Genomic DNA, 57,671 nt, shown 5'->3' with positions numbered 1-57,671 from the left:
GCGGGCAGGTGTGCAGCGGTGAAGGAAGCACCGGAGCGGCAGCAGGAGCCTGTCCGCTCGCCCGGGGTGCGTATGGACCACGGACCGGCCGGGGCGCTCGCCGTCCGCAGCCGCGACACCTCGATCCGCATGGACGCACTCTTCAAGGGGGATGTGGTGAAGACCCCGTCACCGAAACCGGGGGACGACGTTCCGGCCACGGGCGGGCAGAGCAGGCAGCCCGGCATGACGGCCCCGCTCCCCGACCCGCGGTTGACCGAGCGGCGCGCGAAGGCGTGCTCCGGGTGGTGGGGTGTGTTGATCGCCCTGCTCGCGGTCTGCGGCGCGGGATGGGTCGCCTGGGCCGGCGGGGTGCTGCCCTCCTGGGCGTTCGACACGTTCCGCCTGGCTGACTCACCCCGGTACGTGACCGCGACGTGGCGGTGGCCGGCCCTCGTCGGATGTGCCGTCGTCGCCCTGGTCGCGCTCGGGGGTCTGGGCCGCGGGCGTCACGGCACGGCCTGGAACCTGTCGTTGTTCGGGCGGTACCGGGGGACCGTGCGGCGCACGGGGTTGCTGTGGGTCTACCCTGCGGTGCTGCGTCGGCGGGTGGACGTACGGCTACGGCACTGGCGCAGCGAACCGATGCCGGCCGCGGACGCGCAGGGCATGCCGCTGCGGGTGGTGGTGCTCGTGATCTGGCAGGTCAGGGACGCGGCCCGGGCGATGTTCAGCGTGGACGACCACGCCGCCTACTTGCGTGAACAGGTGGCGGCGGTGACCGCGCGGGTGGTGTCCGGCTGGCCGGCTGACCAGTTCGCCCCCGCGGAGTCAGGACCGACCCTGCGCGACGCTGGGGCGGTCAGCGAGGTGTTGACCCGGGGGCTGGCGGCCCAGTGCCGGGCTGTGGGCATCGAGGTCTTCTCCGCACAGCTCACCTGGCTCGAGTACGCGCCCGAGGTGGCGGCCGTGATGCAGCGCCGCCGCATCGCCGCCCTGGACGCCGAACACCGCGATCACGTCCTCACGACGGTGCTCGACGCCGTCGACGACACCGTGCACCGCATCACCGAGCGCGGGCTCGTCGAACTCGACGACTACGAACGCAAAGCACTCGTGAAGGACCTGACCGTGGCCTTCTACACGGCGCGGGGAAGCGCCACCGACACTCAGTGAAGGAGAGACCGAAAGTGCAGATACCCCAGTTCACCGAGGACGCGCCCGAGGGCTGCACGTGTGGACCGTGCCTCGCCTTGGCCCGCACGACCCGGCACCGGGCTCGCTCCCGACGGGTACGCGGTGCACTGGTGGCCGCCGCGGGTGCGGCCGTCCTCGTTGGAGCGGCGTCCGGCACGGCATCGGCCGAACCCGCACCGAGCCACGCGGGATGGGACGGCGCCAAGTACTGGTTCCGGAACTCCAGTGGCTGGTGGCGATGGACCTCTCACTACGACGTCTACGTGTCGCGCACGGGCGGCACCGGCACGGCGACCGCGGACGCCCCACAGCGGTCGGCGGAGCCCGTGTTCCGCGGCAAGCAGGGCTGGGACGCGACGGACGGCGTGTACTGGTTCGAACAGGCCGGGCACTGGTACTGGACCAGTCACCTGGACGTCTACCGGCGCCACGTCGGCGGCTCCGCGGACAGCCCGTCGCAGGCACAGACGTCGGACGACGGCCGTGCGGCGGGCACGCCGAGCAGGCACGGCACCGAGGCGGCCATCGCGTACGCCATGGCGCACCTCGGCGACCCCTACGTCTGGGGCGGCAACGGCCCGCACGCGTGGGACTGCTCAGGCCTCGTACTGGCGGCCTACCGACAGGCCGGCATCAGCCTGCCACGCGTCGCCGACGCGCAGTACCGTGCCTCGCAGCCGATCCGGCGCGATCAGCTGCGCCGGGGCGACCTCGTCTTCTGGAGCAACAACGGTCGGGCCTCCGGCATCCACCACGTGGCCATCTACCTGGGCAACGACCAGTACCTGGAGGCCCCGCACACCGGTGCGAAGGTGCGCGTGTCCTCCTTCAGCTGGTACGACCCGAACATGTACGGACGCGTCAGCTAGGGCGTGCTTCCAAGGTCCCAGTGGCTGGCGGCTGCGCGCGCAGGGTGCTGGGCCGGGAGCACGATCGGGGCGAGCCGGCCGGCATCATGGCACACGTCACCACGACATTCAGGACAGGTATAGGTGAGTAAGAACAGGACCACGGGCTCGCGCGACGAGCGGCAGGCCGGCACCCGGCGCACCCGCAGAAGGTGGTTCGCCGTGGCAGGGGTCGGCGTGGCGGTAGTGCTGGCCGCCGGGATCGGCGTCGGTGTCGGTGCCGGTCTCGCCCATGATCACGCCCCGTCCGACCAGGACGCGGGGCCGGTCGTCCCCGCCCACACCTCCGGCGACGGCAGCACCATCGTCTACGGCGCGCGGGACGCCGTGACGAATGTGGATGTGTATGAGGACATGCGGTGTCCTTTCTGCGCGAAATTCGAGAAGAAGCTGGGTCCTGAGCTTCAGTCGATGGCAGACTCCGGAAAAGTAAAAATAACCTTCCACATGGCGGCCTTTCTTGACGGCAGCCTCGGTGGCCAGGGGTCGAAGACGTCGCTGGCGGCGCTTGGCGCCGCGCTGGACGAGAGCCCGAAGAAATTCAAGGCGTACCACGACGTGCTCTTCGCGCATCAGCCGGAGGAGTCCGCCGACGACTTCGGGAACACCGCCACGCTCCGCAAGCTCGCGGACCAGGTGCCGGGACTGCGCACCTCCGCTTTCGACAAGGCGGTCACCGAGGGCACGTACCTCCCCTGGGCCGCGAAGGTGGCCGACGCCTTCACCAGGAGCGGTGTGCAGGGCACCCCGACCGTGACCGTCCACGGCCGCAGCCTCACGGTCGTGGGCGACGACGGCGAGGCCGTGAGTCCGCGGAAGTTCAGGGACGAGGTCGACGACGCCGTCGCGGCGGCGTCGTCGTAGGCGAGAGTGCGGGGACCCGGCCCGTCGCGCCTCGCCGACCAGTGGGGTGCGCGTCGCGGCCACGGAGCCCGTGGCCGCGACGCACGTTGTGCTCCGTCGATTCGCGCTTCACCTGGGCGGGCAGGCTGATGATTCGGGTAATTCTGGCAGACGACGAGGGCATCGTTCTCGAAGGCATTCGGATTCTCCTGGAGAGAACCGACGACATCGAGGTCGTAGGGGTTGCCGGGAACGGCAGGGAGGCACTCAGGGGCGTGCAGGACCTGCGCCCCGACGTTCTCCTGCTCGACCTCGACATGCCGGAACTCGACGGATTCGGCGTGCTGGCCCGGCTGCGCCACGAGACCCCCCGGCCGAGAGTCGTGGTGCTGACCACGTTCGGGGCGGAAGAGGACCTGGCGCGGGCATGGGAAGCCGGCGCAGACGGGTTTCTGCTGAAGGCGTCGAGTCTCTCCGATCTCGTGTACTCGGTCCGACGCGTGCACGAAAAGGGGAACGTGGTCTCGCCGGCGCTGGTCACCCTCCTGATGAACCGTCTGGCGCAGACGGTGACGCGGGAGGAGCAGCCCTTGCGCAAACGGATCGATACGCTCTCACCGAACGAGCGCCTCACCGCGGGGGCGGTGGCGCGAGGCGCCACCAACGCGGAGATCGCCGGGAAACTGGGGGTGGCGGAGGGAACGGTGAAGGCATACGTGTCCCGCTCCTTGCGCAAGCTCGGATTCAGCAACCGGACCCAACTCGCCATCGCGCTCAGCGCGTACCTGGAGGACTTCGAGGAGGAGGACGCGGTCTGACGGCGCGTCAAACACGAGGTGAGGTGAGTGAACTATCGGTGGAGGCCCCCCGTGTGAAGCTGACGCCGTGACGGAACCCGCGAAGATAGGTGTCTTCATCGTCGACGACCACGAGGTGGTGCGGCAAGGACTCCGCGGACTGCTCTCACTGGCGGATGACCTCGAGGTGGTAGGCGAAGCGGGAACGGTCGCGGAGGCGTTGCTCGAAGTGCCGAGCGCGCGGCCGGACGTGGCCGTGCTCGACGTGCGTCTCCCCGACGGAAGCGGGGTGGAGGTCTGCCGGCGGATACGGGCCGAGGGCGACGGCGTCTCGTGCCTGATGCTGACGTCCTTCGACGACGACGAGGCCTTCGTCGCCTCCGTCGAGGCAGGCGCCTCGGGTTACGCCCTCAAGTCCATCCCCGGTGGCGAGTTGGTCTCCGCGATACGGCTCCTGGCCCGCGGCAGAACCTTGTTCGATCCGGTCGTCATGGAGCGCGTGCGCCGCGCACGTCGTGAGAAGCAGGCCGACCCGCTGGGCGAACTCACGGACCTGCAACGCAGGATCCTCGCCATGATCAGTGAGGGGATGACCAACCGGGCCATCAGCCAGCGGTTGAACCTCACCGAAACGGCGACCAAGAATCACGTGTCCAGGCTGCTCTACAAGCTGGGCCTGCAGCGGCGGGCCCAGGCGGCGGCGCTCGCGGCCCGGCTCCAGGCGCGCGAGCGCTGAGCCGACGCCCCGACCACGGGCCGCCCGGCCGGTGGATAGCTGGGCCGCCCGGGTCAGAGCGGGAGACGGACGCTGATCGCCTTCCCCGCACCGCTGAGACGGATCTCCGTGTCCTCGGCGAGGTGGCAGATCAGCGGCCAGCCGAAACCACCGCTCACCGCGGCGTCGAAGCTCGCGAGCGACCGCTGCCGTGTGGGCAGTTCCGTGCTGGAGTCCACGGCCGTCAGATGTATGTGCCGTTCGCTCACATCGAGCTGGAACTCGTCCAGACCGCCGGCGTGCAACAGAGCGTTGGTGACCAGTTCCGTGGCGACCAGCTGGGCATCCTGGATGCGCGTCTCGGGGACCGGGGTGGCGCAGGTCGAGAGTGCGGCGCCCACCTGGCGGCGCACGTCGGCCGGGTGGACGCGGGACCCCTGCACGCTGGCGATGACATTTTCCTTTAGCACTGTGTCCAACCTTCCGGTGAAGAGTGATCATCGGGGGCCAGTCGCATTACTGGATGTTTTTCGACTTCTTTTTCGAAGCACCCCGATCTGATGTCCACCGTGCCCGTGAGGAAAAGGCGATAGCCAGGGACTTTAGTCCTTATTGGGGTGTGCATGTTTGCAACCATTGCCTGGTCGGTACGGAATTGAAGAGGTTTGTTCGGAGTCCGCCCGCGCATTTGTCAGAATAGGTGGATGCCCGGCACCGCAGAGGTTTTTTTATGGTGCTCGATCACGACATCGAATGGCGACGTGCACGACCTCCGAAGATGACATCGCGACCGAGTGACGCCTCCTGGTGCCGGAAGGTCACCTTTGGGTGACAGCTGGTGCTGCCAGGCTGTGTGGGTGTCCATGAATACTCAGCTGAAAGCACGCGCCGCCGTTGTCCGCCGACACCACCGACGTCTGTTGCTGTGGCTGCTCGCGGGCGCGCTGCTGTTCGTGGCTGGCGCCGTCGCCCTCGGCGCATATGTGGGGTCCCAGCTGGGGGACGCCCTGTCCCACGTGATCGTGGTGACGTCCACCCACCGCTGACGACGGTGCGCCGCGAGCAGCCGAACCGCGCCTATGGGCAGCGGCGGCGCGGGAAATCACCGTTTGTCGCGCGGAGCATCACCCTTTGCGCGGGCAACCGGTCCGTCGCGAGCGGCACGGTGGAAAGGCCGCTGCCTGCGTCGCCGAGCATCTGACCTTGGGACGGAGTGCTGAATTTAGCCGGCAAAATCGGTCCAAGGTCGGCTGCGAACCCTGCGTTCGTCATGTCGTGCCAACATTTCCACGGCCCATGCCGTGCACTGCCCTAGGAATTCTGACGATGGGAATCCACCGCAAGCCGCGCGTCCAGAAGCTCAAGCCGCGAGTGCTCTCGATTGGCATCGCCTCGCTCGCCGCGCCCACCCTCACCTGGCTCGCCGGCCCCCCGGCCGCCGCCGCCTCCGACTCCACCTGGGACCAGGTCGCCCAGTGCGAGAGCGGCGGTGACTGGTCCACCAACTCCGGCAACGGCTACTACGGCGGGCTGCAGTTCTCGCAGTCGAGCTGGGAGGGGATGGGCGGCACCGAGTACGCCCAGCGAGCGGACCTCGCGACGAAGAATCAGCAGATCGCCGTGGCGGAGCACCTGCTCGCCGCTCAGGGGCCGGGCGCCTGGCCGGTGTGCGGCCCTCGTGCCGGTCTCGAACAGGACGGGCCCACCCGGGCCACCACCGCGCCGGCTCCGGCGTCCCACGTCCAGGAGCCGGGCCCGTCGCAGGCTCCGCACGCGTTGCAGGGCAAGGGCGCTGCGTCCTACACCGTGCGCCCGGGGGACACGCTGAGCCGTATCGCCGCGCAGGAGGGAACGACCTGGCAGCGGCTCTACGCGGCCAACGAGGAGACCATCGGTTCCGACCCGGATCGCATTCTCGTCGGCCAGGAACTCACCGGCGTCGCCGGAGCAAGCTCCGGCCAGGGCGCGTCCGAGGCGCCGGCCACATCGCACGTGACGCGGGCCGCCCGGTCCGGGATGCCGGACTGGCAGCGGCCCGTGGACAGGGCCCCGATCACGGCTCCCTACGGGCAGCAGGGCTCCTGGGCCGCCGGCCACCATACCGGTGTCGACTTCGCCGTACCCAGTGGGACGCCCGTGCGCGCTGTCGGCGCGGGCACCGTGGCGTCGGCCGGCTGGAACGGCGCCTACGGCAACGCGGTCGTCCTGGAACTGCCGGACGGACACTTCGCCCTGTACGCGCACCTCAGCTCGATCGCCGTCGGCCAGGGTGAACACGTGTCGCCCGGCACGCGGCTCGGCCTGTCCGGCAGTACCGGCAACGCCACCGGACCCCATCTGCACTTCGAGGTACGTACGGCCAACGCCTACGGCGCGGACATCGATCCGCTCGCCTACCTCCGCGGCAAGGGCGTGTCCGACTGACGTCGGCCACGGCACCGTCCGTGGCCGGCCTGGACCTCAACCCGTGGGCGAGCCCAGGGCCCTGGGGCGAGGCGGACGCGGCACCGGCCCCCGCCCTCGGCCGGGGCCGGGCGGTGCGGCGAGGCTCGCGGTCACGTACCGCCCCCGATGGTTGTTTCGTACCAACACACCCTCCCGCGCCAGCAGGCGGACCGCTTTGGCGACCGTCTCGTTGCAGACGCTGTAGCGGCGCGCGAGGTTGCTCAGCGCGGGGAGACGGCCGCACAGCTGACCGGTGCGGATGCGCTTGCGCAGCGCGTCGGCCACCACCTGGTAGGGAAAGTGCGTCTCGGCGGCGCCGTCCACACCCTCGGAGGATGTCCCGGACCGCAGACGAGTGACCAGTGCCCGGCGGGCGAAGTGTGCCGTCGTGAGGGTCACGTGGTACCTGCGCGCTATCGCTGGACCGTCCGGCAGGAAGGGCGGCTGACCGTCGGCCGCCGCCGTGCGTATCTTCCTGCTCAGCCGCTGCTCCAAGTCGTCCGCTATGAGCTGGTACTTCGGTGGCTGTCTGGCGTCGGCCGGCAGTGGACCGGCCGGGGAATGCTCAGCGATCACGTCAGACCTCTCTGTGTGTCCGGGGGGCGACCCATGCGGTGACGTCACGGTTCGGCTCACCGGCGCTTGCGCACCCCGACCCTGTGCGCCGCTACCGAGAGCTCCTACCAACTGCGGCTGGGTGCCTGATCGATGTGCAGGCCGCGCCGGCGCAGCCGGGCGCGCTCCTCCTCCGTGGTGCCGGCCCATATGCCGTACTGCTCGGGCCGGTCGAGCGCGTGTGCCAGACACCGCTGCCGGACCGAACACCGGCCGCAGGAGAGCCGGGCGATGCGGATGCTCTCCTCGTCGTGCCTGCTGACCGGGAAGAAGTCCTCCGGATCGGCGTCGGCGCACGCGGCGTAGGCCTGCCAGTTCTCCTCGTGGCCGATGGCCGGTCCGCGTGCCGGTGTGTCATGCCCCTCTTCGGGATCGCCGCTCCGTGGCCTCCCGGGCTGGCTGCTCATTCGTCTGGCTCCCAAGGCGTTCGCGCCGCCGGCCCCCGACCGTCCGGCAGTACCTCTCGACACTAAGCCCGCATAACTGGATAAAGGTTGCCTTACTGCCACTGCGAAATCAGGCAACGGCCATCGACTTACGGGGTACGTCCCGGGCGCCATGTCCCCGTTTCAGGGCGCGTGCGGACCGCCCTTGTGTCGTCTGATGTGCACGTCGATCACCGACTGCAGGTCGTTCCTGGTGGCGGCCGCCGAGCGGACCGGGATAATGAGGGGGCCGGTACGCACCCCGTCGCGTGGCACGAGGAGGAGTATCCGCCTGGTCTCGATGTAGTAGTCCCAGTCCTCCCACGGAACTCTGACCGGCGAGGCGGAGCTGTCCCAGTCGAGCGTCAGGCTTCTTTGGGAAGCGAAGACGTCGATGTCCGCGTGGGGCGGCGTGAGCCGCTCGAAGTGCGCACGTTTCACGACGACCCGCTGGCACCACAAAAACACCCAACCGCCTGCGAGGAGAATGCTGATACCGAGAAAGAAGAAGGCGTCGGGGGCGGCTAAGTCGTCGCCGGCCCGGGCGACGAGGGCGGAGCCGAACAGGATGATCACCAGAAATACGACGTCAGTCAGGAAAGAGCCCTGCGTGCGAGTGAGGGCCCATCTGGCAGAGAGATAGTCGCCGCCGTCGCACCGGAAGCGGGTGTGCAAGTTCTCCTGGGTCACATCGGGCCTCGCGGCTGCGTCCATGCGGGATTAAGGAGAGTTGAGCAGGTCGAACCCTGACTGTTCCATCTGTACTCCCCATAGGGCCAGTTCAGTCCGATTGCTCTTTCCGCTCTTGTTCAGAAGACGCGACACATACGTCTTTGCCGTGCTGACGGTGACCCCGAGTTCGAACGCCAGCGCCTGGTTGCTCAGGCCGCGTCCCAACAAGGACACCACCACGCGCTCGTGCGGGGTGAGAGACGCAAGCAGCTTGCGGTCGGCCGCGCTCGACTGGTTGCTGGGCACGTTGACGGCCTTCTCGATCAGGCGGCGGAGCATCGCCCCCGACACCGCGGACTCCCCGCGGGCGACCCGCTCGATCGCCTCGACCAGATCAGCCGGCGCCGACGCCTTGAGCACGTAGCCGTCGGCCCCCTCCCGCAGCGCGGACAAGAGATCGTCGTCGGTCGACAGGGCGGTCACGACCAGGACCGCGGGACGGTGGGGGCGCCCCTTCAGGCGGCGCAGGGTGTCCAATCCGTTCAGCCGCGGCATCTGCAGGTCCAGCAGAAGGACGTCGACCACATGCTGCTCCAGCGCCTTGAGCGCGGCCGCACCGTCCTCCACCTCTGCGACGACCTCGATACCGGCCAAACGCAACTGCTGTGCAAGGAGCCCACGGAGAAGGGCCTCGTCCTCTGCCAGGATCACTCGAGTCAAGGATCTCTCCCATATTTTTCGGTGCGCAGGCAGGGTTCGAAGGAACCGCATCTGTCGCGTCCGCGACGAATGGCCCCCTGTACATCCAAGGAACAGGAGCCGGGCCACTTCTAATGGCGACTTTCACCCACCCGAGGGGTCACCCTTCGGTGACCGCAGACAGGTGCGAAGGGTGACCTCGGCTCTATGTGTACGTCCACCTCCTGCGCGTCGGAAGCGGGCAGAATCGATTGTAGGCCACCAGACGGCAGTACCGAATGATGGCGCAAGGGTTCGCCGGCTGCCGTGAGGAACCGTGACTATCGCTGGAAGTTGAGTGGATCTCTGAGTGACTGCCATAGACCGTCGTCAATCCGTGCTCATTTTGAAGCGGCGTTTCGGCGTCACACGCCTGCGTGGACTCGCGGTGGCCGCCGCGCTCGCCACCAGCATTCTGGCCATGGCTGCGGCCCTGGTCGCCACCTGGCCCGTCGCCTTCGCGGCGGCGGCGCTGGTCGCCTACGCGTGCGATCTTTACCTCCACCGCACCGAACCCCAGATGATGAAGCGGCTCGGCAGCTGGCGGGCGGGCGTCACCGTCCGCAGCGTCGTGCGGCTCGTACTGCTGGCGGCGCTGGTCTCCGAGCTGTCGTACTTCGGCGCCTCGGCCGCCATCACCGTCACGCTCAGCGTGTTGGGATTCGCCGTCGCGATGGCCCTTTACAGCTGGCTGACGGCATTCTCCCGGCGTGCTCGGCAGCTGCCGGTGACCGCGCGCAACCTGCAGTTGCCGGGGCTGCGCCTGGAACCGCGCGCGCCCCGCTGGCTCGCGGACTGGCCCGGGCAGCGGCTCCTGCACCATGAGGCCGTCGTCTGGGCGGGAGTGACGCTCTCGATCGCAACCCGGCAGGCGCGCTGGACCTACCTCGCCCTGGCACTCTCGGCCGGCCTGCTGGTCCTGACCCTCCTGGCACTCGTTCCCTGGGCGCTGCGCGCGCGTTTTCGGACGCGCAGACAGGACGTGCTGGCGAAGACCGACGCCTGGCTGCAGGGGTACCGTCCGGCGGCCGTTCTCTACTTCAGCGGTTCACGAGAGTCCATATATCAGGTCAACATGTGGCTGTCCGTCATGGAGAGTCTCCCCGAACGCCCCTTGGTGCTGCTGCGCGAGCGACACCTGCTGGCGCAGCTGGCCCCCACGCGCCTGCCCGTGTTGTGTGTACCGGGTGCCGTGGACCTGATGAGTCTGGACCTGTCGACGGTCCGGGTCGCCTTCTACGTATCGAACGTGGGAAAGAACATCCACATGCTTCGCATCCCCACGGTGAAACATGTCTTCATCGGCCACGGCGACAGCGACAAGGTCGCCAGCGTCAATCCGTACGCCAAGGCGTACGACAGCGTCTGGACGGCCGGCCGGGCCGGGCGGGACCGGTGGCAGGCCGCGGACGTCGGTGTCCGGGACGACGCCATCGTCGAGGTGGGACGACCGCAGCTCGACGCCCTGATGGCCGACGAGCGAGAGCCCAGGCGAGTCCCGTCGTTGCCCACGGTGTTCTACGCGCCGACCTGGGAGGGGTGGACGGACGAGGGCATCAGTTCGCTCATCGTCGCCGGCGAGAACATCATCCGGTCGCTGCTGGCTCTTCAACCGGCCGTCAGGATCATCTACAAGCCGCACCCGCTCACCGGCATCCGCGATCCGAGGGCACGTCTGGCACATCAGGCGATCACGCGCCACCTGGAGCGCGCCAACCGCCAGGCCAGCGGCAGAGCCGCGCTGTTCGGCGCGGTCGACGACGCGCCCGCCCGCGCCCGCCACCGCATCGAGCTGGTGGAGTCCGAGCGCGAACTGCGGCGGATCCTCGACTCCTACCGCCTGCCCGACGCCGACTCGGCTCAGCTCATGGCGGCTTTCCCGGAGCCCCCGCGGGAGCTGCTGGAGCGGCTGACCCGGCAGCGGGAGCGCATGACCGAGCTGTTCTGGCGCGCCCACCGCCCGTGGGAGCACGTGATCATCCAGCAGGACAGCCTCACTCTGTACGAATGTTTCGACGCGGCGGATCTGCTCATCAGCGACATATCCAGTGTGGTGTCCGACTGGATAGCCACGCTCAAGCCCTACGCCCTGACCGATGTCAAAGGGCTGGGACCGGAGGAATTCCGCCGGGAGAACACCGCTGCCCTCGGGGCGTATGTGCTGACGCCCGACGGCCGCGGCGTCCGCGGTCTCGCGGACGCCGCCAGGTTCCCGCAGTCGGACGTTCTCTCCTGGCAGCGGCACAGGGTGCGTGACTACCTCTTGGGGCCCAGCAGTCCGGCCTCCTCGGTGCGCTTCCGGCGCGCCGTCACCGAGATCTGTGCCGAAGGCGGAGAACGGCTCGTGCGGCTGCAGCAAGCGTCCTCCCTGACCACCACCTGAAATCTCTACGGAGACGGAGCATGCCTCGATGAAAATATCGTTCCTCCTCCATAACCGATACGGGATCGGAGGTGTCATTCAAAGCACCCTCAACCTCGCCGGTGTCCTGGCCGACCGGCACGAGGTCGAGATCGTCTCCACCCGGGTGGACCGTGACCGGGCGGCCCTGCCCCTGGACGACCGGGTTCGGGTAGTGGATCTGGTGGACACCCGCAAGACGTCGTACGGCTACGACGGACAGCACGCGCTGTACGGCCAGCCGCCCGAACTGTTCCCCGCGGGGGACGAGGCCAGGGCCTCGGAGATATCCCGGCTCACGGAAGTACGGCTGGGACGCTATCTCGCCAAGACGGACGCGGACGTGGTCATCGCGACCAACCCGGGAATCGCGGTGTGCCTGGCCGCCATGGGATCGCGGAACTACGTGCGCGTCGCCCAGGAGCACCAGGCCCTGGCGGCCGCGGACAGTCCGCTGGGCCAGCGACTGCTGGAGGCCTACCGGCAGATCGACGCGGTCGTGACCGTCAACGCGGAGGATGCACGGCGGGCACGCCTACGCTTCGGTTACGCGGGCACGCGCATCGAATCGATCCCCAACTGCGTACCGCCCACCAGTCTCGCGCCCTCGGACCTGTCCTCCAAGACCGTCGTGGCCGCCGGCCGACTGGCCCCCGTGAAGCGGTTCGATGACCTGGTCGCCGCCTTCGACCGCGTCGTGCAGGCACATCCGGACTGGCAGCTGCGGATCTTCGGTGTGGGCAACGAGCGCGGTCGCATCATGGACGAAGTGGTGAGCCGCGGCCTCGAGAACAACATCTTCCTGATGGGTTCCACCTCGCGCATGGAACTGGAGTGGGCCAAGGCGGCGCTCGCCGTCTCCTCATCCAAGGCGGAGGCGTTCTCTCTCGTCGTGGTGGAGGCCGGGCGCGCGGGCGTCCCCTGCGTGAGCACGGCCTGCGACGGACCGCGCGGGATCATCCAGCACGGGGTCGACGGTCTGCTGACACCGGTCGGCGACGTGGACTCACTGGCAACCGGCATGCTCACCCTCATTGAGGACGACGCCCGGCGCGGTGACATGGGGGCTGCCGCCCTCCAGATGGCCGCCCGCTACCTGCCGGAGAACGTCGCCGCAGCCTACGAGGAGCTGCTCCTGGTCCTGCGCGCGGACCAGCAACTGCCCAGCCACGCCGACTGGTGGACCGACCCGGACGGCGATGTGCACGTGCGGGTGGAGGCAGGCGAGCTGGCCGCCTCCGCCTTGCGGCTGCTGTGCGTCTCCGGAGACGGGCTCGCGGCGGAGGAACAGATAAGCGTCGGGTTCACGGACGTCGGGTTCACCAGCGAGTCCCGGTCCATCCAGGCGCAGCTCTCGCGTGCCGCGCTACCTCTCACCGAAGGGATGTGGGAGCTGTACGTCAGCACCGCTGACGGGGGAGCCCGGCGCAGACTGCATACGGGTGTCTGTGACGACCGCAGCCTGCTGAGCATCGCTCCCACGCCGCCTGGCCGGTTCGCTCCGGCGTTCGTCTCCGTCATCCCGTACACGGGTCAGGACGACACCTTCAACGTGCGGGTGTGGGTGCGCGAGAGACATGCCGAGGTGCTCTCCGTCGACACCAGCAGCCACACCGGTGCCCTGATCAAGGCGGAGCTGTGGGGAGAGATCCCCACCGAGCAGGCCACCGTCATGGCGCGGTCCAGGGAGAACCCGGCACTGGACGTGCAGCTGGACATGGGGCCCGTGTGGGGACGGGAGATCTCTTTCACCCTTCCCTACGCGGAGTTCGCCACGCGGCACACCTCGGCCCACGACATCTGGGACCTCTTCGTCTGCGCCCCCGGCATCAACTCCGTGCGTTTGGGCGGATTCACGGGCGACTGCATCGACCGCAAGAAGGTCTACCGGTATCCGGCATGGATAGCGGAACACACCCGGCGGGGACGCGCGCGCATCCGGCCGTACTACACCGTGGACAACGAACTGTCGGTCAATGCGGTCGACCTGCCCCGGGTGGAGGAGACACACGGGCGCCGCACGGGCCTGTTCCGGCGCAACCGGGAGAAGGCCGCCCCCGAGTTCGACCCGGCCGCCGTCGTCGGCCAGTTCGAGGAGTCGCCCGAGGAACTTCCCCGCGAGGAACTGGTCGAACTCTGTCGCGTACGCCAGGCACGTGTAGAGGCTCTGGAGAAGAAGCTGCTGGAGGCACACGAGCTCCTCGAGCAGGGCTCCCGCCAGTTGTCACGCCTGGGCGGCCGGATCGCACAGGAAGTCGGAACCGATGACGCATAACGAAAGAGACCGGAAGGCAATGAAAAGGGCGCAGCGCATCTTCATCGTCGGCGACTCCGTGGCCGCCACGCGTGCCGAGGACAACGAGGTGCTCAGTGGCTGGGGGCAGCACCTCGAAGGCATGCTTCCGCAAATGGACGTCATCAACGACTCCCGGGACAGCGCCACCGCACGGTGGTACTTCGTCCACCGTCTGCCCCTCGTCCTGGACGAGGCGGAGCCCGACGACATCTTCATCCTCGCGCTGGGCGTGTGCGACCAGGCGATCGCCCGGCCGGACCTCTACGCGACGCCGACGGAGTACCGCGCGTGGCTGGGGCTCATCCTCGATCAGTTGGAGGCGGCGTCGGTCAAGGCGGTTCTGGCCACGCAGCCCTCGCGTCACCTCTTCGACTGGGAGGGCACCCTCTCGACGCCGGCGGGCGAGTACTCGCCGCACGTGCGGGCCTTGGCGGCGGAGCGCGGCCTGCCCCTGCTCGACCTTCAGCGGCTCACCGGCCGTGAACTGGAAGCGGCCGGTCCCGAGTCCGCGCGCGGGTTCTACCGCTGGTTCGACCCCGGAGAGCACCCGCAGTTGCAGCACGGCATCATCGACACGCTGCACTTCAACCGCTGGGGCGCCCGGATGGTCGCCGCGTGTGCGGCCCGTGGTCTGCGGGACCTCGGCCTCGTCGAGCACGTCGCCGGCGACGCGGAGGCCGCGGGCACCTTCTACCGGCGGGCGGCGAGCAACCACGACGCGGTCGCCCAGTGGCCCATGTGGATCGCGCGGCCCACGAACATGCAGGGCCTACGGGTCACGAGCCCCGAACAGGACGGCAGGACCGGCGCGTCGGTACGGCTGCGGGGAACGGCACCGCGGGACGCCATCGTCGTCGCCATCACCTTGCAGGACAGCGTGCTCGGTTACACCTACGTGGGCGAGGACAGCTCCTGGCAGTGGCGGCACACTACGACGTGGCCGGACGGGAAACACACGCTCCACGCGGTCGCCATCGGCGAGAGGGGCCGCAGCACCCTGCTCCCCGTGCACTTCACCGTTGAGGCCGACGTCGCACCGCCGCAAGTCGTCCGCCCCGCCTACGGCTCCCGCAACGGTCCGCGCGCCGTCTTCTCGGGCAGCGCTAGCGGCGCGCACAAGGTCATCGCCCTGTGCGAGGGCCGGTGGTTGGGACAGACCGACGTGAAGGAGGACGGCAGCTGGCGCTTCCAGCTGCCCCACGACTGGAAGGCGGGCCGACGAACCATTCGCTTCCTGGCCCAGCGGGGCGGGCTGCCGTCGACGCCGGTGGACTTCGAGTTCGAGGTCGTCAACGTCCCCGACGGGCACTGGCTCACCCAGGCTCCGCAGAACTGGCACAGCTGCCCGGCAGGCAGCGGGTGCACGCACATACGCCGGGACAAGCCAGCCGGTGCCAAGAACATCATCGAGTGATCTGCCCCCCCTCCTTACGCAGAACAAGAGACGTTTCCATGAAGATATGTTTCCTCATCCACAGTCGCTACGGCATCGGTGGGGTCATCAGCAGCACCGCCCGGCTCGCCTCCGCGTTGAGCGCCCGGCACGACGTCGAAGTTGTGTCGCTGCACCGGGACCGCGACACCGCCGACATCAGACTCGACCCGGCCGTCCGCGCGGTCGACCTCCTCGACTGGCGTCCTACGGCCGCCGACTGCGCCGCGGACGATCCGCTGTCGGCCGAGCCGCCGCGGCTCTTCCCCGCAAAAGACGGCGGCCGTACGAAACAGAACAGCCGACTGGTCGAGGTTCGCCTCGCGCGCTACCTCGCGGCGACCGACGCCGACGTCGTGATCGCCACACACCCGGGCATCGGGGTCGTGCTGGGCAAGCTGCCGGGCGACTTCCTCAAGATCGCCCAGATCCACCAGGCATCCAACACCCTCTTCGCCGACCAACGCCGCGGCTTCGAGCAGTCGCCCGCGGGACTGGACGCGATGGTCTCCGTGAACAGCGAGGACTCCGAGAACCTCCGCCGCTTCTTCCCGTGGGTCGACTGGAAGATCACGGCCATTCCGAACTGCGTGGAACCCGCTGCCATCGCGCCGTCGGACACCACGGGCCACACACTCATCGCCGCGGGACGCCTGGAGCACCGCAAGCACTACGACGAACTGCTGCGCGCGTTCGACCAGGCGACGGCCGACCTGCCGGAGTGGCGTCTGCGCATCTACGGGCGCGGTGACCAGAAGGCGAAGCTCGCCCAATTGATCAAGGAGCGGAGCCTGGAGGAGCGGGTGCTGCTCATGGGAGCCACCAGCCACATGGACATGGAGTGGCCCAAGGCGGCCATCGCCGTCTCCGCGTCGTCGACCGAATGCCTGCCCATGAACCTGATCGAGGCGATGTCCGCCGGGGTACCGGTGGTGAGCGCCGACTGCGACTACGGTCCGCGAGAGATCATCACGGACGGCGAGGACGGCATCCTCGTCCCCATCCGGGACGTCGACGCCATGGCCGGAGCGCTGCTGAAGCTGATGACCAACCCCGAACTGCGCGCCAAGATGGGCGCGGCGGCCCAGAGCGCGTCCCGGCGCTACCTTCCGTCCGTGATCGCGAGTCGCTGGGAGGCGCTGTTGACCCAGCTGGCTGGCGCGCGCACGGTGCACACGGCGGCCGACGTCGTATCGAACCCCGGCGGGGACCTGCACGTCGAACTGCCCCAGGACATGGACCACCCCGGGTTGCAACTGCGCTGCGTGGCGCGGACGGGCAGCCACGCCGCCGCCATGGTGGACTACGCCTTCCTCCCCACCGACGGAACCACCCGCAGGCTCCGCGCGACCATTCCCGCTCGGGACACCCAGCTGGGCGAAGGGCAGTGGTCGATGACCGTCCACTCGCCGGTGGACGACGTGCAGCGCCTGCTGCGCTGCCACTCCTACGACAACAGGTTTCAGGCCGAGGCCGACCAACCCCTTCCTGGTGACGGATTCCGCTATCGGCTGGCCTTCCCGAACGACGACAACTCGCTGGTCCTGCACGTCTGGGACCGTCCCCGGCACGCGGAGGCGCGCATGATCAAACGGGACGACGAAGGTTTCACGACGCAGTTCGAGATGTGGGGCGCGCAGTTTTCCGCGGCCGCGCGGGTGCTGGCCGTGGCCCGGGTCGACGGCACCCCGTCCTTCGAGGTCCCGCTGCTCACCCAGGGCGAGCGCTACGGAGAGTTCACTGTCCCCTACGCCGTGGCGGCACAGAGCCGGCTCGCGGAACACGACGTGTGGGACCTGCACGTCGACCCGGGCACGGACGAACTCATCCCGATCGGGCGCTTCTTCGGGGACTTCCCCCAAGTCAAACAGGTCTACGACTACGCGCCTCAGGTGCTCGACGAGCCCACGGAGGCGGCCGGGCGGTGGCTGTTCTTGAACAAGCACCAGGACGTCCCTGCGGCCGTGCGGGTCCGTCCGTTCTTCACGGTGAACCGGACGCTGGCCCTGAACGCCGTGGTTCTGAAAGCGCAGTGAACGCGGTCCGGGCGCGACAGCCGAGGAAAGCTCCGGGCGCGGCCGCGCCGCGGCCGGGGCACGAAAGCCGAGGTCTAAGCTGGTGTGATCTTCCACGGCGCTGATCTGCCGCATCGATCAACTGACGTGACCCGCTATCTGAGCTTGGAGGGGCCACCGTGATGTCCCGGCTCGAGGGCCGCACGATCGTGAAGAACGCCCGGCGGCATCTTGCCGAATGGAACGGCCACCCGCCCCCGGTGGGGATCAGCCAACTGCAGTACTACCTGACCGGAGTCCTGCTGGTCGTGGTGGGCGGTCTCTCCTCTCCGGTGACCAGCAAGGGCGGCGACCGCTTCCAGACCGGGCTGCTGGAGAACCACACGCTGGTGCTGCTGCTCTGCTGGGCGGTCTCGTTCACGCTGCTGGCCCGCCGCGCGCTTCCGTGGCTGCCTATGGTGACCGCGCTCGGCTACCTGCTCGTCGCCGACGGCCGCGTTCCGCTGGCGCTCGCCTGTTTGTCGATGTGCCTCTACGGCGGCCGGACCAGGTGGCTCTGGATCTGCGCCGCGCTCGCCGTCTACTTCGGCCTACGGGGGTATACCGTTCCTGCCTGGTGCATGGCCCAGAACACCGGGGACATCGCCTTCGGCAACATCGTCACGCCCTCCGTCGCGGGCGAGATCCTGCGGCGTTACCGCTTCACCTTGATCTCGCTGCGGCTGCGCACCAAGCAGGCCGAGAACGCGGTCGTCCAGGCGGCGGAGCTGGCCGCCATCGAGGAGCGCACCCGCTTCGCTCAGCATGCCCACGATGTCCTCGGCTACCGGCTCACGTTGCTGACCTTGCAGGCCGCGGCGCTGGGAAGCGGGGACGTGCAAGACGACGAACTGCGCGAGCAGGTCCACACCATCGAAGAGACGGCCCGGCAGGCCCTCGGAGACGTCCGCTCGGTGCTGGAGGCCATGTCCACCCCGGTCGGCGCGCGGGAACTCGGGCGCTTCCTGGAGGCGCTGTGCCGCAACATGCGCGCCACCGGAATGGAGGTGTGCGCGGAAGTCGACGCCGACCTCGCGGAACTTTCCGACACGACCGCCCAGCTGGTGCAACGTGTCGCGCGAGAGGGCCTGACGAACGCGGGCAAATACGCCCCCGGTGCGACGGTGCACCTCAGCGTCGTGCACCAGGACGACGTGGTGACGGTCGACGTGCGCAACAGCGCGGGCCGCTCCAAGATCGTCGTACTGAGCTCCGGCGAGATGGGCATCCGCGGCCTGCGTAGGGACATCGAAGCCCTCGGCGGGACGGTCGGCGCCGGTCCGGACAAGGACGGCGGGTTCTGGCTGACGGCCACCATCCCCTGGGACGCCACGGAGGCATGAGGCACATCCCGGCCCGGCATGTCGGCCCTCGGGCCCGGACGGCCTGACACGGCGGACGCCCGGCGTCCAGCCTTGCGCCATGCGGTCGAAGCGCGCGTGTCGGGCCTCGGACGGGGGCAGCGTGCCCACTATGACTTGCTCCTCTGGACAAGTGGGCGCGGAGGGGATGCGCAGTGACGATTCGGGTCCTTGTGGTGGACGACCACGCTCTGGTCCGATCGGGCCTGCGGGCCGTACTCGACGCACAGCCAGGTATCGACGTCGTCGGAGAGGCGGCCGACGGGGCCGCCGCGGTGAGCCAGTCCCGCGCCCTCGAACCCGACGTGGTCCTGATGGACATCAGCATGCCGAAGGTCGACGGGGTTGAGGCCACCCGGCTGCTCCTGCGGGGCACTCCGCCGCCCCGGGTGCTCGTCCTGACCACGTTCGCGTCGGACGAGCATGTCTCGCTCGCCCTTGAGGCCGGAGCATCCGGATTTCTGCACAAGGGCGCCGGCCGCGAGGAGATCTCGAGCGCGGTCCGCACGGTGGCCGCCGGCGGGACCGTCCTGTCGCGGGACGTCATGGCGAAGCTGCTCTCGCGATCGCGCGGTGGCCGCACGATCGCGTACCCGGGGGTCCAGGAGAAGCTGAACACGCTCACCGACAGCGAACGCGACGTACTGGCCCTGCTGGGGCGCGGTCTCACCAACCAGCAGATCGCCGAGGAACTGCATCTGTCGGTGACCAGTGTCAAGGCATACGTGTCCCGGCTGCTGTCCCGCCTCGATCTGGACAACCGGACCCAGGCGGCGATCCTCGCCCATGAACTGGGACTCACCGCGCAGTGACCCCGGCCGGGTGAGAACCTCGTGCAGCCCGGCGACGCTTGCGCGTCGGTCGTAGGCGCTACTCCATCGTGGGTCTGGGCCAGCCCGCGGCCGTACAGGCCCGCAGGAAAGCGGCACCGTACGCGCGTGCCTGTCGCTCGTCCTGAGCGTCTTTCAGGAAGACGGCGGCCCGTCGCAGCCGTGATCCGGCGGGCAGGCTCTCGGCGAACGATCTCGCGGTGCCGCGGGACAGGGTCCAGGAGCTGCCGTGCACCTGGGCGTCCACGACCGTACACACCATGGCCGCGGTGGTGCCGATACGGGCGACCGCTGGAGCGGGTGTGGTCTGTGCTTGCGGGAAGACACCCGCGGCGGCCAGTACCACGAGGAAGGCGTAGCAGTTCACGACGGTCGCGAGGGTGCCGGTACGGAAGCCGAGGCGACGGGTGGACAGGAGCTTCATGCTCCAGATATGCACGATCACCGCCCGCGGGACCGTCGGGAAAGGTCCCGGATCACTGGGCCTTGTGTCACCGGTGTGTGGGGGGCGAGCCGATTGTCCCCGCACCGTGCGGCGCAACAGTTACGGACTTTGGTCCTGTGGTGGTGCGGCTTTCGGCGTGCGATGCCCCGGAATGACGGTCATATCATCGGGTGGATGTCGAGATGAAAGGCTGCATAGTGAAAGAATTCGGGAAGTTCCGGCAGCGAAAAACGCGAGATGTCGCATCCGGTGCCCTGGCAGCCGCGCTGCTCATCGCCATGATCTGGTTCATATGTGTCAACACTGAAACGGTGCGGGTAACCATCTGGTGGTGGAGAGCGGACGCCCCTCTGTGGGTCGTGCTGACCTTCGCCGCGATCGTCGGCGCGGCCGTCATGGCCATCGCCGTGACCTGGCGCAGACACCGTCGCCGTCCTAGTTGAGGCTCGCGCAGGTGTTGGCCTGGTTCCGCACCGCGTCCGTCCTCTGATCGCATGACCGAGCTGAGCGGCGTCGACCTCGCGCGGCAGGCCCTGGGCCCGGGAGGCCACGAAGAAGAACGGCGCCACCACCAAGAAGCCGAAGCGGCGTACCGGCACGGTCGTGCACCGTGACGGGCGCGCGCCGCTCGGGCTCGGCGCGGCAATTGGCATGATGATGACCGAGCGCGGCGTGGTCGCCCCGGCGGCCGGCGGCAGCGTCCTCGCCCAGTTCGACGCCATCCTCGCCGCGGCCGTGCCCGAGCTCACCGGGCGGGTCCAGGCCGTGAAGTTCGACGCGGACACCGGCCGCCTGGGCGTCGTCCCCGACGCTCTGGCCGTCGGCACGAAGCTGCGCTGGAGTGTGCCGAAGCTGATCGCGGCGGCCAACGACACGGTGCCCAACGCACACGTCCACGCCGTCCACGCCCTGGCGCCCGCGCCCACGAAGACCAGCCCCGCCACGGCGGCCCCCGTCCCGGCCTCGCAGCCGACCGCGCCCGCCGCGCCGGTGGAGCGCGGCACCTCGCCGGACGGTTACCGCCGCGCGATCAAGGCGCACCGCCAAGCCGCCCGGCCGTCCCTGGCGGACCCGGCCATCGCGGAGGCCGTGGAGTGGCAGACCGCCGCGGTGCGCGAACTGTCCCGCCGGGCCTTCCCCGAGCCCGACGTCGTCCCGGACGACGCACCGGCTCCGATCGACCAGGTCGTTCCGCGCGGTGCCCCGGCCCTGCTCGCGCAGACCCGGCCGGGCGGGAAGATCCTGCTGACGCTGTCGGGCTGGCTCTACGGGTACGCGCGGGTGCTGCTGACGGTGGCCGATGACGGCACCGCCGAGCGCCACATGCTCGGCGGCACGGTCTCCTTCATGTCGGCGCGTACGCACGTGGCGTCGACGTTCGGGACCCAGCCCACTGGGCCGCGGGCCTGCCGGGGAAGGCCCGGACCACGCGGCACAGCCCCGGGCGGATTACAGCCGCAAGCGAGGAAGCGTTCCACCTGCGATTCCTGGCCCAAAGCGCGGTGCCCGACACGCAGATGGTCACCGTCGGCGAAACCGTTCACTTGGTCGATGTCGTCACCGGGGTCATGTCCCCTGTGATGGTGTAGCGGCGGGAAGTTCGTCGTCGTTGTAGATCTTGTCCATGCTGTCCTCGGAGGGGTAGCGGCGACCGAAGGCGATCCATTGGTCCATGAATCTCTGGGTCCTTGGACCTCTGGCTCACAGACTTACGCCGAACGCCGAGGCCGCACCGCAGAGATAGTTTTGTGAACACATTCACAAGGAGTGCGGTCGTGTTCCTCGAGGAGCAGTTCATGAAAGTCATCGCCTTCGGTGTCCAGACAGACGAACGCCTGCTGATGGACCGGGCATTCGGTGAGCGACATGAACTCACCATGCTCGATGTCTTTCTCAACGAGGAGACAGCAGCGCTGGCCGCGGGCTACGAGGTGATCAGCCCGAGCGTGAATGCCCGGCTGACCGCGCTCTGCCTGCGCACCCTCGCCGCGGGCGGAACACGCATGATCGCCCAGCGGTCGACGGGTTTCAACAACATCGACCTCGACGAGGCGAACCGGCTGGGTCTGACCGTGGCCCGGGTTTCGTACTACTCGCCGTACTCGGTCGCGGAGTTCGCCTGGACGCTCGCCACCGCGGTCAACCGGCGCATCGTGCGCGCCGCCACCCGCACCCGCGACTTCGATTTCCGTCTTGACGGACTGATGGGCCGCGACATCCACGGCATGACCGTCGGCGTCGTCGGCACCGGCAAGATCGGCGAGTGTTTCGCCCGGATCGCGGCCGGTTTCGGCGCCCGCATCCTGGGTTGGGACATCGCCCACAACCCCGCCTGCACCGACCTCGGCATGACCTACACCGAACTGCCCATGCTGCTCGCCCAGAGCGACCTGGTCAGTCTGCACATACCCCTACTGCCGTCCACCCGCCACCTCATCGGTGAGGACGCCCTGACGTGGATGAAGCGAGACGCGATCCTGATCAACTCCAGCCGCGGGGGCCTGGTCGACACCACCGCCCTGGTCGAGGCCTTGCGGGCCGGAAAGCTCTCCGGGGTCGGCCTGGACGTCTACGAGGAGGAGGAAGGGGTCTTCTTCACTGACCGGTCCCTGGACGTGATGACCGACGATGTGCTGGCCCGTCTGATGACCTTCAGCAATGTGCTGGTCACCTCGCACCAGGCGTACTTCACCAGCGACGCGGTCAACACCATCATCGACACTACCCTCCACAACGTCGAGGACTACCTGGCCGGCCGGGCCAGCGACAATGTCCTGACCGACCAGGGACCGAAGGCGGTCTGAGCGACATGGTCAAGTTTCTCGCGGACAACCCGTATCTGACCCTCTTCGGCGTCATCACGCTGGGCGCCCTGCTCGGCATGGTGCCGTTCGGTCCGGTCAAGCTCGGCGGCGCCGGAGCCCTCTTCGCCGGCCTCGCGGTGGGCGCGCTCGACCCGGACATCGGCTTGGCCCAGGCCGCGGCGGTCTCCGCGATCGGCCTGGCCGTCTGGGCCTACACGGTGGGCCTCGAGGCCGGCCCCGCCTTCTTCCGCGATGTCGGTCGCCAGCTTCCGGTGATGCTCGGCTCGATCGTCTGCCTGGGCATCGTGGCGCTGGCCGTCGCCTGGGCGGGCTCCTCGGCCTTCGGTCTCGGCGGCGGCTACCTGGCCGGCGGCTACGCGGGGATCGGCACCACCACACCGGGCCTGGCCGCGGCCACCGCAGCCACCGGCGGCTCGCCCGACCCGGCCGTCGGTTACGCGATCGGCTATCCGATGGCAGTCGTGGTGACCATCGTCTTCCTGGCCTTCCTCACCTCCCGCAAGAAGTGGATCGCCAAGCGCGACCGGGCCGCAGCACTGCCCGACAGGTTGATCACTCGCACCGTCGAGGTGACCCACGCAATGCGTCTCAACGACGTCCCCGAGATCGCGGACGGACGTCTGCTGGTCAGCGTGTGCGAACCGGGCGACGGCACCGGCGTCCATGTGGTGCACCGGATCGAGCAGGTCACCGCGGGCGACCGCCTTGTGCTGGTCGGCGGAGACGACGCGGTGGCCGCCGGGGTGACCGCATTCGGTCGCCTCTCCGACACCCACCTGTTGGATGACCGCAGCGTCGTGGACTATCGACGGTCCACGCTCACCAATCCCGGCCTGGCCGGCCGCACCATCGCCGAACTCGGCCTGGAAAAACGCTTCGACGGCAAGGTGAGCCGGGTGCGCCGCGGTGACCTCGACCTCCTTGCCCACGCAGACATGGTGGTGCAGTTGGACGACAAGCTGCGCGTGGTCGCCCCACGGGAGAAGGCGATGGAGATCACTGCCTACCTCGGCGACGAGGAGGCCAAGGTGAACGAAGTGTCGATGGTCGCGCTCGGGCTGGGCCTGACACTCGGCTTCCTGATCGGCATCCCGACCTTGCATCTGGGCTCGACCAGTCTCGCGCTCGGCACCGCCGCAGGCCCTCTGGTGATGGGAATGATCCTGGGCTGGCGTCGGCGCACCGGACGACTGGTCTGGACGCTGCCGACCCGCGCGAACCTGGCCATCCGACAATTCGGTCTGATGCTCTTCCTTGGCGTCGTCGGCCTGACCTCGGGCTATGCCTTCCGCAGCAACGCCTTCTCGGTCTTCGGCCTCAAGCTGCTCCTGGTCCTGCTCGGCGGAGCGCTGCTCAGCTACACGCTGTGCGTGCTCACCTGCAAGGTGCTCGGGATGAGCCGCGAGCGCACGATGGGCCTGCTGTCCGGCTACGTCGGAAATCCGGCGATTACGGCCTACGCGAACAGCCGAGTGCGGGATAGCCGGATCAACACCGGCTACGCCACACTGTTTGCACTGACTGTCCTCGTAAAGATCATCTTTATTCAGTTCATCGTCGGTGTCTGACCCTTCGGTTGTAGATCAGCGTGTTCGCTGTAGTTCGTCGGCCCGTTGGGGCAGGTGGCGGTCGGCCGGCGTGCCGGAGCCGGTTGCGTTTGCGGTGGCAGATGCGTGCGACGGCTTGTTGCAGGCGGTGCCGTCGTGACCAGCGCAGGCCGTGACGGATCCGATCGCTTCTCGGCCTGGCCGGGGAAGTCGTGTGTCTTGACCTTCGCGGGCTGCCCTGCGGGACGCCATCCTGCTTGATGCGCTTGACCGGTCACAACTCCAGCAGATCGCAGCTGGCACGGCCATCATCTACGTACTGGTCAGCGGCTGCGCCTGGCGCCAACTACCGCCTTGCTTCGCCATATCGAAGTCGACCGCCCACCGCCGGTTCCTGATCTGGTCGAGAGCCGGAGTCTGGGGGCGGCTGCACGAAGCCGTGCTGCGCCGACTCGACGACGCCGGCCTCATCGACGTCACCCGCGTCGTCCTGGACACCGCCCACGTGAGGGCTAAAAAGGGGGCGAACGCACAGGTCCGAGCCCCGTGGACCGGGGCAAGCCGGGTTCCAAGATGCACGTCCTGTCGGACGCGAACGGACTGCCCCTCCTCGTCGGCGTATCGGCCGGCAACACCCACGACAGCGAAGGGCTGAAGCCCATGGTCGAGGGTCACCAAACGAGACATGACCCCCACCGCGGCCGGTACCTCAAGCCCCAGCGCCTCCACGCAGACAAAGCCTAAGACCACGCCGACCTGCGGAAATGGTTACGTGGCAAACGGATCGGAGTACGGATCGCGCGCAAAGGCATCGAGTCCAGCGAACGATTGGGCCGCCGCCGCTGGGTCATCGAGCGGACGATGTCCTGGCTGTCCGGCTACCGACGCCTGAGCCCTCGCTACGAACGCGATCCCCGTAATTCCCTGGTCTTTCTCGGACTGGCAGCCGCCATCTGCTGCTACAAACGACTCGTCCGCCTCACCACGTAGTACACGGTCTAACTCGACCTGGAACGATTCCTTGCCTGTATGAGTGCGAGTGATCCGAGGAGCGGCTTTCTGAGGGCTGATGTGGCCCGGTTCTGCAGCGAACTGGAAGGTCTGGCTCCAGCGCTGCGGCCGCGGATGGTGTCGGAGTTGCGTGAGCGCATTTTTTCGATTGTGCCGTGTGGGCGGGCGGGTGCCTCGGCCTTCCCGCCCCGGGGGTCTGCTTTGGGGCAGGAAGGCTGTGCGGTCTGGGGTTTCTGCCCCTCCCCGCTGCGTGTTGTAGTGGTTTGTCTGTGTGGTTCAGGGGTGTCGGCGGCGGCGTGCGGCGAGGGCGACGACGGTACCGGCGGCAATCAGCAGCGCGCCGGCGCCGGCCAGGGGCCAGGTCATGCCGGTGCCGGTGTGGGCCATGCTTCCCGAGGGGCGGGCGTCGCCGGCGTTTTGCATGTGTCCGGAACCGCTGCTGCTGGAATCGCCGCCCCCGTCACCGCCGCCGCTGCTCCCGGAACCGCTGCTGGTGGGGCTGGGTGCGGGGGTGGTGGTCTGGGTGGGGTCCGGTGCGGGGGTGGTGGTCTGGGTAGGGTCCGGGGCCGGTGTGGGCGTGTCGTCGTCGGTGGGGTCGTGCGGGCCGGGCCCGCCCTTCAATGCCAGGAAGAAACCGTTGCCGAAGCAGACCTGGGTGATGCCGGAGGTGGGAGCGTCGCCGCCCGCCCACACGAAGCCGGGGTCGCCCCAGACTGTGACGGCGCCTTCCTCGGTGACCGCTGCGATGCTGTTGCCATTTGCGGCAATGTCGCGGATGTGGTGGTCGACGTTGTCAGGCTTGGGCCGGTTCATGCCGCTGCTGTCGTCGAGGGTGCCCCAGGTGATCAGGTCACCGTTCTTCTTCAACGCCACCCCATACACCGGGGTGTACGGGTCTGTCGGGTCCACCGTTTCCGCCTCGGCCGCTGCGAACTTCATAACGCCGGAGCGGGCTTCCTCGGGAATCTCCGCGGCGTACTTCTTGTAGGGCCCCCACATGACGACCTCGCCGTGCCGGGTGAGTCCCATGTAGGGGTTGGTGAGGGCCACCAGGTCCTTGGGGGCGCCGTCGACCGGGGTCACCTTCCCGTCATCGCCCCAGGTCAGGAGCGTTCCGTCCTTGACCGCGTACCGGTCGCTGTTCAGGGCCCAGATCGTGGTGACGCCGGACTGGACTTCCTCCGGCACCGGCTGCATCACCGGCTTGTTGCCAATATTCCATTCGATGACCCGCCCGTCCTTGAGGCCCAGTGTGTAGTCCAGGGCGTCGGCGACGGCGTCGACACCGGACCGGGTCTCCTGCGGCAGCGTCCTCTCCTTGCCGTCGGTCCACTGGACGACCCGGCCCCCGTCCTTGATCACAGTCGGTCGTTGCTGGCCGCCGAGGGTGGTGACGCCTGAGCGGACAGAGGCGGGCGGGTCGAAGTCCGGATTGGGGTCGGTGCCGATGCTGAGGACCTGGCCGCCGTCCGCGCGCGGGGCGGTGTGCCGGGCCGGGGCGGAGTGGGCCGGGGAAGCGGAAGGGGCGCTGGTGGCGGAGGTGTCCGGTGATGCCGGAGTGTGGGCAGAGGGGGATGCGCTGGCCGAGGGGGTGGTGGCCGCAGTGGTCGCGGTGGTCGTGGGGGTGGGGGTGGTGGCGAGGGGGGGTGGTGATGCCGGTGGATACGGCGAGGGTGATGGCGGCGGCCAGCAGGCCCCGGCGCGGCCGGCGGGAGCGCTGCCCGTGCCCCTCCGATACCGGGGCAGGGGTGGGGGGTGCGGGCTGGCGGGGGGTGTGTATGAGCGTCATGACAGCTGTGGGGTCCTTGTGGGTGTGTGTTCCGGCTGGACGGGCCCGAGCCCGCATAGCCACCTATATGTCCGTTCTATTCCTCATTCATCGTTATGAGGCGTAATCAACATCATCATCGCATAAGTGGCTTGTATTCCCGTTGGCTACATGCCCGGGCACCGCGTGCGGCACAGTGGGGCCAACCCGGCTGGTTTCGCATGGTGTTGACGTGCCCTCACCTGCCCCGCCAGGGGCGGGGAACCGACGACTCGGAGACAGGCTGTGATATCCCGTCCCACCCGACACCATCCCCGGCTGCCCGCGTCCGGCTCCCGCGGCACGGACCACCGGCCCGGCGCCCCGCACGCCACCGCGGGCGCCACCAGCGATGCCCCCGGGCCTGGTTCCGGGTCCGTCCGGCATCTGGTGCGCGGGGCCTGCGGCGGGCTGTGGCGCTGGCCCTGCTCACCGCCGTGTCCGCCACCGGACACTCCACCCACAACAACGGCAGCGGGGGCCGCAGTTGGTCGCAGGCGGCCGACGCCGGGGACTGGACCACCACCTGGGCCGCCCCCATGGACCACGTCAAAGACCTCACCACCGCCGACAAAGCCCCCAGCAAGCTGTCGATTACGGGTGGGGGCAGACGCTGCGGATGCCGGTACACGCGAGTATCGGCGGGTCGCGGGCGCGGATCCGGCTGGACAACACGGGCAACGGGACGGCGATCCGGATCGGGCATGCCACCCTCGCCCACCAGAAGACCGCCTCGGCGGCGGCGGAACACCCGGTGTCGCTGACCTTCGGCGGACGTCAGGATGTGACGATCGCCGCTGGCGGTGAACTGGCCAGTGATCCCCCCGACTTCACCGTGACGGCGGACGAGGTGCTCTTGGTGAGTATCTACCTGCCCGACCCGGTCACCACCGTCCCCTACCACAGCTACACCCTCACCACCCTCTACAGCACACCCAAGACGGATCACACCGACCGCTCTGAATCCATCGCCGCCGACACTGAGAATTCCCCGGACAACCTGTTCCGGAGGACGCAAGATGACAAGTACGGTCCGCGGGTGTTGGTGTCGGGGGTGGAGGTGACGCCGGCCGCGGGCAGTGGGGGGACGGTCGTGGCGATCGGGGATTCACAGACCGATGGCGGGCACACCGATCTGGACGGCAATCACCGGTGGCTGGATGTGTACGGGCGTGCTCTGCAGGCCTCCTCGCACCCGAGGGGCGTGGCCAACGCGGGCATCTCCGCGAACCAGGTGTTGAAGGACGGTTCCGGGGCGTCGATGCTGCACCGGTTCCGGCACGATGTGCTGGATGTGCCCGGCGTGAAAGAGGTGATCTTCTACGGCGGGATCAACGACATCACCCTGTCCGACGCCACCGCCACAGCCCTGGAAAAGGCGGTCACCACCCTGGCCGGGCAGGCACATGAGGCGGGGCTGACCTTCACCGCGGTCACACTGCCGCCGTTTCACGGCTACCAGCGCTTCACCAGCAGCCGGGAAACCACCCGCAGGCAGTTCAACGCCTTCCTGCGCACCACCCAGGCGGTGGACCGGGTCGTCGACTTCGACCAGACCTCCTACGACCCCGCCACCCCCCGCCGCGCACCCCGCCGACGCCACCGCGCCACTGCCGGCCGGGCAGGACCGCCTGTATGCCGGCTACTACGACCGGACCGATGACCGCCTGCACCTGAATGACAACGGCAACTGGGCCCTCGCTCAGGCACTCACCCCCTCTCCCGCCCCCCCAGGCCGCGGCCCGCTTCACGCAGACCAACATCGCCGACACCGACAACGACGGCATCGCGGAACTGATCGCCGTGGACCACACCTCCCACACGCTCTACCAGTGGGCGGGCCAGCCAGACATCAACACCACCAGCAGCGGCGCCTCACGCGGAGACGGCACCTTTGCCGCCCGCACCAAGATCACCGGCGGCTGGACCTACACCCAGACCCTCGCCGGCGACCTCGACGGCGACGGCATCACCGACCTCGTCGCCACCGACACCGACCACACCCTGTGCTGGTGGCCCGGCGCCGTCCACGGCGGCTACGGCGCCAAACAGCAGATCACCGCCAACTGGAACTTCACCCAGACCCTCGTCACCGACCTCGACGGCGACCACATCCCAGACCTCGTCGCCGTCGACACCGACCACGTGCTGTGGTGGTGGCCCGGCACCGGCACCCTCCACACCCGCAACCACCAACACCACCGCAAGGCCGTCCTGTTCACCAGCGCGTTCGCTCCCAAACAACGGATCACCGGCGGCTGGGCCTTCACCCAGACCAGCGCCAGCGACCTCAACGGCGACCACATCACCGACCTCGTCGCCGTCGACGGCCAGCAGACCCTGTGGTGGTGGCCCGGCACCGGCACCGGCCTGCCCCACACCCCAACCGCCTCCTTCAGGAGCGCCTTCGGAATCAAGCAACAACTCGCCACCACCTGGCACTACACCCAGACCGTCCCCGGCCTCCTGCGCGACCCCGACCCCCGCGGCGAACGCCTCATCGCCCGCGACAGTGACGGCAGCCTCTACCAATGGACCCCCACCACCACCCGCCCCACCACAACCACCCAGACCACCGACCCCACCCAAACCACCCCCGGACCCCGCCGCCGCACCACCACCGGCTGGTAACACCCCACAGCGGTGGACGGGCCTGGCACGTGAGAAACCCGTCACCCCATGGCATTCCGCCAAATACGGCCGCACCGCACGACGGCACGAAAGAGGCACTTCGGCCCTTCCTGACGGCTTTGAAGGAGGCGGACAATCGTCTCCGGTAGAGCCGCCAACGGGAAAGAGAGCATGATGGGCCACTTAAATAGAGGAAAGGGCCGCTCTGTGACACCCCTTCCGAATCTGACCAAGGCCCAGCGTCAGGCCGCACTCGACAAGGCCCTCGTCGTACGCCGCGAACGCGCCGAGATCCGCACCGGCCTCAAGGAGGGCCGTATCCCGCTGCGGGAGGTTCTGGAACGCGAGGACGACGTCGCCGGGAAGATGCGCCTGCACCGTGTCCTGGAGTCGATGCCGGGCATCGGCACCGCGCGATCAGTTCAGCTGCTGGAGTCCCTCGGAATCTCCGAGCGGCGCCGGGTGCGTGGGCTGTCCGCCGGGCAGCGCGAGCGGCTCCTGGCCGTCTTCGAGCGCCCCGGGGTGGGCGGCCCCGTGTCGTAGCCCGCGCCGAGTCGTTGCACCGTCCGGCCCCGGCTCCTGTGCATTTCCACCCCGTGTGCACCAGCCGGGGCCGTCGGAAACACCCACTCCACGAGGGCTGTTGGAGCATAGGACGTCCCGGCCCTCACCCGCCCTGGACTGCGCGGGTGAGGAACACCAAGCCGTTCAAGACCGCCGTCGCCGACACCCTCGCCGCGCTCGCCCGGCGCGGTGTCACCGTCCGCCCCGGCACCGTGGCCGACACCATCGAGACCAACATGACCACCGTCGCCGAGCGCCTGGACATCCAACCCCGCTCCACTTGGCGGTACTTCGACGCCGAGGCCCTGGCCGACACCATCGCCGCCCAGTACAAAGCCCACGCCGACCAGGACACCGGCCACCTCGGCCAGGCGCCGCTGCCGCCGCTGAAAAACCCCGAACGCGGCCTCATCCTCGCCGGCGTCCCCGACTCGCTGACCGAGACCGGCGGAGACCTGTACTCCGTCATCATCAACGTGGCCGTGAACGCGTGGATGGCCGGACACATCCACGGCGAGGACGGCTGCACCGGCTGCGAGGGCAGCCGCGGCCAGACGGGGCACGACTGGGACGCCCGCATGCAGCAGATCCGGCAGATGCTGCCCGACGGCGACAAGTGGTTCGACCTGATGTGTGGACCGCCGCCCTCCACGACGCTGGTTTCAGCGTCGAACGCCGCTGAAACCAGGAAGCATCGCCGCCAGCGCCTACCCGGCAGCGGGCTTGCGGGCGGTGAAGCCGCGGCGCCGTGCGGTCGCCTCCACATAGGGGACATGGGTGGGGCAGGTCTCGATCACCGCGACCTCGATCCCGGCCGCGTCGATGAGGGCCAGGCGCTCGGCGGCCGCCGGGACCTGCCCGTGGCGGTCCCGCATCCCACGCCCGACGCACACCTCGCACTCGGTGTATGAACCAGCGGGCAGCGGCGGAGCCGGCACCTCCACGGTGATCTCCCGGACGACCTCGATGCGGGTCATCGCCGCCCGCTGCGCGGCCTTAACCTCCTCGGCGTCGACCGTCGCCTTCGGTATCGCCCACTTCGCGTCGATCCCGGCCGTCGCGGCGGCCAACCGTTCCCCGGGCGGCAGCGCGAGCCGGGCCTGTCGGGCGAGCTTCGCCGCCCGGTTACGTTCGTTCTCGGCCCGACGCTGGGCTTTGTGTGTCTTCTTCGCCGCAGCTTCATCCAGCTTCCGTACGCTGATCTGCTGCACACCGCCGGGGGCGGGTGCCTTGACCATCAACACTCCTACGGGCCGACCGACTTGAGCATGTGCAGCAGGATGTCAGTGTTCCCGATCGCCGTCACCAGCGCCTCCCGGGCAGCGTGGAGCTGCTCGGCCTGCGCGGCGAGGGTCTCCACGTCCCCGGTGGCGACGGCGTCCTGGCTCGCGGCGATCACCCCGAGCAGCCCCGTCACCGTGTGCGCGGCGGCCAGCGGAATCGGCCCGACCTCCTGGTTCTGCGCCATCAGCCGCAACGGGGTTCCGGCCCGCAGCACCTGCCAGCGGATGAACTCCAGCCGCTTGACCGGATCGTCGAGCCCAGCGCCGGCGGCGGTGAGCTGCTGTTCCCACGCCGCATGACGTACGTCGGCGTCGAGCTTCACGCTGTCGGCCATCGCCACCTCGGTCTGCACCATGCCCAGCAGCGCGTCACCATCCGCACCCGGTAGGCGTCCGCGCCGCCGAGCCGCGAGGCCTCGTGGGCGCCGCCGACGGTTGCGACGTCTGCAAGCCGGCCGCGGCCGGCCGAGAAGTGGATCAACCTCGCCGTTCGCCACGGTCGGCTTCTCGCTCCCCTTCTGGGCGTCGAACCTGATCGCCCCCTCGCCGTAGGCATCGTGAACGACCTGCGTCTCAGCTCCTTCCAGCAGTCCCTCATGGTGGCGGTGCCGGTCCTGGTCGGCTTGCTCGGCCGCGTCGTGGTCGGCGCCCTCACTGACCGGTTCGGCGCCCGCGCGATGATCCCGCTGCCGGCCGCACTGACCATCGTCCCGGTGCTGCTGCTGATCCCGGCTCTCGACTCGTACGGCTTCCTGCTTGCCACCGGTTTCGTACTCGGCCTGGGGCACCACGTTCGCCATCGGTATCCCGCTCCAACTCCTGGTTCCCGCCCGGAGCCCGTGGGACGGCGCTCGGTGTGTTCGGCAGGGGCATGGTCGGCGTCGCCCTGTCCGGCTACCTCACGCCGCGCATGCACGACAGCGGTGCGCACCGCCCGTTCGTCGTACTGTCCATCGCGCTCGCGATCTACGCCGCCCTCACCTGGCTGCTGTTGCGCGACCACCGGTCCCGGCACGTGCCGACGAGCTCACTGCTGTCCCGGCTGGCCGATCCTTCGGCGTGTACCTTCCGACCTACCTCAAGACCTGGTACGCGCTGGGCTCGACCACAGCAGGCACCAAAGCCGCTGGGTTCGCGCTGGGCACGGTGGTCTTTCGGCCCGTCGGCGGATGGCCCTCCGATCGCGTCCACCCGGCCACGGTGACGGGCTGGGCGCTGGGCCTGACCGGCGTCTGCGCCGTGGTGCGGGCCTTCGACCCGCGGCTGAACTGGGGCGGTGCTGCGTGCCTCCTGGCGATGGCGGCAGGACTGGGCACCTCCAGCGGCTCGGTGTTCGCGCTGGTCGCCCCGCAACACCAAGTAGGCAGCGTCGCCGGCATCATCGGGGCGGTCGGTAGCCTGGGAGCTTCGTACCGCTCCTGGTGATGCCATCTACAGCGCCAAGCACTCATACTCCATCGGATTCATGCTGCCAACCATGGTGGCCACGGCCGCGGGCGGGTATGCCCTCAGCCGTCTGCGGACGGTCCAGGTCACGCCCCGGCCTGGCCTGGCCGCGGCATGACCGCCGACCGTGCCCGCGGGATGGGCGGCGGCCCGACACCTACCGCGGTGTGGTCCCGGACGTGACCGGCACTTCCTGTCGTCGCGCCTGGTGGGCGCGGACACCGCCCACTGTCAGAAAGGGGGCGGTGATGGCGAGGGGAACGAGGACCGTGAGCCACGGCCGATGCGGCGAGGGGATACCCAGGACCAGAAGAGCACCGGACGCGCAGGCCAAGGCGAGTCCGGTGGTCGCCCACAGAGCGAACGTGATGTGAGGCCGGCGGTCAGGGAAGGCGCGTGCGGCACCGGGCCGCAGCACGGCCCAGTGCTGGGATGCCTCCTGCTGCTCGCGCGCTTGAAGGCGTAGCGCCCGAACCCGCAGCGGCACCGTGGTCGCGGCCCCTGCGAGGGCCAGGATGGTGAGCGGCCAAGGCCGGGCGTCGGCCAGGTACGCGGCGACCGTCACCAGCGCGCAACCCCAGCCGGTGAGGCAGGAGACGGCTGTCGCGCGGCGGGAGGCGGGGCGGTCCCCCTTCGCCCGCAGGTCGACGAGGGCCGTCAGCCACCACACGCTCCCCGCTATGGTCACCACGGCCACTGCCAGGACGTCTACGGCCGCGTTCATGTCGCGTGAACCTCCGGTCCTGGTTCAGCGAGCGGGTGAGGTGGCGGCCCGCTTCGCGATGTCGCGTGCCGCGGCCTGCGGGTGGTGCAGGTCGAACGCGGGGGACTCGGAGCGGATGCGAGGCAAGCTCGTGAAGTTGTGCCGCGGCGGGGGGCAGGAAGTGGCCCATTCCAGGGACCGGCCGTAACCCCATGGGTCGTCCACGTCGATGCGCTTGCCGTATTTGGCGGTCTTCCAGATGTTGTAGAAGAACGGCAGAAACGACAGGCCGAGCAGGAACGAGCCTATGGAGGACAGGGTGTTGAGCGTGGTGAAACCGTCGCTGGCCAGGTAGTCGGCGTAGCGGCGCGGCATTCCGGCGGCACCGAGCCAGTGCTGGACGAGGAACGTGAGGTTGAAGCCGACGGTGAGTGTCCAGAAGGTGATCTTCCCGAGGCGTTCGTCGAGCATCTTGCCCGTGAATTTGGGCCACCAGAAATGGAAACCGGCGAACATCGCGTAGACGACCGTGCCGAAGAGGGTGTAGTGGAAGTGCGCGACCACGAAATACGAGTCGGAGACGTGGAAGTCGAGCGGGGGAGCCGCCAGCAGAACTCCCGTCAGTCCGCCGAAGAGGAACGTGACGAGGAAACCGATGGACCAGAGCATCGGTGTCTCGAAGGAGAGCGATCCCTTCCACATCGTGCCGATCCAGTTGAAGAACTTGACTCCGGTCGGCACCGCGATGAGGAACGTCATGAAGGCGAAGAACGGAAGCAGCACCCCACCGGTCACGTACATGTGGTGGGCCCACACCGTCACGGAGAGACCGGCGATCGCCATGGTCGCGGCGATCAGTCCGGCATACCCGAAGATCGGCTTGCGGGAGAAGACGGGGATGACTTCCGAGACGACACCGAAGAAGGGCAGAGCGAGGATGTAGACCTCGGGGTGACCGAAGAACCAGAACAGATGCTGCCAGAGCAGAGGACCGCCGTTGGCGGGGTCGAAGACGTGGGAGCCGAACTTGCGGTCGCACTCCAAAGCGAACAGGGCCGCTGCCAACACGGGGAAGACGATCAGGATCAGCAGGGCGGTCAAGAGCACGTTCCAGGTGAAGATCGGCATCCGGAACATCGTCATGCCCGGCGCGCGCATGCAGACGATCGTGGTGATGAAGTTAACCGCACCGGCGATCGAACCGAAGCCGGACAGGGCCACGCCCATGATCCACATGTCACCCCCGATACCCGGGGAATGCACGGCGTCCGACAGCGGCGCGTAGGCGAACCAGCCGAAATCAGCGGCGCCTTGCGGGGTGAGGAAGCCTGCGGCGGCGATCAGCGAGCCGAACAGAAAGAGCCAGTAGGCCAACATGTTCAACCGGGGGAAGGCGACGTCCGGCGCCCCGATCTGGAGCGGCATGATCCAGTTGGCGAAGCCGGTGAACAAGGGCATGGCGAACAGCAGCAGCATGATCGAGCCGTGCATCGTGAATGCCTGATTGAACTGCTCGTTAGAGAGGATCTGGCTGCCCGGGCGGGCGAGTTCGGCCCGCATCAGCAGAGCGAGCAGACCACCGATCAGAAAGAACGCGAACGAGGTGACCAGATACAGGGTCCCGATCTGTTTGTGGTCGGTGGTGGTGACCCAGAAGATCCAGTTCGGACGCGGCTTGCCGGGAGCGGGGCCTTCGGCCGACACCGGCCGACGCGTGGTTCCTTCGGGATGTATCGCTGCCTCGGTCACTGAACAGTCCTCTCCGGTGTGCCGTCTTGCTGTGAATCCGTCAGTACGGCGCGCCGCGCGGACTCGTGGGGAAGCGCGGACGAGCGAGCGGTGCCGCCGAGCGTCTTTCATGATCGTTAGCTGGCTGTACCGAGTGCCAGGGGCCTTCGTCGCTTTGTGACAGGGGCTAAGGATCAGGTCATTTTCCGAAGGGGAATTCCGGAGGGATTCTGCCTGCCCAGCAGGCGCGCGAAGGCCCGCTCGCTGCAGCGGCCGGTCCTCAACACGCGCGCCTAGACACCCGAGTTGGCGCATTGTCGGTCTCGCGCGGTCGGACGCAGGGTCGAAAGGCTCGGCAATGAGAGGCGAATGCCTCTCCATGGACGGCGGCAACAACCCATAGATTTATGGGCAGAGCAGCGGAACCGCAACCCAAGCGGCACGCGGGCACCCGCCGCTCACGCTTGGTGCCGACGCTTCTTGCCCGGTCGTGCGCTTGGTGCCAAGCAACCGGTTGACGTAGAGGCAGTGCGCCAGCCGGGGCCCACCTCCACCCCTCATGGAGGTGGGCCGTCCTTCGCCTCGTTAGGTTCTGTCGTCAAATGTCACGCCCACATCAGGAGCGATGCCAAGGTGACGGCTGCTTCGTAGGACCGGGCGGTCTTGTCGTAGCGGGTGGCGATACCGCGCCACTGCTTGAGGCGGTTGAAGCACCGTTCCACGACGTTGCGGTGCTTGTAGACCTCACGGTCGAAGCCCGGCGGGCGGCCTCCACGGCTGCCTCGCCGGGCCCGGTTGCCGACCTGGTCGGCCCGCTCGGGAATCGTGTGCGGTATGCCCTTGCGGCGGAGCCAGGTGCGGATCACCTTCGAGCTGTAGCCCTTGTCGCCCAGGACGTGATCGGGCCGGGTGCGGGGCCGCCCCGGTCCGATCCGGGGCACCCGGACCGCTTCCATCACGGCGGTGAACCGGGTGCAGTCGTTGATGTTGCCACCGGTGACGACGAAGCCGAGCGGACGGCCCCTGCCGTCACAGGCCAGGTGAATCTTGCTGGTCAGCCCGCCTCGGGAACGGCCAAGGGCCGGGTCGCAGAGCCCCCTTTTCAAGCTCCGGCCGCATGCTGGTGGGCCCGGACGACCGTGGAATCGACCGACACCAGCCACTCGATGTCGCCCGCCGCGTCCGCCTTCGCCTGCGCAGCCCGCAGCATCCGGTCGAACGTCCCGCCCGCCGCCCACCTGCGAAAACGCTTATGCAGCGTGGTCCACGGCCCGTAACGCTCGGGCACGTCCCGCCAGGCCGTCCCGGTCCGGAACTTCCACACGATCCCGTTCAGGACCCTGCGGTCATCCAGCCGCTTACGCCCCCGCAACGACTCGGGCAGCAGCGGCCGGACGAACTCCCACTCAGCATCGGACAGTTCATGACGACGTATCACGACACCATGATCCACCAGCGGTGATCATTTGAAGACACTGCCTAAAGGGTGTTGCAGAACGGCGATCACGCTCGGATTCGGCCATCAGCGACAAGGTCAACTGCCTGATTCTGCTCCCGTTTCCACCGGTCTGGGAGCCGCCGCGAGGTGGCCTCGGAAGATCTTTCATCCGTTCTGCAACACCCTTTAGGCGAACTGGGTCGCCGCCGCACCCATTCCGCAACTTCCAATAGCCGGAGTTACCAATAGGCTCGCAGTGTTCCGGTGTGTGGTCGAGGGGAGCGTTGGGGTACGTGTACGAGGTCCTCCAGCGGTTCGGCGTGACCGTCGCCTCGCCGGTGGATCCGTTCAACCGGCAGGCGCATCGCGGGGATTTCGGGCTGCGTATCCCGCCGTCGGCGCGAGCGACGGCGGAGTTCTTCACTGCGTGGCGGGGGGAGCCCAGCCAGGGTTGCGTGCCCCGGGCTTCGCGGTCTCATGTCAGAGCAGCGCCCGGGCCGTGTGGCCCGGGCGCTGCTCTCGGTTCTTGGGGGCCGTTCCGGCGTACGGCTGGGTGTGTGGGTGTGGGGTTACCAGTGGGGGGTGATGCGGCGTTGGGGGCCGGGGGTGTTCTGGCCGGTGGCGGGGAGGGGGGTCCACTGGTTGAGGTTGCCGTTTGCGTCGCGGGCCAGAAGGCGTTGTCCCTGGGGGGTGGTGCCACGCAGGGGGCCGAGGGTGGTCTGGGTGGAACTCCAGTCGGTGGCGAGCTGCCGTTTCGTGCTGAACGCGCTGGAGAAGACGACTGTGTTGTTCGTGTTGCGGGCGGGGAGGGTGCCGGTGCCGGGCCACCACCACAGGACATGGTCAGCATCAACAGCAAGAATGTCCTGGACACCGTCACCGTTAAGGTCGGCCGTACTGGTCTGCGTGAACCTCCAGTTCCCGGTGATCTCCTGCTTGGCAGTGAACGCGCTGGAGAAGACGACCGTGTTGTTCGTGTTGCGGGCGGGGAGGGTGCCGGTGCCGGGCCACCACCACAGGACATGGTCAGCATCAACAGCAAGAATGTCCTGGACACCGTCACCGTTAAGGTCGGCCGTACTGGTCTGCGTGAACCTCCAGTTCCCGGTGATCTCCTGCTTGGCAGTGAACGCGCTGGAGAAGACGACCGTGTTGTTCGTGTTGCGGGTGGGGAGGGTGCCGGTGCCGGGCCACCACCACAGGACATGGTCAGCATCAACAGCAAGAATGTCCTGGACACCGTCACCGTTAAGGTCGGCCGTACTGGTCTGCGTGAACCCCCAGCCGGTGGTGATTTTCTGTTTGCCGCCGAAGGTGCCATCCCCCCTGGGGACATCCTCCGCGTAGTCGGCGTCGCTCGTGTTGCTGCTGGTGTTGGAGTCGGCCATCCCGGGCCAGTAGTACAGGGCGTGGGTGTTCTCGTCGACGGCCAGGATGTCGCCGATGCCGTCCCCGTTGATGTCGGCGCTGCTGGTCTGGGTGTAGGTGGCCGCAGTGCTCTTGGCCGGGTCGTGCCGGGTGGTCTGGGCGGTGGCGGGCAGACTCTGGGCCACGGCCCAGTTGCCGTCGTCGTTCAGGTGCAACCAGTCACTGTGGTCGACGTAACGGGAGTAGACACGGTCCTGCCCGGCAGGCAGGAGCCCCGTGGCCGTGTCGGGGGTGTGGGCGGTGGGGGTGGCGGGGTCGTACGAGGCGGTGTCGAAGTCGGCCACCGCGTCCGCGACACTCGTGGTGCGCAGGAACGCGTTGAACTTCAGGCGTACCTTCTCTCGCCAGCCGCTGGGATCCCAGTACTTGTTGGTGGAGGTGTGGTTGGCGAAGGCCGGCAGGGTCGCCACCGTGAACGTCAGTCCCGCCGCGTGCGCCTTGGCCGCCATCGTGGTGACCGCTGCTTCCAGCTGTGCTTCCAGGCCGGGGCAGGGGGCCTCGGTGCTGCTGCTGGTGCACTTGGTGATGTCGTTGATGCCGCCGTAGAAGAGCACCTGCTGGACGCCGGGCACGTCCAGCACATCGTGCTGGAAGCGGTGCAGCATCGACAGCTGGGACGCTGTGTTGTCGGTGAGGACCCGGTTGCCGGAGATTCCCTCGTTCGCTACCCCCATCGGGTGTGCGGACGTTTGCAGGGCCCGCCCGTACACATCCAGCCACCGGGCATTCACGTCCGCCGCGGTGTGCCCGCCATCGGTCTGCGAGTCCCCGAGCGCCACCACCGTGCCCCCGCCCGACGACGGCGTCACCTCCAGCCCCGACAACAACACCCGCGGCGCGTAGCCGGTGCCACTGCTCCGCTGGGTGAAATGCGTGGCGTCGGTGTCCCCAGCCCGGTCGGTACCGTCGATGGCTCCCTCCGTCGTGCCACTGCTGTAGAGGGTGGTGAGGGTGTAGTGGTGGTAGGGCAGGTAGGTGACCGGGTCGGGCAGGTACAGGCTCACCAGTAGGGTCTGGTCCGCCCGTACGGGGAAGTCCACCGGATCACTGGCCAGTTCCTGCCCCGCCGCCAGGGTGACGTCCTGTTTTCCGCCGAAGGTGAGCGTTACCGGCGCCGTAGCTGCCTGGGCCCCCGAGGACTGCGGGGCGATCGTGGCATGCCCGAGGTGCACCGCCACGGTGTTGGTCCGGTTGTCCAGCCGGATCCGGGCCCGGCCCCCGCCGATACTCGCATGCACCGGCATCCGCACCGTCTGCTGCCCCGTGACCTTCACATGCGTAGCTCCGGCAGCCTCAGGAACCAGGTCGGGATCGCTCCCCTCACCGGTCCACGCGCCGTTGGGCTGGGAAGCGAGGCTGTCCATGGGAGAGGCCCAGGTCGTGGTCCACGCGTCCGCGCCCGCGTCCGTGTGCGACCCCGTGGCCTTCGCCGTGGCCGCCGCCGGCGATGCCACACCGACCACCGCCATCCCGCAGGCCAGGACCAGGACCAGGGCTGCGGCCGGCCCCCGCCGCACCGCCCACACCAGCCACTCCTCGAAGGTCCGCCCAGCCGTGACCGGGCGGACACCGCCCCTGGTGGAGCACCGCCGCCGCGAACACTCTGTATGCCGACCCGATGTCATGCCACTGCCTCCACTCGTCACCCGCCCTCTCACCCCAGCGGGGAACACCGGCAGGGGTGAGAGAACGTCAGAAACCCTGCTGAGCCCATCGGTTCAGCAACAAACCCCGCACATTAACCCGAACAGCATAACGCTATATTTATGGCATCATGTCGAGTGTTTACGTCGCACAAGTGGCGTGAATGGCCAAAAGCTGACATGCAGCGCCAGAACCGACATTCGGGCGGGTCCAGAGTCCCGGGCCTACCCAGAACGGAAACCCCGTCCTCTCATGACCCCCCAGCTCACCCGACACCGGCGCCTGAGCCGTACGGCCGCGCTCGTGGCCGCCTCAGCCCTCACCCTGGCCACCCCCGCATTCGCCGCCGCCTCCACCCCCGTGCCCTCCGATGCCATCACCGGAGGGGAAGTCGTCAACATCGGCGAAAACAACCCCCACATTCCCTCCTCCATCACCTCCGGTGTCATGGCACCCGCACACGGTGGTGCGGGTGAAACGGTGATCAAGAAGGGCGGTCAGGCCGTCCAGTGGGATCCGGAGACGGGCAAGGAGGTGCCGCTTCCCCAGGCCGCCCAGTCCGGCGTGACCGCCACCGCCGCCTCCCGTGTCACCACGATGGCCATCAAGGACGGCGGCCTCATCCAATGGGGCAGCGACGGGCATCAGATGACCGTGCCCTCCCAGCTCGGCTCCGGAGTCACCGCGATCTACGGCGACGAGGTTGGCTGCGTCGGCGGGGACAGCTGCGGTGCCCCAAGCAAGATGCCCGAGTACGCGGTCAAGAACGGGACGCTGGTCACCTGGGACGAGAGACAACCGGCGCAGGGGGTCACCCCGGTCGCCGGTGCCCCCCAACACCTGGCGTACCTGGAGAACCAGTACATGGGACTGACCACCCAGGGCAAAGTCGTCATGTGGGGCCCGTACGCCGACTACGCCAAGGACATCCCCCAAGCCGCTCTGTCCGGTGTCAAGAAATTCCGGACCGACATCTACCCCGACGGCTGGCATCCGGACATCTTTCATGTGTACGGGCTGGCGCTGAAGGAGAACGGCGACCTCATCTCCTGGGGAAAATTGGATAACAACATCGACTGGTTCCGGCCCAGGCCGGACGACACCTACCACGGGGTCCGCGACATCGACGCCAGCGCGAACTACGGGGGCGCATACGCGATCGCCGCCGTCACCAGCAGCGGCAAGGTCGAAACCTGGGGCAACATCGACGGCGACTGGGCCCTGATCTACCACGACCACACCGACCTCAGCCAGGTCCACGTCGACAACAGCTACCTGCTGGCACTCAAAGATGGCCCCGGCCCCACACCACCCACCCCGACGCCGACCCCCACCCCGACGCCGACCCCCACCCCGACGCCGACCCCCACCCCGACGCCGACCCCCACCCCGACGCCGACCCCCACCCCGACCGGCAGCACCACCGCTCCCCCCACGCCGGCACCTACCCCCCACCCCACCAGGAGCGGAGGCAGCGGTGGCACGGGCGGCACACCACCCAACCCCTCCGGCACCATGGCCCACACCGGCACCAGCCTCACCTGGCCCCTGACCAGCGCCGCCCTCTTCCTCACCGCCGGCACCCTCATCACCTACGCCACACGCCGCCGCAACCGCTGAGCCACTCCCCACGCCACCCGCCAGAGCTGCCGGCCCGGCCGGCAACGGAACAGGGCGGCCAGGAGGAAGGAAACGGTCCGCGGCCATCGCCACAGCCACACGGGCCGCGGCGGGTAGCAGCTGGCCCGGCTCGACGACGAGCACCACCAGCAGCGCAGCTAACTCCGCCCCGTCGGCACCACCGTGGCAGCTGGCGCCGCTGTCATTGGACTTTCCGCGGCAGCGCTGTCTCCAACTGGTGCACAGCAACTGCAAGCCACCATCGAACATCAGCTGCGACAGACCACTGGCGGGGTGCAGATCAGTGATAACGCCATCGCCTACGACCACGGTCACGTCGTCGAGGTCTTCCCCGACCCCGGTCAGGACACCGCGCCACGGGGGCTGGGCAGTGGCGTAGACACCAAGCTGACCACCTTTTCGGGCCAGTCGTCACTGGGCCTGCGGCTGCATCACCAGCCGCTTGCGGCGCACAAGCCGCACGCCCTGCTGGGCAGACAGCCGCCTCCGCGCTCTTCACCGATGCCATGGGCGCGTACAAGGACCGCGCCATCCACCGCCCCGTCGAATTTGACGACCCCATCGAGGCAGCCGTTCGCCGACCTGCTGCTACGACAGGTCGAACGCGCCAAGCGCCGCCAGGCGGCAGGCGGCCGCCACACCTCCTAGTACTGCAACGGTCTTTGGCGTGACTGGTGGCCAGCTTGGTCGTTTATGTGGTTATGGGCGGGGAGCTTGCTGATGTCACGTTGTGGGCCGGGGAACTGGGTGCGGTGCACGAGCGGTTCGTGCACCGGTTCAACAGGGAAGAGCCGCGGCAGTCGGCGCTTGCCTATATGCGGGGGCTGATCGCTCCGCTGGAGCGGAAGAACGGCTGGACACTCGCGGAAGAAGCCGGGCACGCGGGCCCTGACCGGATCCACCGGCTGCTGAACCGGATCGAGTGGGACGCCGACGAAGTCCTTGACGACGTGCGCGACTACGTCGTTGAGCACCTCGGAGACCGGGATGCCGTCCTGATCATCGATGACACCGGATTCCTCAAGAAGGGCATCCGCTCGGCCGGGGTGCAACGTCAATACTCCGGCACCGCCGGTCGCACCGAGAACAGTCAGATCGGTGTGTTCCTCGCCTACGCCGGCAGCCGCGGACGCACGTTGATCGACCGCCGTTTGTATCTGCCCACCTCCTGGACCGACGACCGGGAAAGGTGCCGACAAGCTGGCATCAAGGACACTGTCGCCTTCGAGACGAAGGTAGCCATGGCCAAAGCGATGGTCCGCCGGGCGATCCACGACAGGATCCCGTTCGGATGGGTGACGGCCGATGCCGCCTACGGCTACAGCAAGGGCTGGCGCTTCGAGCTGGAACAGGCCGACGTCTTCCATGTCATGGCCACCACCCGGCACGACACCGTCGTCACCCGCTGGTCCATCGACCACCCCGTCCACGATCTTTTCCCCGGCCTGCCCAGACAGAAGTGGAAGCGCCGTTCCTGCGGCAACGGGGCCCATGGCCCACGGGTCTACGACTGGGCCCGAGTGGAGGTCCGCCCCTGGCACCGGCCCGACCGGCAACACTGGGTCATCGCCCGCCGAAGCGTTCGCGTACCGAGGAGATCTCTTACTACATCGCCTACTGCCCGGCAGGCACCACGCTGGACGAACTGATCCGCGTCGCGGGCAGCCGCTGGGCCTGGACCGCAGGGCGAGTGCGGCCTGATGAGTACCATGACGGCTGGCACCGCCACATGACCCTGGCCATGGCCGCCCACGCCTGCCTGACCGTCCTGCGGGCCCGGCAACTGGACACACAAAGCAGAAACGGATCCTCCGAGCTCATCCACCTCAGCCTCGCCGAGATCAGACGCCTGATCACCCGCCTCACCAACCGCCGACCGGTGTCCATCGACCACATCCTGCACTGGTCAGCCTGGCGACGACGACGTCAACAGCAAGCCCGCACCAGCCACTACACACGACGCGGACACCCACCCCCACACCCCGAACAACCATCACAACAAAGACCGTTGCAGTACTAGGCAGTGTCTTCAAATGATCACCGCTGGTGGATCATGGTGTTGTGATACGTCGTCATGAACTGTCCGATGCTGAGTGGGAGTTCGTCCGGCCGCTGCTGCCCGAGTCGTTGCGGGGGCGTAAGCGGCTGGATGACCGCAGGGTCCTGAACGGGATCGTGTGGAAGTTCCGGACCGGGACGGCCTGGCGGGACGTGCCCGAGCGTTACGGGCCGTGGACCACGCTGCATAAGCGTTTTCGCAGGTGGGCGGCGGGCGGGACGTTCGACCGGATGCTGCGGGCTGCGCAGGCGAAGGCGGACGCGGCGGGCGACATCGAGTGGCTGGTGTCGGTCGATTCCACGGTCGTCCGGGCCCACCAGCATGCGGCCGGAGCTTGAAAAGGGGGCTCTGCGACCCGGCCCTTGGCCGTTCCCGAGGCGGGCTGACCAGCAAGATTCACCTGGCCTGTGACGGCAGGGGCCGTCCGCTCGGCTTCGTCGTCACCGGTGGCAACATCAACGACTGCACCCGGTTCACCGCCGTGATGGAAGCGGTCCGGGTGCCCCGGATCGGACCGGGGCGGCCCCGCACCCGGCCCGATCACGTCCTGGGCGACAAGGGCTACAGCTCGAAGGTGATCCGCACCTGGCTCCGCCGCCGCGGCATCCCGCACACGATTCCCGAGCGGGCCGACCAGGTCGGCAACCGGGCCCGGCGAGGCAGCCGTGGAGGCCGCCCGCCGGGCTTCGACCGTGAGGTCTACAAGCACCGCAACGTCGTGGAACGGTGCTTCAACCGCCTCAAGCAGTGGCGCGGTATCGCCACCCGCTACGACAAGACCGCCCGGTCCTACGAAGCAGCCGTCACCTTGGCATCGCTCCTGATGTGGGCGTGACATTTGACGACAGAACCTAGCGGTCCTCAGCCACCGGACCAGGCGTCGGTCCCTGGAGGGCGGACGACGAAGCGGGCCCGCGGAACGAACTCCGTGCGGGCCCGCCGCGTGTCCCCAGGACTCAGGGCCCCGTGGACGCGAAATAATCGATGCGTCGCGCTGGATACAGGGTGCGCTCATGCGCGGCAGCCAATTCGTCGAGGGTTACGCGGTAGACGCTCGCGAGAAGGGCGACACAACGGGGGCACAGGACGGTCACCGATTTCCTCTCCGCACGGAGAGGCGTCGCAGCCAGTCGCCACGTCCTTCCCGCCCACTTAAAGAGCGTTTTGTCCCGCCAGGGGTGTTTGGTAAGGCGGCGGTTCAAGCGGATCGCGGTCGCTCTTGAGTGCGGTCCGTGGGGTTCAATGCGGGTATGGGGAATGCTCTGTGGGACCGGCTCTCGGTTGAGGCGCAGGCGGAGGTGGACGGCCTCGTTTCGGCCGGGCGGAATGTGCAGGCCATTGCTGCGATGCGTGAGCGTGCCGGTCTACCGACTCCGGGTTTGCATGAGTGTGTTGACCTGATGGATCAGCGATTCAGGGTGTTGCGGCAGGGGTCGGCGAGTTCGTGACGATGCCGTGCCCAGTGGTCATGCGTCGCGCCAGTTCGGGGTTGATTCGCGGGTGAGCCGGCGGTGGTGCATGAGCCAACCGATGGTCCGCTCGACGACCCAGCGCCGCGGAATCACCTTGAAGCCCTTCTGGGCGGGGTCGCGGCGGGTGACTTCGACGTCGATGCCGAGGCGGGCGCCGTGTTCGATGACCTTGGTGCGGTAGCCGGTGTCAGCCCAGGCTTTGGTGATGCGGGGGTGGTCGGCGGCGATGTTCGAGAGCACGTGGATGTCGCCGGCATTGTCGGAGACGCTGGCGGCGGTGACCAACACGGCCAGGAGGAGGCCGAGCGTGTCGACGCCGATGTGACGTTTGCGGCTTGCGATCTTCTTACCCGCGTCGATGCCCTGGCCTGCGGCGGGCACGTTGGCTGAGGTCTTGATGCTCTGGGCGTCGAGGATGCAGGCGGTGGGCTCGGCGTCGCGGCCTTCGGCCTTTCGGACCAGTCGGCGCAGGAGACCGTTGAGCTGGTCGAAGACCTCGTCCTTCTGCCAGGCGGCGAAGTATCCGTAGACGGTTTCCCATGGTGCGAAGTCGTGTGGCAGGTACCGCCATGGGATTCCGGTTCGGTCGACATAGAGGATGGCGTCCATGATCCGGCGCAGATCGTGCTCGGGCGGCCGCCCGATGTCCAGGCCCTTCCCTCTTCTTTCGGCCCGCCAGGCTGTCAAAGTCGGTTCCAGCAGTTCCCAACGGGCATCGGACAGGTCACTCGGGTACGGCCGCTGCTTACGTGGCATGTTTCGGTAGTACCGATGGCCGCCGTCCCGCCACAGGGCGCAAACCAGCGTGACCGGGGGCGTGTTGGGATCAGACAGGAGCGAAGGGACCGAAACGGACCCTCGAAGGCCGTCATCTGCCTCACCTGCCACAAGACACGCCTACCGCCCCAGCCGAGCAGAAGCGGTCCGCCGTCTGAACTGCAATGAAGCACCCCGGGCGGGACAAAACGCTCTTTTAGTGGTCAGCTCCGGAAGTCCTTCGGGGGTTGATCAGGCCGCCAGGGCGACGGAGGATTCTTCTCGTCGGTCGGTGAGTGTGTGTCGGTCGAGCCGGGCCAGCAGATCGTCCAGGTCGGAGGTGGTGAACTTCCACTGGAACGGCTGTGCCGTGGCGTTGTAGCGGTGTTCGAAGGCTCGGAGCCGGTCCCGGACCTGGGTCAGGTCCGTGAAGTCGTTGGGTTGGGCGATCTTGCGCTGGACGATCGAGAAGAAGATCTCGATCTGGTTTGTCCAGGAGGCGTGTACAGGGGTGTGGACCATGACCGCGTTCGGAAACGCTGTGGTCAGACGGTCGATGGCCTTCTGCCCTCGGTGGGAGGAGCCGTTGTCGACGATCCAGAAGACGCGTTTCGCGCTCGCGTAGGGCTCGGTGGTCATGACCTGGGTGACCAGGGCCATGAAGGGAACGATGCCGGTCTTCGGCTCGCAGCGGCCGAAGACCTTCGCGCGGTGTACGTCGTAGACGGCCATGTAAGCCAGCGCGCCGCCGCGGCCGTACTCATGGTTGACGCGCATCGCCCGGGCCCGGCCCGGGGCCAGGGTCGGATGACAACGGCAGCGGGCCTGGACGGAGGTCTTCTCGTCGCTGGAGACGACGTACTCGTCCCGGCCCAGCGAGACACCCTCGAACCTGCGGGCGTACAGATCCAGGACACGCTGGGCCTTGGCGCGGAAGTCCGGGTCGCGGATGAAAGATCCAGGACCGGTACTGCCAGGGTTTGAGCGCGTCCTCGCGAAGCCAGCGACGCACCGTGGACGCGGAGACGGTCCCGGTGATCCCGCGCACGGTCAGCTCGGCGGCCAGCTCCGGGCAGGACCAGCGCGACAGCGGTACGCCGGTCTCGGCAGGTAACTGGCAGCCCCAGGCGACCTGCTCGCGCGGGGCGCCGCTGAGGGTGGGCAGCAGGAGGCGTTCGAGCAGGTGAGGTAGTTCGTGCCGCTGGGGCGTGCGACCAGGGCGGAGCGGGCGAGCTGCGGGTGCTTGAAGAGCAGACGGGTGTAGGAGGTGAGGTTCGCGACGAGGTCCTCGCGCCAGGCCGGTCTCGGATCGGTCGGCGGGCAGCTCCAACTCGCCAGGAGTGCGTCCAGGACGGCGCGTGCGGCTCGGGTTGGCAACCTAGACGTAGAGCGAGGCCGGGCCGGTGTCCAGCTCCTGGGCCAGGCGCCGCATGGTCACTTTCCCCAGCCCCTCGGACCGCATGACCCGCACCGCCACATCGACGATCCTCCGCCGCGTCAGGGTCGCGTCGCGGGTCGTTCACGCCGGCTGATCGGTTCTTGCTTCGCAGTCACACCTCGATCGTGACGAACGCGTTCCTCCTCCAGGGAGGTACGGAATCACACTTCACCCCGAAAACCCCGCCGAGCCGGCGCCCCGAGCGGGCTCTTTCGTCGCGGTAGTACCGGGCTGGTACGCCCGCCAGGCCACCGGCCAGGCAAGGGCGAGCACCGCCAGTGCCACCGACACCACAGTGCCGAACCCCTCGGGGACCCACGTCCCCGGGGCCGCCGCCAGGACGCCCACGACCACCAGCGCCGGCCCGACTGCCCCCAAGGCCCAGCCCACGCCCCAACCGGACACCAGCGCGCACACTAGCGTCATGGCAAGGCTCAGCGCCAGCACGCCAGCCAGCAGCAGCCGGCCGGGCTGCGGCATCGCGTCACCGGCCTGCTCCACCGCTCGGCCCAGCGCCGCCGATAGCGCCGCCACCGCCCCGGCGAACAAGCAGTGCAGCAGCAGCACCAGCCGCACCGGCAACGCTCGCGGCGCCAGCAGCGGCAACCCGTACGCACCGGTGCGCAACGCCAGCGACCAGACGAGCACCAGGACCACGAACACCCCGATACCGACCGCACGCATCGCGCCGCCCCACGGCTCCTCGCTCGCCGCGGACGCCGACTGCACCAGCCCCTCACCCAGCACGATCAGCACGAAGAGCCCCAGCCGCTCCGACAGGTGCTCGGTGTCGGCAGCCACGACCTGCGGCTTCCTCCGCAACCTGCTCCGCACACGGTCGACCCGCGCATGGGCCTCCTCAGGCGGCAGGGCAACGCTGCGCCGTTCCTCGCGCCGCAGCCAGTGCTCCGCCCGCTCCTCCGCGTGCGCCCACTTCTGGTCGACCTCCGCCTGGAGCGCCTCACGGCTGACGCGCACCATGACTGCTATGTCGATCAGTAGCCCCGCCGCCCACAGCCACAAGCGGGCTTCCCCGTGCGCCCACAATGACACCACCCACGGCGTGAGACCGGCCCCCAGCTGGATGATCGGCAGATCCGCAACTACCTGCCTGCGTCCGCTCCACACCCGAGACGCGATAAGCCGCACCACGATGTAGCCGAGGGCGAAGGCGCGTGCCTTCCCGTCGGAATCATGAACTCCCGGCACGGCAGCCGCCATCACCGCCATCCCGAACATCGCCGCGACGACCGTCACGACGCGCGTCCCCTCCCCCGCCACGTTCCCGTACATGGTCGGCATCACCCAGGCAAACCAGAAGGCGAGGAACAGCACCGCGTACTGGCCCAGCGACGTCCAGCTCGGCCCCGTGTGCAGCAGATGCGCCAGTTGCCCCACCCCCGCGACCACGATCAGGTCGAAGAACAACTCCAGCCACGAGGCATGCCGCTCACCTCCCTCCGACTCGGAACCAGAGCCGGAAGAGCCACTCATCGAAGTAGACATAACGGAATTATGTCCACCCCCCTGCCCGTTCGCGGCGCAGTGCATGCCGTAGTCGAGCCGTCCACTTCCACCCGTCATGGACACGGACCTCGAACTGGCTCGCCGACTGCCACCGACGCACAACTGATCGCTTCAAAACGAGACCGGCCGGGGCTCGGCTGCCGAGGCCCTGAGCGACAGAGTTCTACAGGTGACGGGCGATCCTGTGCCTGACGACCTGTGGGACCGGCTAGCGCTACTGCCTCCCCGCGCTCCTCGGCGGTATCGCCATCCGGGCCGACTGCCGATGGACGACCGGACCGCACTGCGCGGGATCGTGTACACAACGGCGTGAGCTGGCGGGACGTTCCTGCCGAGCGGGTCGGTTGCAGCGGCGTCACGGCCTGACGGCGACTGCGGGACTGGACCGAGGCAGGCGTGTCGCGTCTGCGCGAGGGGCTGCTCGCCGAGTTCCGAGCGAGCAGCCCGCTGGAGATGGACGACGCAGCCGCCGATAGTTCGCACCTCCGCGCGCTCAAGGGGGCGTACGCCGGGTCCTCGCCGGTCGACCGGCGTCGGCCGGGCAGCAAGCACCACCTGGCCGTTGACCGGCACGGCACCCCGCTCGCCGTCACACTGACTGGCGGCAATCGCCACGATGTCACTCAGCTCCTGCCGTTGCTGGACGCGATCCCACCGATCCGGGCCTGCGTGGCAGACCTCGCCGACGGCCCCGCCAGCTCTAAAGCCGACCGCGGCTACGACTACGACAAGTACCGCCGCGTCCCCCGTCACCGCAGCATGACCCTGAGGATCGCTCGCCGCGGAGTCGCCCACGGCTCCGGACGCGGGAGGACCCGCTGGATAGTCGAGCGGACCTTCCCCGAGCTGCACCAGTTCAACTGCCTGCGGATCCGCTACGAGATACGCGCTGACCTCCACCTCGGCCTGCGCCGGTCAGTCTCTGTAGGCAGACGCCGCGAACCTCACGGCCCACAACGGCCGCTTGTTCTCGCGCATCACCCGGCTAGAACGGCGCCTGTCCGAAGCCCTCGGGCAGGCCGCTCGGCATGCGTGCGGGCTCCGTTGCCCCGCCGACGTCGAAACACACCCCCGTCGGACCGGGGAGCTGGGCAGGCATGGGAGACGAGGTCTCGCCATGGGCATCACAAATCTTCGTCAGCGCCCTTGACGCTTGATCCACTCTTCGCCCATGCGCCGTACCAACATCCGGAAGCCACTTCTCACCGGAGCCGCCACCGTCATCGTCGCGCTTGGCGGCTCCCTGCTGATGGCGCCGAGCGCATCCGCTACCGGCTCGTCCGCGTGCACGAAGAACATCGCGGACCAGACCTGGAATGTCACCAACTCGTTCAGGTCCGTCATACAGAACGGCCCGGGCTACAGCTACGCGAACAAGGAGGAGCTCTGGGCGGGCGCGCCCTTCCGCGTTTACTGCAAGACGAAGAAGTCCGGAATCACCTGGTACTACGGCAAGCACCTCAACGGCGGCATCAAGGGCTGGCTGGACTACCGTGCGGTTCGACTTCGGCCGACCGCACAGGGCCGGCAGCGTGACTGCTGAAATACCGCAAGGCGGCGGACCTTGTGCTCGGACACGGTGCGCGAGGTCTCCTGCACGTCATCGCCGCCGATCGTCGCCGCCCCATTTGGAGCGAGTTCGAGTTTTCGAGCCGGTATCCCATCCAGCAGTCGCGGGGCACCGCCGCTTCGCTACGGACCGTAGTTGACGAGAAGGCAGGGCCATACTGCCGGAGGCTCACAGGAGTCGTCACAGTCCAGAAGCAGACCGTCGGCCCAGGACGCCGGGTTACGCACCCCTTGGGGGTGCGGTGGCCGACGACTGCGGCGAAGAAGCCGTGCGGCGAACGCCTCACCAGGGTCGATCGAGCCGGATCGAAGAGGATGCAGCCGGATGGAAACGGATGGTTATGTCCGCTCCTTCGGCATCACCGCAGGTGAGACGCGTCACTTGAATGGGTTCGAGTCCCACCCGCCCCACACAGGGTTCTCCCAGCAGAACCGTTTCTACCCGTGAAGACGGTGGAACAGGGGCCGCCGCGCTGACGCGCCGGCCCCTTTAGCGCGTCCGGACCAAGGCGTGCCGCGTCAGGGTGCCGGGTCGGGGCGGGAGTCGCGGCGGCGGGGCCAGGTGCGGGTGTCGCGGGGTTCCACGTACGGCTCCTCCTCGGCGGGCATGCCGCCGCTGATCGCGCGCTGGCGGGCCAGTTCGGCGTCGAATTCCAGGCCGAGCAGGATGGCGAGGTTCGACAGCCACAGCCAGACCAGGAAGATGACGACACCGGCCAGGGCGCCGTACGTCTTGTTGTACGAGGCGAAATTCGCGACGTAGAGCGCGAAGCCGCCGGAGGCCAGCAACCACAGGAGTACGGCGAGCACGCTGCCGGGGCTCAGCCAGCGGAAGCCGGGGCCGCGGACGTTGGGGGCACGCCAGAACAGCAGGGCGATCATCATGATGACGATGATCAGCAGCACCGGCCACTTCGCGATGGACCAGGCGGTGACCGCCGCGTCGCCCACGCCGACGGCGTCACCCGCGCGCTCGGCGAGCGGTCCCGTGAAGACCACGAGCAGCGCGCTGATGGCGAGCAGGATCATCAGGGCCACGGTCAGCGCGATCCGCAGCGGTGTCAGCTTCCACACCGGGCGGCCCTCGGGCAGGTCGTAGACGGCGTTGGAGGCGCGGATGAAGGCCCCCACGTAACCGGACGCGGACCACATGGCGAGGACCAGGCCCGCGATCGCCACCACGCCGCTGGTGCCGCCGCTGCCCTCCAACTGGCGTACGGCGTCGCTCAACAGGTCGCGCACCGGGCCCGGGGCCAGCTTGTCCAGGTTGTTCAGCACGGAGTCGGTGGCCTTCTTCCCGATCACGCCGAGGACCGAGACCAGGACGAGCAGCGCGGGGAAGAGCGACAGGACGCCGTAGTAGGTCAGGGCGGCGGCCCGGTCCGGCAGGTCGTCGTCCATGAACTCCTGGCCGGTGCGGCGCAGCACCGACCACCAGGAGCGGGCGGGCAGGTCGGTGGGTTCGTCGGGGGCCGCCTCCTCCACCTCGGGGGCCGGGCCGTGCTCGCTCCTGGGGGCGTGGGACCTGTCGTGGTGGTCGTCGTGGTCGTGCTCGTGCTCGCGCTCGTGTTCGTTGTCGCGCTTGTGCTTGCCGAAGAGTGCCATGCGGGGCGAGTTGGCCGACTGGGCCGAGGTATGCCTGGCGGTCCGCAGTGCCTGGCTCCGTGGAGCGCGGCCGGCCCTTTGGGGCTTCCTCCAGGGGCGGGCGCAGCTGCCATGGAGAATCCGATCAAATATTTCAGATGCGAGCCGATCGGGCCTATCTTGTCGCACATGCAGTCCTACACGATCGGGCAGGCCGCGCGTCTGCTCGGGGTCAGTCCCGACACCGCCCGCCGCTGGGCGGACGCCGGCCGGGTCGCCACGCACCGCGACGAAGGCGGGCGGCGGCTCATCGACGGCCGTGACCTGGCCGCCTTCTCCATCGAGGTCGCGCAGGGCGGTGGCGCGGCCGAGGACGACGTCCCGTACACCTCCGCCCGCAACGCCTTCCCCGGCATCGTCACCGCCGTGAAGCTCGGTGACGTCGCCGCCCAGGTGGAGATCCAGGCGGGCCCGCACCGCCTGGTCTCCCTGCTGACCCGTGAGGCGGTGGAGGAACTCGGCCTGGAGGTCGGGGTACAGGCCACCGCCCGGGTCAAGTCCACCAGCGTGCACATCGACCGTGTCTGAGCCGATCGACCGTGCCTGAGCCAGGAGCCCCAGCCATGTCCCCGTGCCACCCGAAGTTCCCCGCCGTCCGCCGTGCCGCCGCCGCTGCCGCGACCGTCGCGCTGCTCGTTCCGCTCGCCGCCGCCTGCGGTGATGACGACGACAGTGCGGGCAAGAAGGGCGGGGGGGCCGACGGCGAGCACGTCCGTCTCACCGTCCTCGCCGCCTCCTCCCTCACCGATGTCTTCGCCACCGCCGAGAAGGCGTACGAGAAGGAGCACCCGGGCACGGACCTCACCATCTCCGCGGCCGGTTCGCAGGAGCTCGCCGCGCAGGTCAAGCAGGGCTCGCCCGCCGATGTGCTGGTCACGGCCGACACCAAGACCATGGACGGGCTCAAGGCGGAGACCGGCGCGCCCACCGTGATCGCCAAGAACCGGCTCGTGATCGCCACGCGTGAGGGCAACCCGGACCGGATCAAGGGGCTGAAGGACCTCGCGGACCGCGGGCTTAAGGTCGTACTCGCGGACGACACCGTGCCGGTCGGGCGCTACAGCAAGGAGGTCCTTGACCGGCAGGGCGTCGAGGTGAAGCCCGTGTCGAAGGAGGCCAACGTCCGCTCCGTGCAGAGCAAGGTCGAACTCGGCGAGGCCGACGCCGGGATCGTCTACCGGACGGACGCGGCCACCGCGCCCGGCAAGATCGACGCCGTCGAGATCCCGGACGCGCAGAACGCCGTGGCGTCCTACCCCGCCGCGACCCTCAAGAGCTCCGAGAACGACGCTGCCGCCGCCGCGTTCGTGAAGTGGCTCAGCGGCCCCGAGGCACAGAAGATCCTGCGGGACGCGGGCTTCCAGAAGCCGTAGCGGGGCCTCCGCTTCCGGTAGACCGGCTTCCGGAGGCCCGTTTCCGGTCCACCGGCTTGGCGGGCCTTCGCTGCCGGTACCTCGACTTCCGGGTGCCCGACGCCTCCCCGCAGCGGGCGCCCGGTCGTACGTTTCGCGTCAGACCACCGATCCCAGGACCGCCGATGAGCCGCCTCCGTCCCCGCGCGCCGGGGCGTCCCCGGACGCCCCTCGCCCTCGCGCTGCCCGCGCTCGTGGCGGTCGCGTTCCTGTTGATGCCGCTCATCGGCATCCTCGTCCGCACCGAGTGGGGCGAGCTGGCCGGCCACCTCTCCGCGCCCGGCGTCACCGAGGCCCTGAAGCTGTCGATGCTGGTGTCCTTCTGGGCGCTCGGGTTCTCCCTGCTGCTCGGGGTGCCGCTGGCCTGGCTGCTCGCGCGCGTGGACTTCCCCGGGAAGGCCTTCGTACGGTCCCTCGTGCTGCTCCCGATGGTGCTGCCACCGACCGTCGGCGGCGTCGCGCTGCTGCTCGGCTTCGGGCGGCGCGGGCTGCTCGGGCCGTGGCTGGAGAACACGTTCGGGATCGTGCTGCCGTTCCACACCTCCGGCGCGGTGGTCGCGGCGACGTTCGTGTCGATGCCGTTCCTCGTGATCAGCCTGGAGGGCGCGCTCGGCGGGCTGCGGCCCGGCTTCGAGGAGACGGCGGCCTCCCTGGGGGCCTCTCCCGTACGGGTGTTCTTCACCGTCACGCTGCCGATGGTCGCCCCCGGGCTGGTCGCCGGGGCCGCGCTGACCTGGGCGCGGGCGCTCGGCGAGTTCGGCGCGACCATCACCTTCGCGGGCAACCTCCCCGGCACCACGCAGACCCTGCCGCTCCAGGTGTACCTGCTGCTCCAGGACTCCCCGGAGGCCGCGACCTCCCTGTCGCTGCTGCTGCTCGCCATCGCCATGGCCGTGCTGATCGGGCTGCGGGGGCGATGGTCGGCCGGAGCGACCATGAGGACCGCCGATCCGGCCGCCGCACCGGCCGCCGCACCGGGGAACGACCCGGTGGCGGAGGACGGGCCCGAGCCGCTCGTCGAAGCCGCGGGACCGCAGGAGAAATGGGGTCTGCACGCCGACGTCACCGGCGCCAACCAGCAGACCCTCGACGCGGAACCCGGCACCACCATCGCCGTCGTCGGGCCCAACGGCGCGGGCAAGACCACCCTGCTGCGCGCCCTCCTCGGCCTGACGCCCCGCGCCCACGCCCGGCTGCGGCTCGGCGAGCGCGACGTCACCGCGCTGCCGCCGCACCGCCGGGGAGTCGCCTGGGTGCCCCAGGAAGGCGCGCTCTTCCCGCATCTGAGCGCGCTCGGCAACACCGCCTACGGGCTGCGCGCACAGGGCGTGCGGCGCGCGCGGGCCCGCCATGAGGCGCAGGCCTGGCTGGACCGGCTCGGCGTCGGCCACCTCGCGCACCGCAGGCCCGCGCAGCTGTCCGGCGGGCAGGCCCAGCGGGTCGCCCTCGCGCGGGCGCTCGCCGCCCGGCCCCGGCTGCTGCTCCTGGACGAACCGCTCGCCGCCCTCGACCAGACCACCCGCGCCCACGTCCGGCACACCCTGCGGCGTCACCTCGACGGCTTCGGCGGGGTCTGCCTCGTCGTCACACACGACCCCGTCGAGGCGGTGTCGCTGGCCGACCGGGTCCTCGTACTCGACGACGGGCGTACGTTGCAGGACGCGCCGCCCGCCGAAGTCACCCGGCACCCGCGCTCGCCCTGGGTGGCGCGGATGCTCGGCCGCAACGCCTGGCCGTGCACGGCCGCCGCGGACGGCACGCTCGTGCTGGCGGGGGAGGGGCGGCTGGTCGTCGCCGACCCGCCGGCCGAGGGCACGCGGGCGCTCGCCGTCATCGCGCCGGAGGCCGTCTCCGTGCACCGCGGCCGGCCCGAGGGGAGCCCGCGCAACGTATGGCGCGGGACGGTGCGGGAGATCACGGCCGCCGGGAGCAGGCTGCGGGTCCTGATCGTCTCGGGGCAGGCGCCCGACCTGGTCGCCGAGATCACCCCGCAGGCGGCGGCCGAACTGGGGCTCGTGGACGGCGCCGAGGTGTGGACCAGCGTGAAGGCCACGGAGGTGACGGTGGTCGCGCTCTGACCCGCCGCGCCGCCGGGCCCTCTACAGCGGTGCCTGCCAGGTGACCGTCGTGCCCGCCTCCACGCCGTCCGTGGCCCCGTCGTCGTACACCGTCAGACGTACGCCTTCGCGGCCGTCGGGGAGCGTGGCCCGCGCGTCGACCGCCACGTCGACCCGGGTGACGCCGGTACGGCGCGACACGGCGGCCAGGGCCCGGCGCAGGGCGGCGAGGAGATGGCTCCCCGCCGGGTCCGCGATCCGGGTGTCGACCGCGCCGGCGAAGTGCACCGAGGGCTGGACGCCGAGGAGCGCGGCGGCGCCCGCCGTCTCGCGCAGGACCTTGCCGCGGAAGGTGGTCGGGGCGTCGGCGGGCGGCTGCTGGAGGGCGAAGATGGCCGTGCGGACCTCCTGGATGGTGGACTCCAGCTCGTCGACGGCCTGGTCGAGGGTGGACTCGACCTTCGTCGACCGGGCCTTGCGGCGGGTCGACTCCAGCATCATCCCGGTCGCGAAGAGGCGCTGGACGACGAGGTCGTGCAGGTCGCGGGCGATGCGGTCGCGGTCCTCGAAGACCGCGAGGCGCTCCCTGCTCTGCTGGGCGTCGGCGAGGACCAGCGCGAGGGCGGCCTGCGAGGCGAACTGGGTGGCGAGCAGCCGCTCGGCGGCGGTGTAGGCGGGGGCGCCCCGTCTGCGGGGCAGCGCGAGCGTCCCGATGAGCCGGCCGCCGGCCTGGAGCGGCAGCATCATGCTGGGGCCGAAACGGACGCGTACGTGGGTCGTCATCCGGGGGTCGGTCGCGGAGTCCTCGATGAACACCGGTTCGCCGCCGAGCAGTTGGGTGAGGACCGCGCTGCCGGGTTCGATGGTGGTGCCGATGAGGTCGTCGTAGGTGGGTGGTGAGGGCGTGGGGCCGGGGCTTGGGCCTGGGCTGGGGGGTTCTGTGCCGGGGGAGGTGTCGGTGTCGGGCGGCGGGGTCTTCTCCGTCGGGTCTGCCCGGTTCGCCCGGTTCGCCCGGTTCACCTGGTCCGCCTGGTCCGTCCGGTCCGTCCGGGGCGTCGTGGTCGCCGTGGCGGGCCCGGTGTCCGGGGGGCGGTCGCCCGCCGAGGCGCCCCAGCCGTGGGGTTCGCCGTCCGTGGAGGCGGCGACGATCCGCATGCCGCCCGCCTCCGTGGGCTGCAGGATCACGCCCGCCGCCGCGCCCGCGAGGATCCGTGCCCGGTCCGCGACCGTCATCAGCGCGTCGGCCGCCGCCTCGCCGGTGAGCAGGGCCGTGGTGACCGCCGCCGCGCCCTCGATCCAGCGCTCCCGCTGCCGGGCCGCCTCGAACAGGCGGGCGTTGCCGATCGCGATGCCCGCCTGGCTCGCCAGGACCTTCAGGAGCTGCCGGTCCTCGTCGGTGAACGGCCCCCGCGTCTTCTTCGCGAGCAGGAGGTCGCCGAACGCCTCGTCCTGGACGGGGATCGGTACGCGGATGACGTCACCGCCCGCCTCCTCGGCGGGGCCTTCGTGGGCGGACACTCCGCCGGCGCCGGCACCGGCACCGCCGACGTCGAGTGTGCCGTACTCCGCCCCGGTCAGCCGGGCCGCGCTGTCCACGATGTGCTGGAGCGTGGCGTGCAGGCCGAGATCCGTGCCGACGCTGAGGACGGCCTCCAGCAGTGGCATCGGCGGCAGCGGCGCCTCCGCTCCGTCGGGCATCTCGGTCACGCGCTCCGTGTCGCCGGCTCGGGGCAGCGCGCCGGTCAGGCGGACAGCGGGTCCAGGACCAGCGGCTGGGTCTTGCCCTCCAGCATGGCACCGAGGCCCAGCACGGCGCACACATCGGGCCGTTCCGCGATTTGTACGGGCATTCCGGTCGCGTCCCGCAGCATCTGGTCGAGCCCGGGGA

General features: G+C 69.0%; 43 protein-coding genes and 8 pseudogenes (1 of these 51 running past the window's edge). 32 read left to right on the top strand and 19 right to left on the bottom strand.

The annotated features are described in order from the left end of the window. Nucleotides 1–18: 18 nt before the first annotated feature. The 5 genes from KKZ08_RS12315 to KKZ08_RS12295 all read left to right on the top strand — a co-directional run bounded on the left by KKZ08_RS12315 (nucleotide 19) and on the right by KKZ08_RS12295 (nucleotide 4,460). Complete coding sequence (locus KKZ08_RS12315) at nucleotides 19–1,155, top strand: SPFH domain-containing protein (RefSeq protein ID WP_223774488.1); 1,137 nt, start codon at nucleotides 19–21, stop codon at nucleotides 1,153–1,155. A gap of 14 nt (nucleotides 1,156–1,169) precedes the next feature. After that, a complete protein-coding gene (locus KKZ08_RS12310; protein WP_223774487.1) occupies nucleotides 1,170–2,045 on the top strand; it encodes a C40 family peptidase in 876 nt (291 codons plus the stop codon). Nucleotides 2,046–2,168: 123 nt separating this feature from the next. Continuing rightward, nucleotides 2,169–2,948, top strand: coding sequence for a thioredoxin domain-containing protein (locus tag KKZ08_RS12305; protein WP_223774486.1), 780 nt, complete (start codon nucleotides 2,169–2,171; stop codon nucleotides 2,946–2,948). 128 nt (nucleotides 2,949–3,076) lie between these two features. Then, the gene (locus KKZ08_RS12300; RefSeq protein ID WP_223779023.1) at nucleotides 3,077–3,745 is read left to right on the top strand and encodes a response regulator transcription factor; all 669 of its coding nucleotides are present in this window, start codon (nucleotides 3,077–3,079) and stop codon (nucleotides 3,743–3,745) included. Nucleotides 3,746–3,812: 67 nt separating this feature from the next. Next, a complete protein-coding gene (locus KKZ08_RS12295) occupies nucleotides 3,813–4,460 on the top strand; it encodes a response regulator transcription factor (RefSeq protein ID WP_223774485.1) in 648 nt (215 codons plus the stop codon). 53 nt (nucleotides 4,461–4,513) lie between these two features. Here KKZ08_RS12295 and KKZ08_RS12290 read toward each other — a convergent pair whose 3' ends face one another. Then, entirely contained in the window at nucleotides 4,514–4,882 is a 369-nt protein-coding gene (locus KKZ08_RS12290) for an ATP-binding protein (protein WP_223774484.1), read from the bottom strand. A gap of 420 nt (nucleotides 4,883–5,302) precedes the next feature. On the opposite strand from KKZ08_RS12290, the gene KKZ08_RS12285 reads away from it, so the two are divergent. Further along, nucleotides 5,303–5,485: a hypothetical protein gene (locus KKZ08_RS12285; protein ID WP_223774483.1), complete on the top strand. Its 183-nt coding sequence runs from the start codon at nucleotides 5,303–5,305 to the stop codon at nucleotides 5,483–5,485. 280 nt (nucleotides 5,486–5,765) lie between these two features. Beyond that, nucleotides 5,766–6,863 carry a transglycosylase family protein gene (locus KKZ08_RS12275; protein WP_276573891.1) on the top strand — a complete coding sequence of 366 codons (1,098 nt, stop codon included), beginning with the start codon at nucleotides 5,766–5,768 and terminating at the stop codon, nucleotides 6,861–6,863. 36 nt (nucleotides 6,864–6,899) lie between these two features. Here KKZ08_RS12275 and KKZ08_RS12270 read toward each other — a convergent pair whose 3' ends face one another. From KKZ08_RS12270 to KKZ08_RS12255, 4 genes are all read right to left on the bottom strand, one after another. Then, nucleotides 6,900–7,460: a GntR family transcriptional regulator gene (locus KKZ08_RS12270; RefSeq protein ID WP_223774482.1), complete on the bottom strand. Its 561-nt coding sequence runs from the start codon at nucleotides 7,458–7,460 to the stop codon at nucleotides 6,900–6,902. Between the two features lie 104 nt (nucleotides 7,461–7,564). Further along, nucleotides 7,565–7,906: a WhiB family transcriptional regulator gene (locus KKZ08_RS12265; RefSeq protein ID WP_223774481.1), complete on the bottom strand. Its 342-nt coding sequence runs from the start codon at nucleotides 7,904–7,906 to the stop codon at nucleotides 7,565–7,567. A gap of 162 nt (nucleotides 7,907–8,068) precedes the next feature. Continuing rightward, nucleotides 8,069–8,638, bottom strand: a complete 570-nt coding sequence (locus KKZ08_RS12260; protein WP_223774480.1) for a hypothetical protein — start codon at nucleotides 8,636–8,638, stop codon at nucleotides 8,069–8,071. A gap of 6 nt (nucleotides 8,639–8,644) precedes the next feature. Continuing rightward, entirely contained in the window at nucleotides 8,645–9,307 is a 663-nt protein-coding gene (locus tag KKZ08_RS12255) for a response regulator transcription factor (protein ID WP_223774479.1), read from the bottom strand. A 364-nt stretch (nucleotides 9,308–9,671) separates the two neighbouring features. On the opposite strand from KKZ08_RS12255, the gene KKZ08_RS12250 reads away from it, so the two are divergent. The 6 genes from KKZ08_RS12250 to KKZ08_RS12225 all read left to right on the top strand — a co-directional run bounded on the left by KKZ08_RS12250 (nucleotide 9,672) and on the right by KKZ08_RS12225 (nucleotide 19,690). Then, nucleotides 9,672–11,717, top strand: coding sequence for a hypothetical protein (locus KKZ08_RS12250; RefSeq protein ID WP_223774478.1), 2,046 nt, complete (start codon nucleotides 9,672–9,674; stop codon nucleotides 11,715–11,717). Nucleotides 11,718–11,745: 28 nt separating this feature from the next. Then, entirely contained in the window at nucleotides 11,746–14,010 is a 2,265-nt protein-coding gene (locus KKZ08_RS12245) for a glycosyltransferase family 4 protein (protein ID WP_223774477.1), read from the top strand. A 19-nt stretch (nucleotides 14,011–14,029) separates the two neighbouring features. Continuing rightward, nucleotides 14,030–15,445, top strand: coding sequence for a GDSL-type esterase/lipase family protein (locus KKZ08_RS12240; protein WP_223774476.1), 1,416 nt, complete (start codon nucleotides 14,030–14,032; stop codon nucleotides 15,443–15,445). Nucleotides 15,446–15,483: 38 nt separating this feature from the next. Continuing rightward, nucleotides 15,484–17,499, top strand: a complete 2,016-nt coding sequence (locus tag KKZ08_RS12235; protein WP_223774475.1) for a glycosyltransferase family 4 protein — start codon at nucleotides 15,484–15,486, stop codon at nucleotides 17,497–17,499. A gap of 161 nt (nucleotides 17,500–17,660) precedes the next feature. After that, nucleotides 17,661–18,860 carry a histidine kinase gene (locus tag KKZ08_RS12230; protein ID WP_223774474.1) on the top strand — a complete coding sequence of 400 codons (1,200 nt, stop codon included), beginning with the start codon at nucleotides 17,661–17,663 and terminating at the stop codon, nucleotides 18,858–18,860. 173 nt (nucleotides 18,861–19,033) lie between these two features. Further along, nucleotides 19,034–19,690 (top strand): response regulator transcription factor, encoded by a 657-nt coding sequence (locus tag KKZ08_RS12225; protein WP_223774473.1) that lies wholly within the window; start codon nucleotides 19,034–19,036, stop codon nucleotides 19,688–19,690. A 58-nt stretch (nucleotides 19,691–19,748) separates the two neighbouring features. Here the strand turns inward: KKZ08_RS12225 and KKZ08_RS12220 are convergent, their stop codons facing one another. Further along, on the bottom strand, nucleotides 19,749–20,132 hold the full coding sequence (locus KKZ08_RS12220; RefSeq protein ID WP_223774472.1) for a hypothetical protein: 384 nt from the start codon (nucleotides 20,130–20,132) through the stop codon (nucleotides 19,749–19,751). A gap of 191 nt (nucleotides 20,133–20,323) precedes the next feature. On the opposite strand from KKZ08_RS12220, the gene KKZ08_RS12215 reads away from it, so the two are divergent. The 5 genes and pseudogenes from KKZ08_RS12215 to KKZ08_RS12195 all read left to right on the top strand — a co-directional run. Next, nucleotides 20,324–20,596 carry a LapA family protein gene (locus tag KKZ08_RS12215; protein WP_223774471.1) on the top strand — a complete coding sequence of 91 codons (273 nt, stop codon included), beginning with the start codon at nucleotides 20,324–20,326 and terminating at the stop codon, nucleotides 20,594–20,596. Nucleotides 20,597–21,356: 760 nt separating this feature from the next. Beyond that, nucleotides 21,357–21,718 (top strand): annotated as a pseudogene (locus KKZ08_RS12210) (SAM-dependent methyltransferase); the annotation flags it as partial. Between the two features lie 231 nt (nucleotides 21,719–21,949). After that, nucleotides 21,950–22,957 carry a 2-hydroxyacid dehydrogenase gene (locus KKZ08_RS12205; protein ID WP_223779021.1) on the top strand — a complete coding sequence of 336 codons (1,008 nt, stop codon included), beginning with the start codon at nucleotides 21,950–21,952 and terminating at the stop codon, nucleotides 22,955–22,957. A 5-nt stretch (nucleotides 22,958–22,962) separates the two neighbouring features. After that, nucleotides 22,963–24,546: a TrkA C-terminal domain-containing protein gene (locus tag KKZ08_RS12200; RefSeq protein WP_223774470.1), complete on the top strand. Its 1,584-nt coding sequence runs from the start codon at nucleotides 22,963–22,965 to the stop codon at nucleotides 24,544–24,546. 283 nt (nucleotides 24,547–24,829) lie between these two features. Then, a pseudogene (locus KKZ08_RS12195) lies at nucleotides 24,830–25,515 on the top strand (IS5 family transposase); the annotation flags it as partial. Nucleotides 25,516–25,812: 297 nt separating this feature from the next. On the opposite strand, the gene KKZ08_RS12190 reads toward KKZ08_RS12195, so the two are convergent. After that, nucleotides 25,813–26,898, bottom strand: coding sequence for a hypothetical protein (locus KKZ08_RS12190; RefSeq protein ID WP_223774469.1), 1,086 nt, complete (start codon nucleotides 26,896–26,898; stop codon nucleotides 25,813–25,815). 1,064 nt (nucleotides 26,899–27,962) lie between these two features. On the opposite strand from KKZ08_RS12190, the gene KKZ08_RS12185 reads away from it, so the two are divergent. The 4 genes from KKZ08_RS12185 (at nucleotide 27,963) to KKZ08_RS12170 (ending at nucleotide 31,449) form a co-directional block, all read left to right on the top strand. Beyond that, nucleotides 27,963–29,006 carry a GDSL-type esterase/lipase family protein gene (locus KKZ08_RS12185; RefSeq protein ID WP_223774468.1) on the top strand — a complete coding sequence of 348 codons (1,044 nt, stop codon included), beginning with the start codon at nucleotides 27,963–27,965 and terminating at the stop codon, nucleotides 29,004–29,006. A gap of 14 nt (nucleotides 29,007–29,020) precedes the next feature. Then, nucleotides 29,021–29,974 (top strand): VCBS repeat-containing protein, encoded by a 954-nt coding sequence (locus KKZ08_RS12180; protein WP_223774467.1) that lies wholly within the window; start codon nucleotides 29,021–29,023, stop codon nucleotides 29,972–29,974. A gap of 207 nt (nucleotides 29,975–30,181) precedes the next feature. After that, nucleotides 30,182–30,517 carry an integration host factor, actinobacterial type gene (gene mihF / locus KKZ08_RS12175; RefSeq protein WP_223774466.1) on the top strand — a complete coding sequence of 112 codons (336 nt, stop codon included), beginning with the start codon at nucleotides 30,182–30,184 and terminating at the stop codon, nucleotides 30,515–30,517. A 146-nt stretch (nucleotides 30,518–30,663) separates the two neighbouring features. After that, nucleotides 30,664–31,449 (top strand): hypothetical protein, encoded by a 786-nt coding sequence (locus tag KKZ08_RS12170; RefSeq protein WP_223774465.1) that lies wholly within the window; start codon nucleotides 30,664–30,666, stop codon nucleotides 31,447–31,449. A gap of 335 nt (nucleotides 31,450–31,784) precedes the next feature. Here KKZ08_RS12170 and KKZ08_RS12165 read toward each other — a convergent pair whose 3' ends face one another. Further along, nucleotides 31,785–32,318 carry a DUF6245 family protein gene (locus KKZ08_RS12165; RefSeq protein WP_263303339.1) on the bottom strand — a complete coding sequence of 178 codons (534 nt, stop codon included), beginning with the start codon at nucleotides 32,316–32,318 and terminating at the stop codon, nucleotides 31,785–31,787. Here KKZ08_RS12165 and KKZ08_RS12160 point away from each other — a divergent pair. Next, a pseudogene (locus KKZ08_RS12160) lies at nucleotides 32,314–33,385 on the top strand (MFS transporter); the annotation flags it as partial. The gene KKZ08_RS12165 and the pseudogene KKZ08_RS12160 overlap by 5 nt on opposite strands. A gap of 39 nt (nucleotides 33,386–33,424) precedes the next feature. On the opposite strand, the gene KKZ08_RS12155 reads toward KKZ08_RS12160, so the two are convergent. From KKZ08_RS12155 to KKZ08_RS12140, 4 genes are all read right to left on the bottom strand, one after another. Continuing rightward, nucleotides 33,425–33,991, bottom strand: coding sequence for a hypothetical protein (locus KKZ08_RS12155; protein WP_223774463.1), 567 nt, complete (start codon nucleotides 33,989–33,991; stop codon nucleotides 33,425–33,427). Nucleotides 33,992–34,015: 24 nt separating this feature from the next. Next, nucleotides 34,016–35,629 (bottom strand): cytochrome c oxidase subunit I, encoded by a 1,614-nt coding sequence (gene ctaD / locus KKZ08_RS12150; RefSeq protein ID WP_223779020.1) that lies wholly within the window; start codon nucleotides 35,627–35,629, stop codon nucleotides 34,016–34,018. Nucleotides 35,630–36,303: 674 nt separating this feature from the next. Then, nucleotides 36,304–37,133, bottom strand: a protein-coding gene (locus KKZ08_RS12145) for an IS5 family transposase (protein ID WP_223779019.1) whose coding sequence is annotated in 2 segments (ribosomal slippage) — nucleotides 36,304–36,801 and nucleotides 36,804–37,133 — 828 coding nt in all. Because the reading frame shifts where the segments join, the coding sequence is not laid out codon by codon here. Nucleotides 37,134–37,705: 572 nt separating this feature from the next. Then, complete coding sequence (locus tag KKZ08_RS12140) at nucleotides 37,706–40,090, bottom strand: FG-GAP-like repeat-containing protein (RefSeq protein ID WP_223774462.1); 2,385 nt, start codon at nucleotides 40,088–40,090, stop codon at nucleotides 37,706–37,708. 370 nt (nucleotides 40,091–40,460) lie between these two features. Between KKZ08_RS12140 and KKZ08_RS12135 the strand changes: the two genes are divergently transcribed. From KKZ08_RS12135 to KKZ08_RS12120, 4 genes and pseudogenes are all read left to right on the top strand, one after another. After that, nucleotides 40,461–41,828, top strand: coding sequence for a hypothetical protein (locus tag KKZ08_RS12135; protein WP_223779375.1), 1,368 nt, complete (start codon nucleotides 40,461–40,463; stop codon nucleotides 41,826–41,828). Nucleotides 41,829–42,011: 183 nt separating this feature from the next. Then, nucleotides 42,012–42,497 (top strand): hypothetical protein, encoded by a 486-nt coding sequence (locus tag KKZ08_RS12130; RefSeq protein ID WP_223774461.1) that lies wholly within the window; start codon nucleotides 42,012–42,014, stop codon nucleotides 42,495–42,497. A gap of 53 nt (nucleotides 42,498–42,550) precedes the next feature. Further along, nucleotides 42,551–43,702: pseudogene (locus KKZ08_RS12125) on the top strand (IS701 family transposase). Between the two features lie 211 nt (nucleotides 43,703–43,913). Continuing rightward, nucleotides 43,914–44,743, top strand: a pseudogene (locus KKZ08_RS12120) (IS5 family transposase). Between the two features lie 661 nt (nucleotides 44,744–45,404). Here KKZ08_RS12120 and KKZ08_RS12115 read toward each other — a convergent pair. From KKZ08_RS12115 to KKZ08_RS12100, 4 genes and pseudogenes are all read right to left on the bottom strand, one after another. Continuing rightward, nucleotides 45,405–46,136 (bottom strand): annotated as a pseudogene (locus KKZ08_RS12115) (IS5 family transposase); the annotation flags it as partial. A gap of 252 nt (nucleotides 46,137–46,388) precedes the next feature. After that, nucleotides 46,389–46,937, bottom strand: a complete 549-nt coding sequence (locus KKZ08_RS12110) for a transposase (RefSeq protein WP_263303401.1) — start codon at nucleotides 46,935–46,937, stop codon at nucleotides 46,389–46,391. Nucleotides 46,938–47,514: 577 nt separating this feature from the next. Beyond that, nucleotides 47,515–47,613: a TetR family transcriptional regulator gene (locus KKZ08_RS38960; protein ID WP_346657873.1), complete on the bottom strand. Its 99-nt coding sequence runs from the start codon at nucleotides 47,611–47,613 to the stop codon at nucleotides 47,515–47,517. 129 nt (nucleotides 47,614–47,742) lie between these two features. Continuing rightward, nucleotides 47,743–49,080 carry a low temperature requirement protein A gene (locus tag KKZ08_RS12100; RefSeq protein ID WP_223774459.1) on the bottom strand — a complete coding sequence of 446 codons (1,338 nt, stop codon included), beginning with the start codon at nucleotides 49,078–49,080 and terminating at the stop codon, nucleotides 47,743–47,745. A gap of 190 nt (nucleotides 49,081–49,270) precedes the next feature. Between KKZ08_RS12100 and KKZ08_RS38625 the strand changes: the two are divergent. Next, nucleotides 49,271–50,016, top strand: a pseudogene (locus KKZ08_RS38625) (IS5 family transposase); the annotation flags it as partial. A gap of 256 nt (nucleotides 50,017–50,272) precedes the next feature. After that, a complete protein-coding gene (locus KKZ08_RS12090) occupies nucleotides 50,273–50,644 on the top strand; it encodes a hypothetical protein (protein WP_223779374.1) in 372 nt (123 codons plus the stop codon). 545 nt (nucleotides 50,645–51,189) lie between these two features. Here KKZ08_RS12090 and KKZ08_RS12085 read toward each other — a convergent pair. Continuing rightward, a complete protein-coding gene (locus KKZ08_RS12085) occupies nucleotides 51,190–52,275 on the bottom strand; it encodes a YihY/virulence factor BrkB family protein (RefSeq protein WP_223774458.1) in 1,086 nt (361 codons plus the stop codon). A gap of 168 nt (nucleotides 52,276–52,443) precedes the next feature. Between KKZ08_RS12085 and KKZ08_RS12080 the strand changes: the two genes are divergently transcribed. From KKZ08_RS12080 to KKZ08_RS12070, 3 genes are all read left to right on the top strand, one after another. Beyond that, a complete protein-coding gene (locus KKZ08_RS12080; RefSeq protein ID WP_223774457.1) occupies nucleotides 52,444–52,842 on the top strand; it encodes a helix-turn-helix transcriptional regulator in 399 nt (132 codons plus the stop codon). Between the two features lie 35 nt (nucleotides 52,843–52,877). Then, the gene (gene modA / locus KKZ08_RS12075) at nucleotides 52,878–53,687 is read left to right on the top strand and encodes a molybdate ABC transporter substrate-binding protein (protein WP_223774456.1); all 810 of its coding nucleotides are present in this window, start codon (nucleotides 52,878–52,880) and stop codon (nucleotides 53,685–53,687) included. A gap of 164 nt (nucleotides 53,688–53,851) precedes the next feature. After that, the gene (locus KKZ08_RS12070; RefSeq protein ID WP_223774455.1) at nucleotides 53,852–55,804 is read left to right on the top strand and encodes an ABC transporter permease; all 1,953 of its coding nucleotides are present in this window, start codon (nucleotides 53,852–53,854) and stop codon (nucleotides 55,802–55,804) included. A 21-nt stretch (nucleotides 55,805–55,825) separates the two neighbouring features. Here KKZ08_RS12070 and KKZ08_RS12065 read toward each other — a convergent pair whose 3' ends face one another. Next, nucleotides 55,826–57,481, bottom strand: a complete 1,656-nt coding sequence (locus KKZ08_RS12065) for a GAF domain-containing protein (protein ID WP_223779017.1) — start codon at nucleotides 57,479–57,481, stop codon at nucleotides 55,826–55,828. Between the two features lie 44 nt (nucleotides 57,482–57,525). Then, a pseudogene (locus KKZ08_RS12060) lies at nucleotides 57,526–57,671 on the bottom strand (rod shape-determining protein); it runs 725 nt beyond the window's last position.

Source organism: Streptomyces sp. 135, assembly GCF_020026305.1.
Taxonomy (GTDB): domain Bacteria; phylum Actinomycetota; class Actinomycetes; order Streptomycetales; family Streptomycetaceae; genus Streptomyces.
Note: the sequence above shows the minus strand (reverse complement) of the source record. Positions and strands in the feature narration are given on the sequence as shown.

What these genes read in the sequence shown, in the direction of transcription:
- KKZ08_RS12300 (WP_223779023.1), top strand. Translation starts at nt 3,077, where the DNA reads ATGATTCGGGTAATTCTGGCAGACGACGAGGGCATCGTTCTCGAAGGC.
- KKZ08_RS12285 (WP_223774483.1), top strand. Translation starts at nt 5,303, where the DNA reads ATGAATACTCAGCTGAAAGCACGCGCCGCCGTTGTCCGCCGACACCAC.
- KKZ08_RS12275 (WP_276573891.1), top strand. Translation starts at nt 5,766, where the DNA reads ATGGGAATCCACCGCAAGCCGCGCGTCCAGAAGCTCAAGCCGCGAGTG.
- KKZ08_RS12265 (WP_223774481.1), bottom strand. Translation starts at nt 7,906, where the DNA reads ATGAGCAGCCAGCCCGGGAGGCCACGGAGCGGCGATCCCGAAGAGGGG.
- KKZ08_RS12260 (WP_223774480.1), bottom strand. Translation starts at nt 8,638, where the DNA reads ATGGACGCAGCCGCGAGGCCCGATGTGACCCAGGAGAACTTGCACACC.
- KKZ08_RS12245 (WP_223774477.1), top strand. Translation starts at nt 11,746, where the DNA reads ATGAAAATATCGTTCCTCCTCCATAACCGATACGGGATCGGAGGTGTC.
- KKZ08_RS12240 (WP_223774476.1), top strand. Translation starts at nt 14,030, where the DNA reads ATGAAAAGGGCGCAGCGCATCTTCATCGTCGGCGACTCCGTGGCCGCC.
- KKZ08_RS12235 (WP_223774475.1), top strand. Translation starts at nt 15,484, where the DNA reads ATGAAGATATGTTTCCTCATCCACAGTCGCTACGGCATCGGTGGGGTC.
- KKZ08_RS12230 (WP_223774474.1), top strand. Translation starts at nt 17,661, where the DNA reads ATGTCCCGGCTCGAGGGCCGCACGATCGTGAAGAACGCCCGGCGGCAT.
- KKZ08_RS12220 (WP_223774472.1), bottom strand. Translation starts at nt 20,132, where the DNA reads ATGAAGCTCCTGTCCACCCGTCGCCTCGGCTTCCGTACCGGCACCCTC.
- KKZ08_RS12205 (WP_223779021.1), top strand. Translation starts at nt 21,950, where the DNA reads ATGAAAGTCATCGCCTTCGGTGTCCAGACAGACGAACGCCTGCTGATG.
- KKZ08_RS12200 (WP_223774470.1), top strand. Translation starts at nt 22,963, where the DNA reads ATGGTCAAGTTTCTCGCGGACAACCCGTATCTGACCCTCTTCGGCGTC.
- KKZ08_RS12185 (WP_223774468.1), top strand. Translation starts at nt 27,963, where the DNA reads ATGCCGGTACACGCGAGTATCGGCGGGTCGCGGGCGCGGATCCGGCTG.
- KKZ08_RS12180 (WP_223774467.1), top strand. Translation starts at nt 29,021, where the DNA reads ATGACAACGGCAACTGGGCCCTCGCTCAGGCACTCACCCCCTCTCCCG.
- KKZ08_RS12155 (WP_223774463.1), bottom strand. Translation starts at nt 33,991, where the DNA reads ATGAACGCGGCCGTAGACGTCCTGGCAGTGGCCGTGGTGACCATAGCG.
- KKZ08_RS12135 (WP_223779375.1), top strand. Translation starts at nt 40,461, where the DNA reads ATGACCCCCCAGCTCACCCGACACCGGCGCCTGAGCCGTACGGCCGCG.
- KKZ08_RS12100 (WP_223774459.1), bottom strand. Translation starts at nt 49,080, where the DNA reads ATGTCTACTTCGATGAGTGGCTCTTCCGGCTCTGGTTCCGAGTCGGAG.
- KKZ08_RS12090 (WP_223779374.1), top strand. Translation starts at nt 50,273, where the DNA reads ATGCGCCGTACCAACATCCGGAAGCCACTTCTCACCGGAGCCGCCACC.
- KKZ08_RS12085 (WP_223774458.1), bottom strand. Translation starts at nt 52,275, where the DNA reads ATGGCACTCTTCGGCAAGCACAAGCGCGACAACGAACACGAGCGCGAG.
- KKZ08_RS12080 (WP_223774457.1), top strand. Translation starts at nt 52,444, where the DNA reads ATGCAGTCCTACACGATCGGGCAGGCCGCGCGTCTGCTCGGGGTCAGT.
- modA (WP_223774456.1), top strand. Translation starts at nt 52,878, where the DNA reads ATGTCCCCGTGCCACCCGAAGTTCCCCGCCGTCCGCCGTGCCGCCGCC.
- KKZ08_RS12070 (WP_223774455.1), top strand. Translation starts at nt 53,852, where the DNA reads ATGAGCCGCCTCCGTCCCCGCGCGCCGGGGCGTCCCCGGACGCCCCTC.
- KKZ08_RS12065 (WP_223779017.1), bottom strand. Translation starts at nt 57,481, where the DNA reads ATGCCCGACGGAGCGGAGGCGCCGCTGCCGCCGATGCCACTGCTGGAG.